Source organism: Promicromonospora sukumoe 327MFSha3.1, from assembly GCF_000385135.1.
GTDB lineage: Bacteria > Actinomycetota > Actinomycetes > Actinomycetales > Cellulomonadaceae > Promicromonospora > Promicromonospora sukumoe_B.
Genome location: NZ_ARQM01000010.1, coordinates 1,030,943 through 1,088,613, shown reverse-complemented (window position 1 = coordinate 1,088,613; position 57,671 = coordinate 1,030,943). Strand labels below are relative to the sequence as shown.

Here is a 57,671-nt window from a genome sequence, read left to right as displayed (position 1 = left end):
ACCTGCACCTGCGGGCGTGGCTCCGCCTGGCGGTCGCCCTGGCCGCGACCGCGGGCCTGGCCTGGGTCGCGCTGCCGATCGGGCGCGAGCCGATCGCCGTCTGGTGGGCCGTGGGGTACGTGGGCGCGCTCGGGCTGTTCGCCCTCGACGCCGCGCTGCTCGCCCGGAGCCGCGCCCGCCGCCCGGCCGGGTCCACGGACCGGCGCCGCACGACCTGGTCGCCGGACGCCGCCGGCCGGGTCGCGTGGGCGACGCTCGCGATCGTGCCCCTGCTGGGCACGGGGTACGCAGTGGCGCAGCACGAGGTGCTGGAGACCCACCTGGCCTCCGACCTGGACCGCGCCGAGGCGAGCCTGGAGTCGACGGGCACGGTGTTCGGCCCGTTCAGGGAGACGTACGACGCCGCGTACGCGACCTACCTGGGAGTGGCGGCGGACCACCCCGCGACGCGCGCCGCCGACCGGGTGCCGGGCCTCATCGACGACCTGTACGCGCAGGCCAAGACCGACGACCCGTGCACGGGGCTGGTCGTCGTCCGGCACTTCGCCGAGCCCGGCACGCCCGGGCCGCTGCACGAGGTCGCGCAGAGCGAGATCCCGAGAGCCCTGCACGACTGCGGACTCCGGTCCGCCGAGGCCGGCAACTTCGACATGTCCCGGACCTACCTCTCCGAGCTCCTGGCGGACCACCCGGCCAGCGACTCGGCCCTGGCGGTGCCCGGAAACCTCGCGGAGTGGCGCGACGGCGTGCTGAAGGACCTGAGCGGCAAGAACGGCTGCACCGACACCAGGGCCGCGGCGGCGTCAGCGGGCTTCCTCGCGAAGTTCGAGTCCGGTGAGGTCAGCGCCCTGTCCGACGAGGCGCGCGAGCAGGTGCCCGCCGAGCTCCTGAGGTGCGGGCTGCAGGAGTTCGAGCGCAAGCGGTACGCGACGGTGGTGCAGGCCCTGACCGGTCTGGTGGAGTCGTACCCGCGGGCCAAGGAGGCCGACTACGCGGAGCGCGTGCGGATCGCGGCGGGGATAGCCCTGGTGGACCCGGAGGCCGGCGTCCGGCTCCCCGCCCGGGACGAGCCCGACGGCACGGTCACGCTGACCGTCTACAACTACAGCCCCGACCCCTTCCAGATGGTCTACACGGGGCCGGCCACCGGCGTCGTCGAGATCGACGCGTGCGACGACTGCGAGTACTACCCGGAGGGCGAGCAGCCCGTGTGCAGCGGCTACTCGCTGACTCTCCCCAGCACAACGATCACCATCCCGGCCGGCGACTACCTGACGGCGACCCGCCGCGACAAGACGGTGCTCGGCTGGGAGGGCAAGGGCGTCGACAAGGTGTCCTACACCGCCGACGGCGGGTTCTGCACCTGGTCGTACCGGTACTGACGGCAGGACCAGCCGGACCCGGGCCGCCCAATTCGGTTCCCTCGGCGGCCCGGGCCCGGTTGAATACGTCCTGACATGACTACGTACTACACGTCCGACCTGCACTTCGGACACCTGAACATCATCCGGTTCTGCGACCGCCCCTTCGCCGGCGTCGGGGACATGGACGCCGCCCTCGTGCGGCTCTGGAACGAGACCGTCACCGAGGACGACACCGTGTGGGTGCTGGGCGACGTCGCCCTCGGCTCCCTGGCGGACTCCCTCGCCAACATCGGGCGGCTGGCCGGGCGCAAGATCCTCGTGCCGGGCAACCACGACCGCTGCTGGGAGGGCGACCGCGCGCTGCGCAAGGGCGAGCCGGACGCCCGCGAGCGGCGTCGGGCCAAGGAGCACGAGCGCTACCTGGCCGCGGGCTTCGCCGAGATCCACGACCGGCCCGAGCCGGTCGCGGTGGGCAACGCGACCGTCGAGCTGTCCCACTTCCCCTACGAGGGCGACTCGCACGGCGCGGACCGGTTCGTCGAGTACCGGCTCGCGGACCGGGGCGGCTGGGTGGTGCACGGCCACGTGCACGACACCTGGCGGCAGCGGGGGCGGCAGATCAACGTCGGTGTCGACGCCTGGGGCGGCCGGCCCGTGTCCGCCGCGACGATCGCAGGGCTCATCGCCGACGGCCCGCGCGACCTGGAGCCGCTGGGCTGGGCGTGAGGCCGGGCTGGCGTGAGGCCGGGCCGGCCCGGTCCGGACATGACAAGAGCGCACGTTCGCGGTGATGAACGTGCGCTCAGGCGTCAGGGTGCGTGGCGCCGCAGGTTCGCGGGCCGCACGCACTGCGTCAGCGGAAACGCCAGGGCGTCTGCCGCCGCGCGGGGGTCATGCCGATACGAGCGACTCCGAGTCGCGGTGCTCACGGTCGAACTTGTAGGACTCGATCTCAGTGGCGCTGAACATCAGGTCCGACCCGACCATGTGATAGTCGATCTCACCGGCCTCGAGCAGGTCGATGACGTGCAGCTTGGACACACCCAGCAGACGGGCGGCCTCAAGCGTCGTGAGGTCCTTGTGCTGATTGCTGGCTTCGGCTTCCAATGTGATTTCGTTCACACGGCCAGTCTTGCGCGTTCCGGTGCCCAGAGTCCAGTCGAATCGGTGCGAGTTTCGATATCCGTCGATGATTCTTTTCTCCGCGAGACTGATGCGCCGGGCAATTACTCACGCCCGCGGCGGGGATATTCCTCGCATTGATTCGCACGCCCTTCGCTGCGCCGCTGGTCACGGCGTCTGGAGCCCCCGGTACACCGCGGTCCGCAGCTCCGTGGCGTACGGCTCGAGCTCCGGCATGCCGAGTCGGGCGGCCACGGCGATCTCGGCCTCGGCGTCGTACGGCACACGCACGAACTGCAGGCCGAACGGCGCCGGGCCCGGTTCGCCGACGACGCCCTCGAGGATCACGTACCCGGGAACGGGCTCGTCCAGGGGGTTGCCGACGCTCCCCACGTTGAACAGCGTGCGCCCCCGGTCCACCTCGAGGAACGACTCGTGGATGTCGCCGTAGCCCACCATCGACGGCGGCGCGCCGTCACCGGTCATCGGCGTGTTCCAGAACATGCCGTCGAACTCCTCGGCGGTGTGCCGGGCCCGCACGCGCACGTGCGGGCTCGTCGCGGAGGCGTGGAACAGCCGGATGCGCCGCCCGCTCAGGAGCAGGTCGTGGCTCAGCGGGAGGGTGCGCAGCCACTCGTGCTGGTCGGGCCGCAGCTCGTCGCGCCACCAGACCATCCCGGGGGACGCGTCGTCGCCGAGCGTCGGGAGGAAGTCGTCCCAGTTGCCGCGGATATTGACGTCGCACGCGTCATTACAACGGTCGACGACGGCACTTCCCTGCGGCCCTTTACCGACGAAGTCCCCGAGATTGATGATCTGGTCAATTCCTCGTGACGCGATGTCATGGAGCACGGCGTCGAGGGCCGTCAGGTTGCCGTGGACGTCGCTGATCAGGGCAATTCGTTCGAGGGACACGCCCTGGATCGTCCCACAGCCGGGAACGCTCAGGCAGGGGCCAGGTGATATCCGACGAGACGGTCGATCTCGTGCAGGATGTTCGCCACGACGGGCCGGTCGATCCGTGGTCCGTCGAACCCGGACGCGACGATCCGGACCCAGTCCCGACGCCGCCGGAAGACATGGAACTCGACGTAGCCCTTCGGCTCCTCGGCCCAGGGATCGGCGATCGTCGCGCTGTGCTGCGGCCAGGACCGGTAGGTGTGCACGCGGACCAGCCCCGCCGCGCCCTCGGCCGCGAGCCGCTCGGACAGGGCGATGAGTGCCTCGTGCGCCCGTTCGACCCGCGCGACGAACTCCACCTCGTCGTAGAAGTCGTCCATCACGCCGGACAGCGCGGACCGCTCGCGCAGCCACCGGGGGTCGACCATGACGAGGTCGACCTGCACCCCGCGGCCCGCGGCCTCTGCTATGCGTTCGACGTCCTTCGACACGCCGGTCAGCCCGACCCCGAAGCAGAGCACGCTCTGCTCCGCAGCGCCCCACACGGCATAGGTGTCGGCCTCCCGGCCGAAGTCGCTCCCGGCGGCCTCGATGCCCCGCATCCGCCGTCGCTCCTCCTCCAGCCGGCGCGACGACTCGACCAGCTCGCGGTATACCCAGAGCGGGGCGACGACGATCACCACCGCCGTCATGCAGTACACGACGATCTCGGCGGCCCGGTCCGGGACGACGTCCGGCACGAAGGTCAGCGCGAGGTTCGAGGCGACCCCGAGGGTGATCACGATCAGACCGCTGCGTGTCCACCCCCAGCGGTCGGTCCGGGTCCGTCGGTCCACTTCCGCCACCCCCGGGCCCCGCCTCGGTCGCTCGGTACAGCAGCAGTCCTCATCGGTCCAACAACCAGCAAAGCCTACTGGTCAGGAACGCGGGGGTACAGGACACCCGCGCCTACGCCGCCACCAGCCCCCCGAGCTCCTGCGCCTCCGCCCGCGCCCGCCGGGCCTCGTCGAACCGCTCCTGGTCGTGGAGCGTGAGCGCCAGCGTGCGCAGCGCCTCCGCGAGCCGCGGCCGGTACCGCGCGGCGTTCTCGGCCAGGAGCTCGCGCAACAGGGCCACGGCCTCGCGCACGAGTTCGACCGCCTCGTCGCCGAGCTTGAGCACGGTGAAGATCGCGCCCAGGTTGCTCAGCGACTGGGCCAGCCGGGGCCGGTACCGCTGCGGGTCGGCGTCGACGAGGTCCCGCCAGACCAGGGCCGCCTCGTGCTCGGCGTCCAGCGCCTCCTGCGACCGGTGCAGCCGGGAGTGGGTCACGCCCAGGGCCGACAGCGCCTCGGCGAGCTCGGGCACGTGCCGGGCCGGGTCCTCGGCGGCGAGCCGGCGCAGCACCTCGACGGCCTCCTGCTGGAGCGACCGACCTTCCTCCCACCGGCCGACGTCGGACAGCCCCGTGCCGAACGCCCGCAGCGACCGGGCGAGGTCGGTGAGGTACCGGCCCGGGTTCTCCAGGGCGGTCCGGCGGCGCAGCGCGACGGCCTGCTCGAGGTGGGCCAGGGCTTCCTCGGCCCGGCCCTGGTCGCGCAGCACGTCGCCCACGGCCTGGAGCGTGTCGGCGAGGCCGGGCAGGTGCCGGTCGGGGTCGGCCGCGGTCAGCCGGCGCTGGAGGTCCAGCGCCTCCTGGGCCGGGGCCAGCGCCTCCGCGCCGAAGCCCAGCTCCAGCAGCACGCGTGCCACGTCCGTCAGGGACCGGGCCAGGTACGGGGCGCACTGGTCGGGACGGCGGCGGGCGAGCTCGCGCCACAGGGCCTCGGCCTCCCGGGCCGGTTCGAGCGCGGACGACGGCTGCCCCAGGTCGGTGAGGAGCGCCGCGCGGGTGTGCCGCGCCACGGTCAGGTCGAACCGGGCGGTGCCGGGGTGGTCCGCGGCGGACAGCCGCACCAGCGCCGTGGCCTCCTCGGCGTGGCGCAGCGCCTCGGCCGGACGACCCTGGGCCGCGCACGTGGTGCCGAGGTTCGCGAGCAGGCCCGCCAGGCGCGGCCGGAGCCTGTCGGGGTCCACCTCGGCCGCGCCGCGCAGCAGGGCGACCGCCTCCCGCTCGTAGGGCTCGGCGTCGGCGGCCCGGCCCGCCTCCCCGAGCGCGGTCCCGGCCTCGCCCAGCGCCTCGGCGTACCGCGCGGCGTCGTCGCGGCAGGTGGCGGCCAGGGCGCGCAGCGTGACCTCGGCCCGCAGCTCGCCCAGCGTGAGCGACGGGCGCGGGAGCACGCCCGCGACGGTGCGCAGGGTGTCCGCGTCGTCGGGCAGGATCGCGAGCGCGGCGCCGAGGCCGTCGAGCGCGGCGTCCAGGTCGCCGGTGCGCCCGTCGAGCCGGTCGGCGACCATGCCGGCGGCGCGCAGCGCGGCCCTGCGCAGGGACGGCGCGCCCGCCCCGCGCAGTGCCGCCCCCAGCAGCTCGGGCACGTCCGTGAGCTCCCCCAGGAGGTGCGGGTCCACCAGGGCGCCGGGCAGCGCCCGGTGCGGGTCCAGGTCCAGCAGCCAGCGGCCGACGGCGTCCTCCGCGCCTGCCCGCACGCCCGGCAGGACGGCGGCGACGCGGCGCACCAGGCGCTCGGCCGCGTCCGGCGTGCGCACGCCGGTGAGCGTCGCGGCGGCGACCAGCCCGTCCAGGGCCGCCGGGCCGAGGCCCGCGTCGCCGAGCAGCCCGGCCCCCTCCGCGGAGCGGAACCAGGTCCAGCGCTCGTGCTCCAGGAGCTCGTCGAGCGTGTCGGACACGTCGACGGGCAGCACGCCTCGCGGACCCTGCTCCTGGGCGCGCAGGACGGCGCACAGCGCCGCCGCGTGCAGGTCGAGCATCCGCGCGCCGCCCGGGACCGAGGCGACCGAGACCTGCGGCACGGCCACGCCCAGGGCCCGCGCGTACGGCTCGGCGAACGCGGCCACGACCCGCGCGTCGACCTGCCCGGGCAGGACGGCGTCCGGCAGGGCCGCGGGGGCGCGGCCGTCCTCGAGCAGCTCCCGGAGCACCGGGTCGAGCGTCCCGAGCCGGTCGAACCACGGGCCGGCGGACCGCTCGACCAGCAGCACGCGCAGCGCGCCGTTGCGGCCCCGTGCGGCGGCGGCCAGGAGGTCCGCGAGCGCCGGGCCGCGGGTGCCGGCGTCGTCGACCAGGAGGAGGGCGGGGGCGCCGTCGGGGACCAGCGCCAGGGCCAGGTGCTCCGCGCCGTCGGGCACGTTCAGGCAGGTCCAGCCGGCGCGGGCCATGTGGTGCGCGAACTCGCGGGCGAGGCGGGTCTTGCCGACGCCGCCCGGGCCGGTGACCAGGCGGATCCCGACGGGGTCCGGGCTGGTGCACCACACGGCGAGCGACGCGTGCTCGGCGGTGCGGCCGACGAACGGGACGATGCGTCGTTCCGGCGCGAGGAGCCGCCCCGGCGACGTCGTGTGCGCGACCCCCGCCCGGGGCCTTGACGACAACGTGGACACTCCGTCAGTGAACCCGAATCCTCCTTGATGCGGATATCACACCGAAATGGGCGGCGAAGGGTCAGGTCATGGTGTGCGGCTCAGCCGCTCCTGCTCCTCCGCGAGGATGGTGCGCGACAGCGTGGCCTCGGTCGGGGCGGCGACGTCCACGGCCGACGGCGACGCGTCGGTGATCTCGGACTGGCGGGCGAACTCCTCGAACAGCGCCGACTTGGACCCGAGGATCTCCATCATCCGCTGGTCCACGGACTGCTCGACCAGGAGCCGGTGCACCTGGACGGTGCGGGTCTGGCCCATGCGGTGGGCGCGGGCGACGGCCTGGGCCTCGATGGTGGGCTTGACCTGCGGCTCGCAGAAGATGACGACGCTCGCGGCCTGGACGTTGAGGCCCACTCCCCCGGCGGTGATCTGGCTGACCAGCACGGACGGCCCGCCGGGCGCGGACAGGGCGTCCACCATGGTCTGCCGCTCGGGCACCGGGACCGAGCCGGTCAGCGGCCCCACGGCGAGGTCGCCGAGCAGGTCCATCACCTGCTCCAGGACCGAGAGGAAGTACGAGAAGACGATGACGCGGCGGCCGGCGTCGACGGCCTCCGTGACGAGCTCGCGCAGGCGGACCAGCTTGGCGGAGTCGCCGGCGTCGGACACCGCGAACGCCGCGCGCCGCATCTTCATGAAGTTCCCGGCGAGGACCGCGTCGCGGTAGGCGGCGCCGTCGACGGGGCCGAACTGCTCCCACTCCTCGACCTGCACCATCTCGGGCAGCTCGGTGAGCACGTCCTCCTGGTTGCGGCGCAGGTAGGCGGGCGCGACGATCCGGCGGAACGCCTTGGCGCCGGACAGGCCGGCGTTGGGGTCGAGCTGGCCGGCCACCTCGGGCTGGAGGTAGGCCACCATGTTCTTGAACTCGGCGACCTTGTTCTCCATCGGGGTGCCGGACAGGAACAGGACGCGGTCGGACCGGTCGGCCCAGCGCCGCACCTCGCGGCCGCGGAGCGTCTCGGGGTTCTTCACGTAGTGCGCCTCGTCCACGACCATGAGGGCGGGCCGCAGGTCGTAGGGCAGGTCGAGCCGACCGAGCACCTCGAACGTCGTGACGGCGACGCCGCCCTCGGTCACCCAGCGCGCCGCCGCCTGCTCCCGGTCGGTGCCGTGCAGCACCACGGCGGCCAGGTCGGAGTGCTGCTCCACCTCGCGCTTCCAGTTGGTCACCACGCTCGCGGGGCACACCACCAGCACGTGCGTGCCGCCGGTGGCCACGAGGTGGGCGGCCACGGCGATGGACTGCATGGTCTTGCCGAGCCCCATCTCGTCGCCGAGGATCGTGCGCCGCTGCACCAGCGCGTACCTCGCGCCGAACTGCTGGTAGCCGCGCAGGTTGGCACGCAGCAGGGACCGGTCCAGGGGCTGCGCCTCGACCCGCCGCACGACGTCGGCGGGCAGGCCGCCCTCGGCGGCCTCGTGGTCGTCGCCCAGGTCGACGACCTGGGAGAGCAGCCCGTAGTACTCGGCGGAGCGCGCCTCGAAGTCGGCCCACACCTCACCGCCCTCCGGCGGCTGCCCGACGGCGGCGCGCACCGCCCGTGCGTCGTCCGTCAGCCGGGCGGCGCGCACCTGGGCGTCGAGCACCGAGACCGCGGTGAGGGCGGCGGCCTTCTTGTCGGCGGGCGCGACCAGCCGCCGCCAGAGGCTCGTGGCGAGCTGGGCGGGCTCGAGGTTCCCGGGGACGACGTCGGCCACGCGACGGGCCTCGTCGAGGTGCCGGTGCCGGGCGTCGGTGGCCAGCCCGAACGCGTACAGGGACTGGACCAGCACGGTCGCGTAGGGGTCGTCGGGGTCGACGTCGATGCGGAACCGCAGCTCGGCGTCGACCTCGTCGGCGAGCTCGCGGGCGGCCGACGTGGCGAGCTTCGCGGTGCCCGCGCCGATGCCGGCCTCGACCAGCCGGTCGGTCCCCGCCACCAGCACCTGGGCGACGTGCTTGTACCCGGCCTTCTCCAGGACCGCGACGCGCAGCTTCTTGCGCCGCTCCTCCAGCGCCGTGACGGACACGGCGCGCAGGTCGGCGTGGACCCGCACCTCACGCGTGGCCGTGTACGCGTCGCGGACACGCTCGCGCAGACCGAGGTCCGCGGTGGTGAGCAGCCGGGCGTCGTCGAGCAGCGCCTCGGCCTGCTCCAGGACGCGGCGGGCCGCGCGGGCCTTCCAGGGCCGGGGCGGGCCGGCGGGGGCGGCGGCCGGGGTGTCGGCTGGGCTGGGGAGGGTCGTCTGCTCGGTCATGGCGCTGCGAGCGTACCCGGATGGTCTGACATGCCCCATTTATGCCAGGGCTATGTTGAGCGCATGACGAACGAGCAGAGCAAGTTCGGCGGGACGACGGTCACGACGGTCGAGGAGCTCCGCGAGATCATCCCGCCGCCGCTGGAGACGGCCGCGAACAAGGTGCGCCCCGCCCTGCACGAGCTCGACCGGCAGTGGCTCGCGGCCTCGCCCCTGTGCCTGGTCGCGACGTCCGACGCCGAGGGCAACCTCGACGTCTCCCCCAAGGGCGACCCGGCCGGGTCCCTGGTGCGGGTGCTGGACGACCGCACGATCGCCGTCCCCGAGCGCCCCGGCAACCGGCGCACCGACGGGTTCCTCAACGTGCTGGCCAACCCGCACGTGGGGCTGATCTTCGTGATCCCCGGCCGCGGCGACACCCTGCGGGTCAACGGCCGGGCGCGCCTGGTGCGCGACGCGCCCTACCTCGCCGAGCTCCAGGTGCGCCGCAACGTGCCGGTCCTCGCGCTGGAGGTGGACATCGAGGAGGTGTTCCACCACTGCTCCAAGGCCTTCCTGCGCTCGAAGACCTGGGACCCGGAGACCTGGGGCCAGGACGAGGTGCCGCGCCGCGCCGTCATCTCGCGCACGCTGGAGCGCCCGGACGACAGCCTCGAGACGCTCGACGCGCACTACGGCCCGAGGTACGCCGACACGATCTACGGCTGAGCCCCTGGGGCGGGTGATCTTCGCGACTCTGGTTGGCAGCACTCCGGCGCCGGGGGACGATGCGAACATGTCCGCACCTTCCGAGGGCCCGACGTACCCCGCGCCACGACCGCGGAGGACCGGCCCCAAGGTGCTCACGTTCGGCGGGATCGCCGTCCTGGTCCTGGGCATGATTCTCGGCGTCGTCGGGGTCGCGGGCGCGGCACGGGGTGTCGTCGACCTGATCCCCACGGACCTCGTCACCCGCGAGGGGACGGCCGGCAGCGACGCGCTCGCGCTGGGGCCGTCCACCACGCCGCTGCCCTTCGACGTCCGGGAGCGGGGCGGCTACCTCGTCCTCGAGGTCTCGCAGGACCCGTCGGCCCGCCTGCCCGCCTCGGCGGTGAGCGCCGAGGGGCCGAGCGGCCCGGAGCGCATGAGCCGGCCCGACCAGTCCGGCTCGCTGGAGGTCAACGGCTGGTCGGTGTTCCCCGTCGGGGTGCTGGTCCCCGACGAGGAAGGTACGCACGCGATCGTCGTCGACCCACAGGTGGCCTCCGCCGACGTCAGCATCGCCGTGAGCGGCCCGTACAACGCGGGCAGCGTGGCCGGCATCGGCGGCAGCGGGATCGTCCTGCTGATCGGCCTCCTGGTCGGCGGGCTGGGCCTCGCGATGCTGATCGCCGGGATCATCTGGTGGGCGGTCGCGCGGAGGTGAGGCGGTCCGGGGCGGCCCCGGGCCGGGGCGGACGTCACGCGGGGTCGGCGGTCACGCCGGCTCGTCCATCCCGAGCATGGCCCGGACCGGGGCGACGCCGGTCAGCGTGACGTCGGGCCGGTGCAGGTCCGGGCGCGCCGCCCACATCTCGCGGGTCATCCGGTAGCGGTTCTCGGTCGCCGGGCCGCCCTTGCGGTCCACGAGCGCGACGCCGTTCGGCGCGTACCCGAGCGACCGCGTCACGCCGTTGGACTCCGGGTTGTCGTCGAAGGCCTCGGTCGTGGCGTCGGCGGCGCCGAAGCCCTCGAACAGCAGGTGCAGCGCCAGCAGCCGCATGCGCTTGCCGAGGCCCTTGCCGTGGTGCGCCAGGCCGAGCCAGGAGCCGGTCCCGGCCGAGCGCGTCGCGGCGAACGCCTTGGCGCCCACGCTCTGGACGCCGACCGGCTCGCCGTCGAGGAACACGCCGAGCTCCAGCGCCCAGGCCTCGGCCGCGATCCGGCCGCGCGACGCCCAGTGGTACTGCAGGAGCCCGCGGCGCACCTCGTCCGGCTCGCCGACGTTCCACGGGACGAGGAACGGGCTGCGCTCGGGCGGGTGGATGCCCGCGACGGCGAGGTCGGCCAGGCGGACGAGGTCGGCGTCGTCGGGCAGGCGCAGCTCGAGGTCACCGCTCGTGACCCGGAGCCCGAACGGCGGGAAGGCGCTGGCGAGATCCATCGCCCGACCGTTCCAGGTGCCGCCGGGCCCGGGCAACCTGAAATCGGCCGACGGCGTGTCGAGCTCCGGAGCAGCTCATGCTCGGACGAGGGGTGTCGGGTGGGCTGCATTTCGCACCGGGACGGCCGGCGACAGGCGGGCTCACACCAGGGTCGCGTCCGCCGCGTGCAGCGCCACCGCGCCGAGGTTGCCGCCCGACTGGGCCGCCCAGGCGTGCTGGCGCATCGCGCCGTTGCCCTGGGACCAGAGCCCGCCGAGCAGCTCGGTCACGGTGTCGAGGTCGCCGAGGTCCACCAGGGCGTCGCGGACGTGCTCCACGAGCGCGCCGACGACGTCGTGCGCCGGGGCCGGCCGCCAGGTCCGCGGGTCCACGAGGGCGCCCGACAGGCCGGACCGGCCCGCCCGCCACAGGGCGGTGCGCAGGATCTCCACGGGCACCTCCGGCGGCGGCTGGTCGCCCGCCCGCGCCGCCGTCTCGACGAGTCCCCGGGCCAGCGCGGCCAGGAGCGTCGCCGTGTCGGCGGACAGGCACACGTCCGCGACCCGGATCTCCACGGTCGGGTACTTGGCGGAGAGCCGGGCGTCGAAGTAGACCATCCCCTGGTCGAGGATCGTGCCGGTCGCGACCAGGCCCGCGACGGCGGCGTGGTACGCCTCGGGCGACCCGAACACCCGCGTCGGGCCCGCCGTCGGCCAGCGCGACCAGACCTGCGAGCGGAAGCTCGCGTACCCGGAGTCGTCGCCCATCCAGTACGGCGAGTTCGCCGACAGCGCCAGCAGCGGCGCGAGCCACGGGCCGATGCGGTCGAGCACGACGACGCCCTCGGCGTCGTCGGCCACCGCGACGTGCACGTGGCAGCCGCTCGTGAGCTGCTCGCGCGCCGTCAGGCCGAACTCGGCGCGCGCCTGCAGGTAGCGGAGCTTGCCGACCGTCGTCCCGGCGAACGCCAAGGGCGACGTGCCCAGCGCCGCGATGCGCGCGTCGTGCCGCTCGGCCGCCGCCTGCGCGCCGGCCCGGCCCTCCCGGATCGCCGCGGCGACGTCCTCGAGCGTCGAGCGCGGCGGCGTGGCCGTCTCGATCTGCTCCTCCATGAACTCGTGCTCCAGCGGGCCGTCGTCCGGCTCGGCGGTGCCGAGCACGTCCTGGGCGCGCGCGATCGGCGCCCCGTCGGCCCCGACCAGCATGAGCTCTTCCTCGACGCCGACGGTGCGCCTGTTCGTCGTCACCGTGTCGTCACAGCAGGGCGAGCGCCGCGAGGGCGTCCCGCGTCGCGTCGGCCGCGGTCATCCGCTGCGCGCGCACGATGTGGTCCCGGCTGGCGTGGTCGAGGAACTGGACCGGCAGGCCCATGTGCACCTGCGGTGTGCCGATGCCCTGCTCCCCGGCGCGCTGCGCCAGCATGTCGCCCACGCCGCCGTCGACCACGCCGTCCTCCAGCGTGACCACGAGGTCGTGCTCGCCGCAGAGCTTGACCAGGTTCTCCGGCACGGGCAGCACCCACGTCGGGGAGGCCACGGTGGCCTCGACGCCGTGCGCCGCGAGCGCGGTGCCGGTCTCCATCGCGCAGGCCGCCATCGACCCCACGCCGACGACGAGCACGCGCCGGGTCACGGCGCTCTTCTGGCGGGTCGGGTCCGGGGTGAACCGGCCCACGACGTCCACGCCGTCGAGCTCCTCGACGGCCGGGATGTCGTCGCCGAGGGCGCCCTTCGGGTAGCGGACCACGGTGGGCGCGTCGTCGACGTCGACGGCGGCGCGCAAGGCCGCGCGCAGCGTCGTCTCGTCGCGGGGCGCGGCCAGGCGCAGGCCCGGCACGATGCGCAGCATCGCCATGTCCCACATGCCGTTGTGGCTGGCGCCGTCGTCACCGGTGATGCCGGCGCGGTCCAGGACGAAGGTGACGCCCGCCTTGTGCAGGGCGACGTCCATCAGGACCTGGTCGAACGCGCGGTTCAGGAACGTCGCGTAGACGGCGACGACGGGGTGCAGGCCGGCGAACGCCATGCCCGCGGCCGACGTCGCGGCGTGCTGCTCGGCGATGCCGACGTCGAAGGTGCGCTCCGGGAACTGCTCCTGGAAGGGCGCGAGGCCCACCGGGTGCAGCATGGCGGCGGTGATCGCGACGACGTCGGACCGGCGGCGGCCGATCTTGACGATCTCGTCGGCGAAGACCTTGGTCCAGCCGAACCGGCTGGCGGCCACGGGCAGGCCGGTCTCGGGGTGGATGACGCCGACGGCGTGGAACCGGTCGGCGATGTCCTCCTCGGCGGGCTTGTAGCCGCGGCCCTTCTCGGTGATGGCGTGCACGATCACGGGCCGGCCGTACGCCTTGGCGCGGCCGAGCGCGCGCTCGAGCGCCTCGGTGTCGTGGCCGTCGACGGGGCCGATGTACTTGATGCCCAGGTCCTCGAACAGGCCCTGCGGGGCGACGACGTCCTTGAGGCCCTTCTTCAGGCCGTGCAGCCAGCGCCAGGCGAAGCGTCCGGGCGGGCCGGAGCGGTGCAGCGCGCGCGTGCCCCAGCTCAGGAACGCCTCGTAGCCGCTGGTGGTGCGCAGCGTGTCGAGGTGGTTGGCCAGGCCGCCGATGGTCGGCGAGTAGGAGCGGCCGTTGTCGTTGACCACGATCACGAGCTTGCGGTCGCGGCTCTCGGCGATGTTGTTCAGCGCCTCCCAGGCCATGCCGCCGGTGAGCGCGCCGTCGCCGATGACGGCGACCACGTGGTCGTCCTTGCCGCGCACCTGGTTGGCCTTGGCGATGCCGTCGGCCCAAGACAGGGCGGTCGACGCGTGGGAGTTCTCCACGACGTCGTGCTCGGACTCGGCGCGGCTCGGGTAGCCGGACATGCCGCCCCGCTTGCGCAGGTCGGAGAAGTCCTGGCGGCCCGTGAGCAGCTTGTGCACGTAGGACTGGTGGCCCGTGTCGAACACGAGGGAGTCGCGCGGCGAGTCGAAGACCCGGTGCATGGCGATGGTCAGCTCGACGACACCGAGGTTGGGCCCGAGGTGCCCGCCGGTGCGCGAGACGCTCTCCACCAGGAAACGGCGGATCTCCTCGGCGAGCTCCGGCATCTGGCCGGGCGTCAGAGCCCGGACGTCCTGCGGCGAGCGGATGTCGCTCAGCAAGCCCATGCGCGTCCTTTCGTCGTGCCCGGTGAGGGGCGAATCGGGGCCCCACTCTAAGGGGAACCGACCACTCCACTGTGCCACGCCGCGGCCTCCTCCCATGCCTGTCTCCGATACCTCCACAACGATGTGGCCGGACTCATAGGCACAGGCAGGCAAACTCTTTACTCTTGGTGAACGTGCGATTCCTCCACGAGCAGTCCCAGGCCACCGACCTCACCTACGGCGACGTCTTCCTCGTGCCGTCGCGCTCGGACGTCACGTCACGGTTCGATGTCGACCTGTCCTCCGACGACGGCACCGGGACGACCATCCCGGTGGTCGTCGCGAACATGACCGCGGTCGCGGGCCGGCGCATGGCCGAGACCGTCGCGCGGCGCGGCGGGCTGGCGATCATCCCGCAGGACGTCCCGGCCGACGTCGTGGCCGGCGTCGTCGCGGACGTCAAGGCCAAGGACCCCGTCATCGAGACGCCGGTCGTGGTGGCCCCGCAGGACACCGTGCACAGCGTGCTGACGCTGCTCGGCAAGCGGGCGCACGGCGCCGCCGTCGTCGTGCAGGACGGCCGGCCCGTGGGCGTGGTGACGGAGTCGGACTGCGCCGACGTCGACCGGTTCACCCGGGTGGCCGAGGTGATGTCCGCCGAGCCCCGCGTGCTGGACGCCGCGCTGCTGGACGGCCCGGGCGGCCTGGAGGCGGCGTTCGACGTGCTGCACTCGGCCCGGCTCGACCTCGCGCCCGTGGTGCGCGACGGCCGGCTGGCCGGGGTGCTGACCCGCAAGGGCGCCCTGCGCTCGTCGATCTACAGCCCCGCCCTGGACGCTTCGGGCAGCCTGCGGATCGGCGCCGCCGTGGGGATCAACGGCGACGTCGCCGCCAAGGCGAAGGACCTGCTGGCCGCGGGCGTGGACGTGCTCGTGGTCGACACGGCCCACGGCCACCAGTCCAAGATGCTCGCCGCGCTGGAGGCCGTGCGCTCCGTGGACCCGGACGTGCCCGTCGTGGCCGGCAACGTCGTGACCGCCGACGGCGTGCGCGACCTCGTGGCCGCCGGCGCCGACATCCTCAAGGTCGGCGTGGGCCCGGGCGCCATGTGCACCACGCGCATGCAGACCGGCGTCGGGCGGCCGCAGTTCTCCGCCGTCCTGGAGTGCGCGGCCGCCGCGCGCGAGCTCGGCAAGCACGTCTGGGCCGACGGCGGCGTGCGCCACCCCCGCGACGTCGCCCTGGCGCTGGCCGCGGGCGCGTCGCAGGTGATGGTGGGCTCCTGGTTCGCCGGCACCTACGAGTCCCCCGGCGACCTGAAGGACGACGGCACGGGCCGCCTGTACAAGGACTCGTTCGGCATGGCCTCGGCGCGTGCCGTGGCCGCCCGCACCGCCGGGAGCGGCACGGCGTTCGCCCGGGCCCGCAAGGCCCTGTACGAGGAGGGCATCTCCACCGGCAAGATGTACCTCGACCCGGCCCGGCCCGGCGTCGAGGACCTGTTGGACGAGATCACGTCGGGCCTGCGGTCCTCGTGCACCTACGCGGGCGCCCGGTCCCTGGCGGAGTTCTCGGAGCGCGCCGTCGTGGGCATCCAGTCGGCCGCCGGGTACCAGGAGGGCATGCCGGTCGCGACGAGCTGGTGAGCGGGCTGCACCTCCGGCTCAGCCGATGCCTACTGTCGGCCGAGCCTGCGGTTCCGCTACGGGCGCGTGCCTTGCTCCGCTGCGGCCCGCACCCTCCGCTGCACCTCCGGCTCAGCCGACGACCACGAGTCGCCGCGTCGGGCGGGTCAGCGCCACGTAGAGGTCGCGCTCCCCGCCCGGCCGCGCGGCCGTGATCCCGTCGGGGTCGGCCACCACGACGGCGTCGAACTCCAGGCCGCGCACCTGGGAGACGGGCACCACGCGGACGTCCGTCGCGGCCAGCGCGTCGGTGAGCTCACCGACCCGCGCGTCGGCCGCGACGACGGCGACCAGCTCGTCGGGCTCCGCGGCCGCGAGCGCCCCCGCCTCCTGGGCCACGGCGGCGACGAGGTCGCCCGGCGCGGGGACCGCGACCTGGCGGGGCGCGTCGCCGTACCGGACCGCGCGCGTCGGCGCCTGGTCCGGGGCGATCCGGGCGAGCAGCGGCGCTGCCTCCGCGAGGACCTCGGCGGTGGTGCGGTAGCAGACGGTCAGGGTGCGCACATCGGCGCGCCGGGCCAGGTCGGTGCCCAGCGCGTCGGCCCAGGAGCGGGCGCCGGTCGCGGGGCCGGCCTGGGCCAGGTCGCCCACGACGGTCATCGAGCGCCCGGGGCAGCGGCGCAGCACGGAGCGCCACTGCATCGGCGTCAGCTCCTGCGCCTCGTCGACGACGACGTGCCCGTAGATCCGCGCGGGCGGGCCGTTGAGCAGGTGCTCGGCCTCGTCGAGCAGGGGCAGGTGGGCGGTGGTCCAGGCCGGGGTGTCGGCGTCGGGCACCGCCAGCTCCGGGCGGGCGTCGAGCAGGTCCAGCACCACGTCCTGCGCCACGAGGTAGGGCCACGCCTCCTCGACGGCGCGCTCCAGTGCGACGTCCTCGGAGAGCTCCGCGGCGAGCGCGCCCGGGTCGAGCTCGGCCACGGCGGCGGCGTGGCCGAACTTGCCGCCGTCGTCGGGGGCGTAGCCGAGCCGTGCGAGGTCGCCGGCGGCGGCCTTGTCGACGTCGACGCCGCCGGTGAGCACCTCGATGTCCTCGTCCAGCTTCGCGAGGAACACGCGGGCGCGGGCCTGGACCTCGTCGGCCACGACGTCGACCACGAGGTCCTTGAAGATGGCCCGGGCCTGGTTGTGCGGCAGGCCGGTGCCGCCGGCCGTCTCGCGCGCCTCGGCGAGCGCGTGCTCGTCGAGGGTGACGGGGTCGCCGTCGACCAGCACCGTGAGGGTGCCGGACGGCGCCTGGTAGCCGCGGACGACCTCGGCCAGCTCGTCGGCCAGCCGGACGTCGCCGGCGGCCCGGCGCAGCGTGTGGCCGGCCGCGGGCGCCTCGGGCAGGCCCAGGGCGTCGGCGACCAGGCGGTCGGCCGTGCTCAGGGCGACGTCGTTCTCGCCGAGGGACGGCAGCACCTCGGCGATGTAGTCGAGGAACCGCGTGCCGGGGCCGAGCACGAGCACGCCGTCGGTACGCGCCTCGTCGAAGCCCGCCAGGACGTACGCGGCGCGGTGCAGCGCGACCACGGTCTTGCCGGTGCCGGGGCCGCCCTCCACCACGGTGACGCCGCGGTGCGCGGAGCGGATGATCGCGTCCTGCTCGGCCTGCAGGGTCGCCACGACGTCGCGCATGCGGCCGGTGCGCCGCGCGCTGATGGCCTCCAGGAGCGGCCCGTCGCCGACGACGTCGTGCGGCCCGGGCTCGGTGCCGTCCAGGATCTCGTCGCTCACCCGGGACACCGTGCGGCCGTCCAGGGCCAGGTGCCGGCGGCGGCGCAGGCCCATCGGGTGCACGGCCGTGGCGGCGTAGAACGGGCGGGCCGCCTCGGCGCGCCAGTCCACGAGGAGCTGGTCGTCGCCGTCGCTCAGCCCGGTGCGGCCGATGTGCAGCGTGCGGCCCTCGGCGTCGTCGATCCGGCCGAAGCAGAGGTGGTGCTCGGCGGCGTCCAGGGTGCGCTCCCGCCGCCTGAGCATCGCGACGCGGACCTCGCGCGTGTAGGCCTCGGCCGGGTCCGTCGACGAGGCGCGGACGGCGTCGTCGAGGTCGGCCCGGACGCGGCGGGTCTCGCCGTCGAGCCGGGCGTACAGGGCGTCGACGTGCTGCTGCTCGGCGGACTGCTCGGTCTGGCGTGGGTGCACCGGGTCTCCATTCGTGTCGGAACCTGGTGTCAACGCGATCGTGCCGCAGAACGTTCCCGGGCCGGCACCGCGCCCGGGCGTGGCGCGCCGGTCAGGACTCGTGGGCCCGCTGCCCGAACGTCCCCGAGGTGACCGTGGCCCACGAGGCGCGCAGGATCTGCTCGAGCACCGCGAGGTCCACCCGCTCCAGGTCCTTCAGGTACAGGCAGCCGACGCCGGTGGTGTGCGGCCCGAGCGCGGCGAGCCGCTCCTCGTGCGCGCCGACGCCGTCCGGCAGGTAGATCGTGGTCGCCGGCTTGCGCGGCGCGAAGGCGATCGCGGGCGCGTCCCCGGAGCGGCCGCTGGCGTACTCGTAGTGGTACTCGCCGAACCCGACGACGGACGCGCCGAACATCCGCGGCGGCTCGCCCGTGACCCGCTCCATGAGGTCACGCAGCGTGTCCGCGTCGCGGCGACGGACGGCGGGCGTCACCGCGTCGAGGTAGGCGCCGGGGTCGACGTCGGTCCAGGTGGTCGGCATGCCGCCAGTATCCCGCGCGGGGGCGGGACCGGCACGCCGCCCGACCTGCGGCGCCCGCACCTGGCCGGATAGGGTGAGCGCCCCCCACCCAGCCCGGACCCACCCGGAGACAAGGAGCCCCCGTGGTCGCCGCCGACCTCGACGTCACCGTCGATCTCGCCCGGTCCCTCCTGGCCGAGCAGCACCCCGACCTCGCCGACCGCCGGCTGCGGCTGGTCGCGAACGGCTGGGACAACGTCATGCTCCGGCTCGGCGACGACCTCGCCCTGCGCCTGCCGCGCCGCGAGCTCGGGGCACAGCTCATGCGCAACGAGCACCGGGTGCTCCCGCTGCTCGCGCCCCGGCTGCCCGTCGCCGTTCCCGACCCGGTCCGCACCGGGGAGCCCAGCGCGGCGCTCGGCTACCCGTGGCCGTGGGGCGTGGTCCGCTGGGCCGACGGCGTCGCGGCGGCGACCGTCCCTGCGGACCGCCGCACGCCCTGGGCCGAGCACCTGGCGCGGGTGCTCGTGGCGCTGCACCGGCCCGCGCCGGCCGACGCGCCCGAGAACACGTTCCGCGGGGTCCCGGTCGCCGAGCGGTCCGCGAGCCTGGAGGAACGGATCCCGCTGCTGCCGGAGCGGTACCACGCACGCGCCCGGGAGCTGTGGGCCGAGGCCGTCGCCGCCCCCGCGTACGACGGCGTGCCGGTGTGGCTGCACGGCGACCCGCACCCGGCCAACCTCGTGGCCGACGGCGACCGGCTGTCGGCCGTCATCGACTTCGGCGACGTGACCAGCGGCGACCCGGCGTCCGACCTCGGCATGGCGTGGCTCACCTTCGACGCGGAGGGCCGGGAGCGGTTCCGCGCGGTGATCGACGCCGAGGCGCGCGACGGGCGCGGCTGGGACGCCGGGACGTGGCGCCGCGCCCAGGGCTGGGCCGTGCTGTTCACGTCCATCTGCTTCGCCTACCCGGACACCCACCCGGTCATGGTGGGCGTCGGGGAGCACGCCGTGGAGCAGCTCTTCGGCTGACGGGGCCGGGCGGGAGTGTCGGTGGCTGCCGCTAGGTTCCTGCCATGACCTACGACCTCCCCTTCTTCGCCCTCCTCGACGGGACGCCCGACGGCACCCCGTACCCGCAGAAGGTGCACGACCTCGGCCTGCTGCACGTCCCCTCCGGCCGCATCGAGGCGTCGGACCCGTACGTCACGCTCGGCGAGGGCCTGGTCGTCCGCGTGGAGCCGGGCTCCTACCCCGCGTTCGTCACGGTCGCCGACGTGTCCGAGGAGCGCGACGGCAGCCACCTGCGGGAGGCGTACCTCTCGCTCGTGCTGTCCGACGGCGCACCGGTCGCCGAGGTGCGGGGCGTCACCCCGGAGGGCGCCGAGCCGGCGGACGACGGCAAGCACTACGGGGTCGGCGTGGACGCCGGCACGGTCGGGTTCGCGGACGCCGAGGCGATCGTGCGGTGCATGCCGCCGGAGGACGACTCGACCGACTGGTACGACCTGCTGTTCGACTCGGGCGAGCCCACGTCGTGGTTCGAGCTGATGGACAGCCCCGAGCACTACCGGGAGGGCAGCGCGAACATCGCCATGCCGCTGGCCACCGCCGGCGAGAACGTGGTGCTCAGCCACTCCGGCTGGGGCGACGGGTTCTACCCCGTGGTCACGACGCACGCCGCCGACGGCACCCTGCTCGGGGTGCACATCGACCTCCTGGTCGCCGGCCCCGACGACGACCAGGAGGACGACGAGGACGACGCCGCGGAGGCCGACGACTGACGGTGCCGCACGGGCGCCGCCCGGAACCGGCTCAGAGCTGCACGGCCGACGTGTTCGCGCCGCACACGAGCACCGCGACCCGCTCGCCGGGCTCGGGCACGTAGGCCCCGGACAGCAGCGCCGCGAGCGCCGTCGCGCCGCCGGGCTCGGCCACCACGCGGGCGGCGTCCCACAGGGAGCGCTGGGCGGAGGCGATGGCCTCGTCGGTGACCAGCACGGACCGCTCGACGAACCGCTGGGCCAGCGGGAACATGAGCCGCCCCACCTGCTTGGGCGCGAGCGAGTCGGCGGCGATCCCCTCGGTGGGCGCGTCCACGGGCTCGCCCGCGGCGAGCGCGCGGTGCAGGGTGGGCGCTCCCTCGGGCTCGACGGCCACGACGCGCACGTCGCCGCGGAACCAGGCGGCGATGCCGCCGATCAGCCCGCCGCCGCCGACGGCGACCAGCAGGGTGTCGAGGTCGGGCAGGTCCTGGCCGATCTCGAGGCCGAGGGTGCCCTGCCCGGTCAGCGTGGCGGGCTGGTCGTAGGCGTGCACGGTCATGGCGCCGGTGCCGGCGACGAACTCCTCGCTGGCGGCCAGGGCGTCGGCGTACCGGTCGCCGCCCACGACGAGCTTGGCGCCGTACCCGCGGATGCGCTCGGCCTTGGCCGGGGTGGTCACGCTCGGCACGAAGATCGTGGCGGGCACGCCGAGCCGGGCCGCAGCGTACGCGACGGCGGCCCCGTGGTTGCCGCCCGAGGCGGCGACCACGCCGGCGTCGGGCACGTCGCGGGTCAGCAGGCTGGTGAACGCGCCGCGGGCCTTGAACGAGCCGGAGTGCTGGAGGCACTCCAGCTTGAGCGCCACGGGCTGCGCGGGCCGGCCGAAGTCGGCCAGGTCGACCTCCAGCACGGGCGTGTGCCGCACGTGCGGCCGGATCAGGGCCTCCGCCGCACGGATGGCGGAACGGGTCACCTCTGTCGTCGGTACGTCGGTCATCGAATCCTCCATCAGCTGATCCCCAGCTCTCGGTCCCGGTCCCAGTCCTCGGTCCAGCCGAGCTGGTCGAACATCGCGTCCAGGATCCCCGCGGTGAACCCCCACACGAGGTGCGTCAGGTCGCCGTCGTGCACGTGGAAGCCGGGGCCGCGCCAGGTCTGGTTGCCGCGGCGCAGCACGGTGGTGAACCGGTTGGCGGGATCCAGGAGGTCGGCCACGGGCGCGCGGAAGACGTGCGCGGACTCGGCGACGTCGACCACGCGCACGGGCGTGGGCCGGGCCCACCAGCCGAGCACGGGCGTGACCACGTGGTTGCTGACGGGCATGGGCAGCTCGCCGAACGCGCCGAGCACCTCGACGCCGGCCGCGTCCAGGCCGGTCTCCTCGACGGCCTCGCGCAGGGCTGCGGAGACGGCGTCCTCGCCGTCCTCGGCGCGGCCGCCCGGGAAGGCGACCTGCCCGGCGTGGCTGCGCAGCGTGGCGGCGCGCGCCAGCAGCAGCACGTCGAGGTCGGCGGGCACGGCCAGGTCGTGGTCGCCGCGCTCGGCGGCGAGGCCGTCGAGCACGCCGAACAGCACGAGCACGGACGCGGGGCGCGCGCCGCCGGTGAACTCGCCGCGCGCGTGGGGCCACGGCCCCTCGAAGCCTCGCTCGGCGAGGGCGACCAGCTGCTTGCGTGCGGATGCGGAGGAGCTCACCGCCCGACCTTAACCCCGCCCCGTGACCCCGCCGGAAACCGGCCGGCGGACCTCAGCGGGCAGCGCCCACCAGAGGGCTCACCAGAGGAACGACCGCACCGCCGTCGCCACCGCCGAGGGCCGCTCCCGGTGCACGGCGTGCCCGGCGCCGACCACGACGCGCGCCCGCACGCTCGGGTTGCGGATCATCAGCTCGACGCCGGTGCGGGGGTGGAACAGCGCGCCCCGGGCGGGGTCGGCGCCCAGCACGAGGGTGGGCACGGTCAGCCGCGTGACGACGGCGGAGTGCCGCCAGGGCGCGTTGTCGCGCAGGGTGTGGGCCACGGCGGCGGCGTCCGCGGCCTTGGCGGCCGCGGCGACGGCCGCCGCGTCCCGGCGGTCCCAGGCCGCGTGCGCGCCCTGCACGGTGCGAGCCGACGGCGGGTGGGTGGCGTCGCGGATCTCGGCCCTGGCCACCGCCTCGAACCGCTCCTCCTCGACGTCGAGCGCGGGGTCGAGCAGCACGAGGCGGCGGGTGAACCGGCGGTCGGCGTCGACGGCCAGCGCACCGAGCAGGCCGCCGAGGCTGTGCCCGACCACGAGGTCCCAGCCGCTGCCGAGGGCGCGCACGTCGGCCACGTGGTCGGCCAGCAGGTAGGAGTCGGCGCGCGGGCTGGTCCCGTGGCCGCGCAGGTCGGGGGCCACGACCTCGTAGCCGTCGTCGGCGAGGGTCTCGGCGAGCCGCCACCAGGTGGCCCCGGCGGACACGATGCCGTGCAGCAGCAGCACCCGGCCCGGACCGGTGCCCCACCTGGTCGTGGCGAGCGCGACGGCCGCAGGTGGTTGGGAGGTGCCGCCCGGAACTTCGTGCCACATCGCCATGAACAGAGGGTAACGAGCAGATGTATACCGGCTTGAAACAATTGCCCGTTTCTACCGCAGGGCGGCGAGATCGGCGCCACGCGCCGCCAGCAGGGACCGCGCGGCCTCCAGCGCCCGCCGGTAGACGGCGTCGTCGCGGAGCAGGAGGGACCGGTCGTTCGCGGCGTTCAGCAGGGCGTTGACCTCGAAGGTGACCTGCTCGGGATCGGTGCCGGGGGCGAGCTCGCCCTGCTCGAGCGCGAGGCGCGCCTGGTGCACCAGGTACGACTCCCAGGACTGCTGGGCCGCGACGACGGCGTCGTGCACGGCGCCGTCGCGCATGTCGAACTCGACCTCGACGGTGCGGAAGAAGCACCCGCCCTGGAACACGCGGGACCGCGAGTACTCGGTCCAGGCCAGCACCAGCGCCCAGAGCCGTGGCAGCCCCCGCTCGGCCGACCGCGCGGGGACGATCACGTGCTCGGTGTAGATCTCGACGGCGCGCTCCAACGCGGCGAGCTGCAGCTTCTCCTTGGAGCCGAACAGGCCGGCGATCCCGCTCTTGTTCACGGGGACGGCCTCGGCCAGCGTGCCGAACGACAGCGCGTCCAGTCCGCGCACGGAGGCCTCCTGCACCGCGTGGTCCAGCACGGCGCGGCGCGTGCGGTCACCCCGGAGGCGGCGCAGGTCGGTCGGCTCGGTCGGCTCGGTCACAAAATAAGTGTACGACCGTTCGCTCATCAGATAGTGTGCGAACGATCGTACAGTTTTATGACCGCACCCCGGAGGTCCCCCGTGCCCCAGACCCCGCGCGCCGCGCGCACCCTGTTCAGCGCCCTCGGCCGCGTCGCGCCGCCGGCCGCCCTGGCGCTCGGCGCCGCCACCTACTGGCACGTCGGCGCACGGACCCCGGTCCGGCCCGCCGACCAGGCCGTCCACGACGCGGCGCGGCGCACCCCGCTCGAGCACCGCCCCACGTTCCGGCGCGGCCAGGACGGGCGCCTCGGCGCCGGCGGCACCGTCACGGTCGCCACCTACTCCTGGGGCGATCCCGGCGCACCCGGCGTCCTGCTGGTCCACGGCTGGCAGTCCCGCGCGTCCGCGTTCGGGCGCGTCATCGAGGACCTGGTCGGCGCCGGGCTCCGGGCCGTCGCCTACGATGCGCCCGGGCACGGCGCCTCCGGCGGGCGGCGACGCACCGGCCTCGACGACCTGGCGATCATCCGCCGGCTGTCCGACACCGAGCCCGCCCCGTGGGCCGCGGTCGTCGGACACTCGCTCGGCGTGCTCGGCGCGGGGATCGCGCTGCACGAGGGGGTCGCGGCCGAGCGGTTCACCGCGGTCTCCGGCCTCACGTCGGTCCGCGTCACGACCGACGGCTTCGTCCGCGGCTCGGGGCTCCCCTGGGCGCTCCGCGACGCCTTCGCGACGGCCGCCCAGCGGTACGGGCTGCCCGACCACCCGGACGTCTACGAGCGGTTCGACCTGCTGACCCGCACCGTCCCGACGTCCGTGCCGACCCTCTGGCTGCACGACGACGGGGACCGCATGAACCCGCACCACCTGTCGGTCCAGCTCCACGAGGCGCACGCGGACTCGAGCGAGCTGTTCACCACGACCGGGCTGGGGCACAACAAGATCCTGGGCGACCGCGCGGTCCGGTCCAGGATTCTCGACCACCTCGCCGCGCCGGCGTGGTGAACTCGGCGTGAACTCCTGCCGACATCACCAACCGGATACCAGAAACCTTCCCTGACCTGGCATAACACCGTAGCCTGCCGTCCGATTTGTACTTTTTTCGGACGGGAGGAAGACGATGGAGCACACGAGCGACGGAGCACTGGCAGCCACCGCGGTCAGCGTCCTGGGGACCCTGTGGTTCGCCTGGACCGTGCGGCACTCCGGACCCAGGTCCCGGTTCCTCCCGATCGGGGGCGTGGTGCTCGGCGTGGTGGTCGGCGCGCTCGGCGTGCTGACCACCGTGCGCACCTGGCCAGACGGCACGTCGGTGACCGGCGGCGTGGTGAGCATCTACGCCGCCGCACTGCTGGTGCACGGCGCGGTGACCCGGTTCGCCACCGGCGCGATCGCGAGCAGGTACCGCAGGGCGAAGGCCGCGGCCAAGGACGCCGACAAGGCGAGCGTCACCACCGGCAAGTCCCGGCTGCACCTGATCCCGACCGTCGTCTCGGTCTCCACCGCGATCCAGGTGGCGGTCATCGCGAACACCCTGGACGTGCCCCACCTGTACCTCGGCGCCGCCGCCGGGCTGGTGGCCGCCGCCGCGGCCTGGCTGCTCGGCGGGCTGCTACGCCTGGTCACGAGCCCGCGCGGGCACCGCCCGACGGTGGCCCTCGCCCACCCGCTGACCGGCCTGCTCACGGGTGCCGTGCTGCTCGCGACCGCGGTCTGGCTGCTGCTCGGGACCGCGTGAACCCCCGAAACTGCGTGACCCACCGGGATCTTTGCTTGGTCACATAGACGAAGCCTGTCGCTGTTTGTCCAACTTTTGCTTGACACTCGCCATAAGTCCTCCTATGTTCGAAAAGTCACCCGGTGGAGTACGTCCTGCCCCGGGGGCGTGGCCGTCGTCGCCGACGACCACGTGACGCACCCATGGAGGGAACGACGATGAGGTCCACCTCTCTGACACCGCTGTCACTCCCGGCGTCGCCGCCGCCCGCGTCGCACGCCTGAGCCAGTCCCTCCTGCACTTCAGTCTCGTCGGGACGGGCACTTCCGCCTGCCCGATGGTGTCGAACGGAGACTCATGCCCGAGAACAGCACTGACGCCACTCCCCTGCCCGGCGGCGTGTCCCGTCGCTCGATCCTGACCGGAACCCTCGCCGGGCTCATGGCGCCGACGGCGGCGCTGGCGCTCGGCTCCGACACGGCGGTGGCCGTGTCGTCGTCGGTCCGGCCGCTCGCGTCCACGCGGCACATCACCGTGTACGCGGAGGCGCTGCCCGGGGGCCAGTACGGCTACGGGCTCACCCCCGGCAAGGCCACCATCCCCGGCCCCGTGCTCGAGATGTGGGAGGGCGACACCCTCCAGGTCGAGCTGGTGAACAACACCGACAAGCGCCTGTCGATCCACCCGCACGGCGTGGACTACGCGACCGACTCGGACGGCAGCCCGTTCAACGACTCGTTCAACGAGCCCGGCGAGACCCGCACCTACGTCTGGAAGAGCCACAAGCCGAAGCAGCGCGCCGACGGCACCTGGATGGCCGGCTCCGCGGGCTACTGGCACTACCACGACCACGCGATGGGCGGCGAGCACGGCACCGAGGGGCTGCGCAAGGGCCTGTACGGCGCCCTCGTGGTGCGGCGCGAGGGCGACCCGCTGCCCGACCGCCAGCACACCGTCGTGTTCAACGACATGACCATCAACAACAAGGTCGCCCCCGACACCCCGATGCTGGAGGCGAACAAGGGCGAGAAGGTCGAGTTCATCGCGATCGGGCACGGGGACCAGCTCCACACGTTCCACGTGCACGCGCACCGCTGGGCGGACAACCGCACCGGCTGGCTGACCGGCCCCGACGACCCCTCCCGGGTGATCGACACCCGCGACCTCAACCCCGGCTCCTCGTTCGGCTTCCAGGTCATCGCGGGCGAGGGCGTGGGCGCGGGCGCCTGGATGTACCACTGCCACGTCCAGTTCCACTCGGACGGCGGCATGGCCGGGATCTTCCTGGTGCGCAACGCCGACGGCAGCATGCCGGCCGGCGCCCAGGACGCCATCGACCGGTTCCACGAGCACGGCGGCCACACGATGAGCGGCACCACGAGCGGTGCCGCCACCACCGAGACCGAGACGGGCGCGGCAAGTCATGCCGGGCACCACTGACCGCACGACTCCCCGTTCACGCGCAAAGGAGCAGTGATGCAACGAACACGAAGAGGCCTCATCGCCGCGGTGGCCGGCGCCGCCCTCGTCGCCACGATGGCGGCGACCCCGGCGGCCGCGCAGCGCAGCACGACCGCGGCGGCCGCGCCCGCGGCCCTGACGACGGCGAAGACCGCACCGGCCCAGACCGCGCCGGTCACGGCCCCGAAGGCCACGGCGGAGGGCGAGCCCACCGTGCTGGTCTTCCACGGCGCGCCCGCCGAGCAGTCCGACCCGGTCACCCTGGCCACCAAGACCATCCGTGAGCTCGGCGCCGAGAACGGCTTCACCGTGCACACGGCGAGCGACCCGGAGGTGTTCACGGCCGAGTCGCTCGCGGAGTACCGCGGCGTCGTCTTCCTGTCCGCCGAGGGCGTCGAGCTGAGCACCGCGCAGGAGGACGCGCTCAAGGCCTACGTGCAGGGCGGCGGCGGGTTCCTCGGCGTCCGCGACGCCGCCCGGGCCCAGGCCCGGTCGCAGTGGTTCACCGGCCTGATCGGCACCCGGCCCGCGGGCAACCTGCCGGACCCGCTGCCGGTCGAGAGCGCCACCGCGAGCGCCGAGAACCCGCCGAACGAGGTGGCCTCGAAGCTGATCGACGGCGACTCGCGCACCAAGTGGCTCGCGTTCGAGCCGACGGCGTCGATCGAGCTGGAGCTCGCCGAGCCGCTCGCGGCCGCCCGGTACGCGCTGACCTCGGCCAACGACTCCGAGGGCCGCGACCCGGCCGACTGGACGCTGCAGGGCTCGACGGACGGCGAGACCTGGACCGACCTGGACACGCAGACGGACCAGGACTTCCCGGACCGGTTCGCCACGAACGACTACGACCTCGACAACGACGTCGCGTACCAGCACTACCGCCTGGACATCACGGCGAACGCGGGTGACGACCTCACCCAGCTCGCCGAGATCCAGCTCTTCGACACCTCGGGCGAGGAGGAGCCGGACCCGGAGGTCCCGGTGCAGGAGGCGACGGTGAACGTCGTCGACCGCGCGCACCCCGCCAACGACGGGCTGCCCCTGAACTGGACCCGTGAGGACCGGTGGCTGAACTGGTCGCCGAACCCGATCGGCGAGGTGCACACGATCGCGCAGGTGCAGGAGTGGGACTACGACCCGGGCGAGGCGGCCAACGGCCCGTTCCACCCGATCTCGTGGTGCCGTGACTACGACGGCGGCCGCTCGTTCTACACCGGCATGGGCGGCACGGCGGCGAGCTACGCCGAGGAGGGCTTCCGCGACCACCTGCTGGGCGGCCTGCTGTGGTCGACCGGCATGGTGCGCGGCGACTGCCAGGCGACCATCGCGGCGAACTACGAGGCCGAGCGTCTGACCGGGGCGAACGCCGCGGGCACGCTCGACCAGATCGGCGAGCCGCACGGCCTGACGGTCGCGCCCGACGGCGGCGTCTTCTACGTCGGCAAGGGCGCGTGCCCCTCCGGGCCGGTCGTCTCCTGGGACGACCCGAACGTGGGCCTGGGCTGCGGCACGATCCACCGCTGGGACCCCGAGGCGGGCGAGACCAACCTGCTGACGACGCTGGACGTCATGGGCAACCGCGGCAGCGGCAGCGAGCTGGTCAAGAACGAGGAGGGGCTGCTCGGCATCACGCTGGACCCCGACTTCGAGGAGAACCAGTGGATCTACGTCTACTGGATGCCGCACGAGTCGATCGACGTCGAGCGGCGCGTGGGCCAGCGCACGGTCTCGCGCTTCACGTACGACGCCGCGGCCGACACGATCGACCAGTCCACGCGCAAGGACCTGCTGGAGTGGGACACGCAGATCCACAGCTGCTGCCACGCCGGTGGTGGCATGGACTTCGACAACGACGGCAACCTGTACATCGGGTCCGGCGACAGCAACTCGTCGGGCGGCTCGGACGGCTACTCCGGCAACAACTGGACGCAGGAGTACGCGGGCCTGTCGTTCCAGGACGCGCGCCGCACGGCCGGTAACACGAACGACCTGAACGGCAAGATCCTGCGGATCCACCCGGAGGACGACGGCACGTTCACGATCCCCGAGGGCAACCTGTTCCCCGAGGCGGACGACCCGGGCGACAAGACGCGCCCGGAGATCTACGTGATGGGCGTGCGCAACATCTCGCGCCTGGCCTACGACAAGAAGAACGACTGGCTGACGGCGGCCTGGGTGGGTCCGGACGCGGGCATGCCGGACCCGGAGCTCGGGCCGGCCAAGTACGAGACCGCGACCATCATCACGTCGGCGGGCAACCAGGGCTGGCCGTACTGCATGGGCAACGGACAGCCGTACCGCGACCGCAGCAACGAGGACGCCACGGTGCTGACGGGCTGGTACGACTGCGACAACCCGAAGAACACCTCGCCGCGCAACACCGGCCTGGTGGACCTCCCGCCCGTGCGGGACAACATGATCTGGTACTCGCCCAGCGGTGGCGGGCCGGTCTTCCCCGAGGGTGAGAACGGCATCCCGTCGTACGTGGACGAGGAGGCCACGTACACGCTGCCGTACCTGCGCGGTGGCGGTCAGGCCGTGATGGACGGTCCCACCTACCACCGGTCCGACGTCGACACCGACAGCGGCGTCGCCTGGCCCGCGTACTGGGACAACAAGTGGTTCATCGGCGACCAGTCCAACGCCAGCAACCGGATCGCCGTCACGGTGAACCCGGACACGGTCGAGGAGGCCGGTCCGCCGGTCTTCGCCGAGGACCTGCGCAAGATCATCGCCGGCGGCGCGGGCAACGAGCAGGTGCAGAGCTGGATGGACGCCAAGTTCGGCCCGGACGGCGCCCTGTACCTGCTGGACTACGCGGGCGGGTTCTTCTCCCTGCACCCGAACCAGAAGCTCGTCCGGATCAGCTACAAGGGCGGGGCACCGACCCCGGCCCCGGCCGCGTCCGGCGCGAGCGTGCAGAGCTCCCCGCTGACCGTCGCCTTCACGGGTGACCGCTCGGGCGGCGTCTCGTACGCCTGGGACTTCGGGGACGGCCACACGTCCACCGAGGCCAACCCGCGGCACACCTACGCCCGCGTGGGCAGCTACGACGCGACGCTGACGGTGACCTACGCCGACGGCGAGACGTCCACGGTCGAGGTCGCGGCCGAGACCACCTGCACGATCCCCGACGACCGGGGCACCGTGTTCCTGGGCGACAAGGACAGCGGCGTCACCAACGACGACCTGGGCGGCTGCACGATCAACGACCTGATCGAGGACGAGCGGGAGTGGGACACGAACGGCCGGTTCGTCAACCACGTCACGGCCGTCGCCGACCAGCTCCGGGCCGACAAGGTGATCACGGTCGCCGAGCGCAAGAAGCTGATCAGCGCGGCGAAGTCGTCGGGCGTCGGCGGCGAGGGCAGCACCGGGTACCGGTGGCTGTTCGACGGCACGGCGGAGCAGCTCGCGGACTGGCGACAGGCCCCGGGCGGCAAGTTCGACCTGCTGGACGACGGGTCGATCCTGTCCACCGGCGGGCTCGGCATGCTCTGGCACCCGGGAGAGGAGCTCGGTGACTTCTCGCTGAAGCTGGAGTTCAAGGACGTCGCGCCCGAGGGGCGGTACGCCAACAGCGGCGTCTTCACGCGGTTCCCCGACCCGCGGGTGGCGCGCGACGACCGGCCCGAGTGTGGGCAGGGCACCGACGACGAGGCCTGGGTGGCGATCTACTGCGGCCACGAGATCCAGCTCTACGACGGTCCCACCGGTGAGGTCCAGAAGACGGGGTCGGTGTACAACTTCGACCCCAACACCCTGGAGAACGCCGGGGTGACCCCGAAGGGCGAGTGGAACACCTACGAGATCCAGGTGGTCGGCCAGCAGTACACGATCATCCGCAACGGCGAGGTCATCAACGAGTTCGAGAACTCGCCCGGCAAGGAGTCCTCGCGTGCCGGCGACCCGCCGACCGACCTGCGCCAGTTCCTGCGCGGCTACATCGGCCTGCAGAACCACAGCGGCGCGGACGCCATGGAGTTCCGCAACATCCGGGTGCGTGACCTGTGACCAGGCCCGCGGAGACGAGAGGTACACCCATGCGACACAAACTGTCCCGCCTCCTGGCGGCGGCAGCGGTCAGCGCCCTGGTGGCGGTGCCGCTGGCGCCCGCCACCGCCGTCGAGTACGCCGGTGAGGTCACGCCGGCGTCCGCCACCCCGGTGGCCGGCAGCACGTCGGACCAGACGCCCGCGAAGGAGGCCGCCCCCCAGGCGGCCGACCAGGTGCTGACCTTCACCGCCAGCGCGAGCGTGTCGGCCTATGCCTCCGCGCCCACGACGGCGGCGGCCGGGCCCACCACGATCGTGTTCGAGAACAGCACGGCGACCGGCAACAACATCGGGATGTCCCACACCCTGACGTTCGAGACCGGCTCGTCGGAGTACAACCAGGACGTCACCCTCGACATCCTGGCCAACCCCCTGGACGCCAACGGCGGCCGCTACGAGGCCGAGGTCGACCTGACCCCGGGCACGTACCGGTACTTCTGCGCCATCCCGGGGCACGGCACGATGACCGGCGAGCTCGTGGTCACCGAGGGCGGCGGGGGCGACGACACCACCGCCCCGACCGTCACCGCCGAGGTCCAGGGCGACCAGAACGACGAGGGCGCCTACGTCGGCGCGGCGACCGTGAACCTCGCGGCCGACGACGGCGACGGCTCGGGCGTGGAGAGCATCGAGTACGACCTGGACGGCGCCGGGTACACCCCGTACACGGAGCCGGTCGTCCTCGACGAGCCCGGCGAGCACATGCTGGAGTACCGGGCCACCGACGTGGCGGGCAACGTCTCCGAGCCGGAGATGCTGCACGTCACGGTGGTCGCGCCGGACGGCGAGGACACCACGCCGCCCGTCGTGACCGCCGAGGTGACGGGTGACCTCGACGGCGACGGCGCCTACGTGGGCTCCGCGTCCGTGAACCTCACGGCGCGGGACCCCGGCTCGGGCGTCGCGGGCATCGAGTACGACCTCGACGGCGCCGGCTACGCGGCGTACACCGGGCCCGTCGTCGTCGACGAGCCTGGCGAGCACACCGTCACCTACCGGGCCACCGACCGGGCCGGCAACGTGTCGGAGCCGGGCTCGGCGACGTTCACCGTGGTCGAGGCGCCGCCGGAGGACACCACTCCCCCGACCGTCACGGCCGAGGTCACCGGCGAGCAGGACGAGGACGGCGCCTACGTGGGCTCCGCCACCGTGCAGGTCCTGGCCGAGGACACCGGCTCGGGCGTCGAGTCCGTCGAGTACAGCCTCGACGGCGCCGCGTACACGCCCTACACGGACGCGGTCGTGGTGGACGTGACCGGCCCGCACACGGTGTCCTACCGGGCCACCGACGCCGCGGGCAACACGTCGGAGCCCGGCACGGTGGAGCTGGTCGTGGTCGGCGGGCAGGACCCGCCGGACACCACGCAGCCCATCGCGTCGGCGCAGGTCGACGGCGACCAGGACGACGAGGGCTTCTACCTCGGGTCCGCCACGGTCACCGTCAACGCCCGGGACGACGAGTCGGGGGTGGCGTTCATCGAGTACGCGCTCGACTCACCCGCCTTCCGGGAGTACACGGGCGCCGTGGTGGTCACCGAGGCCGGTTCGCACGCGTTCCGGTACCGGGCCACCGACAACGCCGGCAACGTAACCCGGACCGGCACCCTGCGGTTCGACGTCGCCCGCGGCGAGATCGACGCGTGCCCCGTCTCCGACGAGCGCCCCACGGTGGTCATCGGGAACAAGGACAGCAAGGTGACCAACTACGACACCGGCAACGGGTGCACGGTCGCCGACCTGATCGACGCCGACGGCGGGTGGGTCAGCCACAGCGCGTTCGTCAGCCACGTGACCCAGGTCGCCGACCAGCTCGACGACGCCGACCTCATCACCGCGCAGGAGGCCACGAAGCTGATCCGGGCCGCCCGCCAGTCCGACGTCGGGAGGTAGGCACCGCACCACCGCAGTGACGACGCAGGCCGTCTGCCCCCGGGCAGGCGGCCTGCGTCGTGCTCCGGCCTGGTGCCAGGGGCATCCCGTCGGCACACTGGTCGGATGACGTCCCCGGATCTCTGGGCCCTGCTCGGCGTCCCGTCCAGCGCCGCGGCCCACTCCCGCGGCCTGGAGAAGGCACCCGCCGCCCTGCGCGCGGCCGGGCTGCTCGACGCCCTGCGGGCCGCCGGCGTCGACGTCCGGGACGACGGCGACCTCCCGGTCGCGACCTGGCGCGCGCACCGCGCGCCGGGCGAGCCCAACGACGGCGACCGCGTGGTCGAGGGACTGCGCGGCGTGCGGCGGCGTGTCGAAACGGTCCTGGCACGCGGCGAGCGCGCCCTCGTGCTCGGCGGGGAGTGCACGGTCGCCCTCGGGGTGGTCGACGCCGTCGCCGAGCGGCACCCGGACGTGGCCCTCGTCTACGTCGACGGCGGCCAGGACCTCCAGCTGCCGCCCGACCACCCCGACGAGCCGATCCTCGACTCCATGGGCGTCGCCCACCTCCTCGACCTGCCCGGCGCCTGGGAGCCGCTCGCCGCCGTCGGCCACCGGCGCCCCCTGCTGACGGCCGACCGGCTCGTCTACCTCGGGTACGGCGACGACGAGGAGGACGTCCACGGGCTCGTGCCCGCGGTGCGGATCCCGGCGGCTCAGGTGCTCGCCGACCCGGAGGACGCCGCGCGGCGTGCCCTGGCGGCCGTGGGCGGCACCCCGTTCGTGCTGCACCTCGACGTCGACGTGCTCGACTTCCTGACCCTCCCCGTGGCCGACGTCCCGACGTACGGCCGCGGCCTGGCCCCGGCGACGCTGGACCGCGCGCTGCGCACGCTCGCCGCCGACCCCGGCCTGGTCGCCATGACGTGCGTGGAGGTCAACCCCGACCACGCGGACGAGGCGGGCCTGCGCGGCGTCGGCCGGCTGCTGGCCGGAGCGCTCGGAGGGTGAACGACGACGGCGCCCCGCCCCTCCGCGAGGAGGGACGGGGCGCCGTGGTCGTTCTCAGTGCATCAAGAGACGAGCGACCGCAGCACGTACTGCAGGATGCCGCCGTTGCGGTAGTAGTCCGCCTCGCCCGGGGTGTCGATGCGCACCACGGCGTCGAACTCGACCTGCGAGCCGTCAGCCTTGGTGGCCGTCACCTTGACCGTCTCGGGCGTGGTGCCCTCGTTCAGCGCGGTGACGCCGGTGACGTCGAAGGTCTCCGTGCCGTCCAGGCCCAGCGACTCGGCGTTCTGGCCGGCCGGGAACTGCAGCGGCAGCACGCCCATGCCGATGAGGTTCGAGCGGTGGATGCGCTCGAAGCTCTCGGTGATGACGGCCTTGACGCCCAGGAGCGCGGTGCCCTTGGCGGCCCAGTCACGCGACGAGCCGGAGCCGTACTCCTTGCCGCCGAGCACCACGAGCGGGGTGCCGGCCGCGGCGTAGTCCTGCGCGGCGTCGTAGATGGTGTCCTGCGCGTTCTTGACGAAGTTGAAGGTGAAGCCACCCTCGACGTCGTTCAGGAGCTGGTTGCGCAGGCGGATGTTCGCGAACGTGCCGCGGATCATGACCTCGTGGTTGCCGCGGCGCGAGCCGTAGGAGTTGAAGTCGCGGCGGCCCACGCCGTGCTCGGCGAGGTAGACGCCGGCCGGGCTGTCCGGCTTGATCGAGCCGGCCGGGCTGATGTGGTCGGTCGTGACCGAGTCACCCAGCTTGGCGAGCACGCGGGCACCCGTGACGTCGGTGACGGGCTCCGGCGTCATGCCCATGCCGTCGAAGTACGGGGGCTTGCGCACGTAGGTCGACTCGGCGTCCCAGGCGAACGTGTCGCCCTCGGGGGTCTCCAGGGCGGCCCAGCGCTCGTCGCCCTTGAAGACGTCGGCGTAGTCCGACTCGAACATCTTGCGGTCGATCGAGGACTCGATCGTGGCCTGGACCTCGTCCGGCGACGGCCAGATGTCGCGCAGGAACACGGGGTTGCCGGCCTCGTCGCGGCCCAGCGGGTCGTGCTCGAAGTCGAACTCCATGGTGCCGGCCAGGGCGTACGCGATGACCAGCGGCGGGGAAGCCAGGTAGTTCATCTTGACGTCCGGGTTGATGCGGCCCTCGAAGTTGCGGTTGCCCGAGAGCACCGAGACGACCGACAGGTCGTGCTCGTTGACGGCCTCGGAGACCTTCTCGTCCAGGGGGCCGGAGTTGCCGATGCAGGTGGCGCAGCCGTAGCCGACCAGGTGGAAGCCCAGCTTCTCGAGGTACGGCCAGAGGCCGGCCTTCTCGTAGTAGTTGGTGACGACCTGCGAGCCCGGGGCCATGGAGGTCTTGACCCACGGCTTGGAGACGAGGCCCTTCTCGACGGCGTTCTTGGCCAGCAGCGCCGCGGCGAGCATGACCGACGGGTTCGAGGTGTTGGTGCAGGACGTGATCGAGGCGATCGCGACCGCGCCGTGGAACAGCTCGAACTCCTTGCCGTCACTGTTGGTGACGTGCACGTGCTTGCGGCCGTTCGCGGCCGGGGCCGGCGCGTCGGAGGCGGGGAACGACTCGGCGCCCGCCTCGTCGGCACCCGCGGAGAACTCGGGCGCGTAGTTCGGCAGGTCGTGCAGGAACGCCGACTTCGCGTTCGTCAGCTCGATGCGGTCCTGCGGGCGCTTCGGCCCGGCGATGGACGGGACGACCGTGGACAGGTCGAGCTCGAGGTACTCGGAGAAGACCGGCTCCGCGGAGTCGGCGTCGAGCCACAGGCCCTGCTCCTTGGCGTACGCCTCGACCAGGGCGAGCTGCTCCTCGGAGCGGCCCGTCAGGCGCAGGTAGTCGACAGTGACCGAGTCGATCGGGAAGATCGCGGCCGTCGAGCCGAACTCGGGCGACATGTTGCCGATGGTGGCGCGGTTCGCGAGCGGCACCTGGGCCACGCCCTCGCCGTAGAACTCGACGAACTTGCCGACCACGCCGTGCTGGCGCAGCATCTGCGTGATCGTGAGGACCACGTCGGTGGCGGTCACGCCGGCCGGGATCGAGCCGTTCAGCTTGAAGCCCACGACGCGCGGGATGAGCATCGAGACCGGCTGGCCGAGCATCGCGGCCTCGGCCTCGATGCCGCCGACGCCCCAGCCCAGCACGCCCAGGCCGTTGACCATGGTGGTGTGCGAGTCGGTGCCGACGCAGGTGTCGGGGTACGCCCTGAGTACCTGGGTGCCCGCCGACTCCACTTCCCGGGTCATGACGGTGCGGGCCAGGTACTCGATGTTGACCTGGTGCACGATGCCGGTGCCCGGCGGGACGACCTTGAAGTCGTCGAACGCGGTCTGGCCCCAGCGCAGGAACTGGTAGCGCTCGTGGTTGCGCTGGTACTCGAACTCGACGTTGCGCTGGAACGCGTCCGCGCGGCCGGCGACGTCGATCTGCACGGAGTGGTCGATGACCATCTCGGCGGGGGCCAGCGGGTTGATCCGCGTCGCGTCGCCACCGAGGGCCGCGACGGCCTCACGCATGGTGGCGAGGTCCACGACGCAGGGCACGCCGGTGAAGTCCTGCATGATCACGCGCGCCGGCGTGAACTGGATCTCGGTGTCGGGCTGCGCGTCCGGGTCCCAGGACGCGAGGGCGCGCACGTGGTCGGCGGTGATGTTCGCGCCGTCCTCGGTGCGCAGGAGGTTCTCGGCGAGGATCTTCAGGGAGTACGGGAGACGCTCGGTCCCCTCGACCGCGCTGAGCCGGAAGATCTCGTAGGACTTGCCCGAGACCTCCAGCGTTCCCTTTGATCCGAACGTGTCCACGGTGCTCACTCGGGCTCCTTCTGCGGGGCTGACGGTGCGCCGGCTCTCACAGGCGCGGTCGTCGCGCGAAGGAGCCGCCGCATGGGTTCCAGGGGGCTTCACCCAGCCTAGGCCGGGCTGCTGGAGCCAGCATAACGCATTTATCTTGACGTCAAGATATCTGTCGGCTGCGCGCCCGTCTCGTCCTGCCCGGCCGCCGGTGCCTGCAGCGTGCGCAGCACCCGCCGGGCGATCATGGCGTTGCCCGCGTCGGTCGTGTGGACCCCGTCCTCGTGCACCAGGCGGCCCTGGACGATGTTGGGGTCGAGCAGCGACACGTACGTGGCGCCCGTCTCGGCCGCCGCGGCCCGCACCGCGCTGTCCATCGCCCGCGCCTCCAGGCCGATCGCCCGCGGCGTGGACGGCCCGACCGACACGATCGCGGCGTCCGGGAACCGCTCGACGGCCAGGGCGTACGTGTCCTTCACGGCCTGGAAGACCCGGCCGGGGTCCTTCCGCAGACCCTTGAAGTCGTTCTGCCCGCCGGCGATCACCACGATGTCCGCGCTGCCCGGGGGCACCGACCGGAGCTGGGTGGGGTAGTTGTCGCGCTTCGCGTTCCCCTTGACGAACCCGGTGCCGCCGACGGCGACGTTGAGCTCACGCCAGCCCATCCGCTCGGACACGAGCGTGCTCCACCGCAGCTCGGGCGACGACGTGCCCTGGCCCACCGTGTAGGAGTCGCCGATGAAGAGCACCACCGGCTCCCGCTGGACCACGGGGGACGGCGACGGCGACGGGGACTGGGCCCACACCGACGGCGCACCCCTCGGCGCGGGCTCAGAGGCCCCGCCCGTACCGCCGACGGCGATGCCGCCGGCTCCCAGAACCATGCCTACGAGGACGGCGACCGCGAACGCCGCTACCACCGACGCCGCGATCCCACCGCTTACCAGCCACCGCTTCACGGTGCGCATCCTATGCGCACTGACCTGGGGCTTCGTCCATCGTCCCGTCAACCCAGCCGGTCCAGGACAGCGACGGCCTCGACGTGGTGCGTGTGCGGGAAGAGATCGAACCCGCGCACGCCCGCCAGCGCGTACCCGTGCGCCGCCAGGTAGCCGACGTCGCGCGCGAGCGCGGCCGGGTCGCAGGCCACGTAGACGATGCGGCGGGGTTCCCGGGAGGCGATCGCGTCCACGACGGCGCGCCCGGCGCCGGAGCGCGGCGGGTCGAGCACGACGACGTCGGCCGCGGGCACCTCGGCCTCCCCCGGCCCGCCCGCGAGCACGCGGTCCACGGCGCCGAGCCGCAGGTCGACCTGCTCGTGCGAGTGCGCGTTGCGGCGGGCGTCCTTGACGGCGCGCGCGTCGCCCTCGACGGCCACGACGCGGCCCTGCGGGCCGACGGCCTCCGCGAGCGGGAGCGTGAACAGGCCGGCGCCGGAGTACAGGTCCAGCACGGTGGCCCCGGCCAGCTCGCCCGCGCTCGCGCCGGTCGCGTCCAGCACGGCGCCGGTCAGCACGGCGGGCGCCGCGCGGTGCACCTGCCAGAACCCGTCGGCGGCAACGCGGTAGCGGTGCTCGCCCCACGGCCCGGTCACGACCTCGGTCACGGCGCGGCGGGCGTTGGGCCGGGTGTCGGCGTGCCCGCGGCGCCACGGCTCGCCGTCGACCACCAGCACGGGGTCGCCGTCGGACGGCGCGACCAGCTCCAGCCGGGTACCCGGCTTCCAGGTGCGCGTGAACACGTCCTCGGCGACGGCGAAGGCCGCGACCTCGGCCGAGGCCAGCGGCATCTTCTTCAGCGCCACGACGTCGTGCGCCCGGTGCTTGCGCATCCCGGCGTGCCCGTCGGCGTCGGCCACCAGGTCGATCCGCGTGCGGTAGTGCAGGCCGCGGCGCTCGTCGTCGCCCGGCACACCCTCGACCGTGACGTGCTCGGCGAGCCACGCGGCGTCGATCCGGGCCAGGCGCTGCAGCTGCTCGACGAGCACGTCCTGCTTCCAGCGGCGCTGCGCGGGCAGAGCCACGTGCGACAGCTCGCCGCCGCCCACGCCGTCGGCCCCGGCCGCGGGCCACGCGGGCTCGACGCGGTCGGGCGAGGCCGTCAGGATCTCGACGGCGTCGGCCCGCCAGAAGCCTGTGCCGCCCTCGGTGACGCGGGCGCGGACGCGCTCGCCGGGCAGCGTGTGCCGGACGAACACGACGCGGCCGTCCAGGCGGGCCACGCAGTGGCCGCCGTGGGCCACGGGGCCGACCTCCAGCTCGAACTCCTGCCCCACCTCGGGGGCGGGGGCGGCGTCGCTCACCCGGCGGGCGCGGCCCGGCCGCGGGGAACGCTGGGGACGACGGCGCACACGGCCGCCCTGCTCGGGGTCGGCGGGCGCGCTGCGGCGATCGGAGTTGCGGGGCATGTGCTCAAGTATCGCGCACGGGCCGGCTTCGTCGCCGCGCTGACGCCGTCGGACGGGTCACGTCACATCCGCCGGCCGCGCAGGAACGTGTCACCCTCCAGGCCCGTCTGGCCGCGCGTCGAGGCGAGCTGCCACGGCACGGAGGCCACGACGACGCCGGGGGTGAACAACAGGCTGCCCTTGAGGCGCAGCGCCGACTGGTTGTGCAGCAGCTGCTCCCACCAGTGCCCCACCACGTACTCGGGGATGTACACGATCACCAGGTCGCGCGGGGACTCGCGGTGCACCGAGCGCACGTACTTGACCACGGGGCGCGTGATCTCGCGGAACGGCGAGTCGAGGATGCGCAGCGGCACGGGCAGGTCGAGGGCCTCCCACTCCGCGGTGAGCCGCTCGACGTCCTCGCGGTCCACGCCCACGCTGACGGCCTCCAGCTCGTTCGGCCGCGCGGCACGCGCGTAGGCCAGGGCGCGCATGGTCGGCTTGTGCACCTTGGAGACCAGCACGACGGCGTGCACGCGGCTGGGGAGCGCGCGGGCCGCCGAGACGTCGTCGAGCGCGAGCTCCTGGCTGACCCGGTCGTAGTGCTTGCGGATGCCGCGCATCAGCACGAACAGCACGCCCATGGCCAGCAGGGTGATCCAGGCACCGTGCGTGAACTTGGTCAGCAGCACGATGATCAGCACGATGCCCGTGAGGCCGAACCCGACGCCGTTGACCAGGCGCGAGCGCTTGTACCGGCTGCGCACCGCGGGGTTCGGCTCGGTGCGCAGCTCGCGCGTCCAGTGCCGCAGCATGCCGAGCTGCGACAGCGTGAACGAGACGAACACGCCCACGATGTAGAGCTGGATCAGCCGGGTGACCTCGGCGTCGAACACCACGATCAGGACGATCGCCGCGACGGCGAGGGTGATGATGCCGTTGGAGAACGCGAGCCGGTCGCCGCGGGTGTGCAGCTGGCGGGGCAGGTATCCGTCGCGGCCCAGGATCGAGCCCAGCACGGGGAACCCGTTGAACGCCGTGTTCGCGGCGAGCACCAGGATCAGGCCCGTGACGGCGGACACGGCGTAGAACGCGGGCGGGAAGCCGGAGAACACGGCCTCGGCGAGCTGGCCGATCACGGGGATCTGCACGTAGTGGTCCGAGACCGGCTGGCCGTTCAGCGTGAGCTGGCTGTGCGGGTCCTCCGCGAACTGGACCCCGGTGGCCTGGGCCAGCATCAGGATCGACATGATCATGGTCGCGGAGATGGTGCCGAGCAGCAGGAGCGTCGTGGCGGCGTTGCGCGACTTGGGCTTGCGGAACGCGGGCACGCCGTTGCTGATGGCCTCCACACCGGTCAGGGCGGCGCAGCCGGACGCGAACGCGCGGGCCAGCAGGAACGCGCCCGCGATGCCGACCAGGCCCTGGTCGAACGCGGCCTCGGCGGACAGCTCGAACTCCGCGCTCTGCGCCTGCGGCAGCGTGCCCGAGAAGAACCGGAACGCGCCCGTGACGATGAGCGCGCCGATGATCGCCATGTAGCAGTAGGTCGGGATGGCGAACGCGGTGCCCGACTCCTTGACCCCGCGCAGGTTGACCAGGGTGAGCAGAACCACCGCGATGACGGCGGCGAGGGCCTCGTGCCCGCGCAGCCCCGGGATGGCGGCGGACGCGTACTGGGCGGCCGACGAGATCGACACGGCCACGGTGAGCACGTAGTCCACCAGCAGCGCGGAGGCGACGCCGATGCCCGCGGTCGGGCCGAGGTTGGTGGTGGCGACCTCGTAGTCGCCGCCACCGGACGGGTAGGCGTGCACGTTCTGCCGGTAGGACGCCACCACGATGAGCAGCACCACGACCACCACGAGGCCGACCCATGGGGAGAACGCCAGGGCGGCGATACCCGCCAGTGACAGGGTCAGGAGGATCTCGTCGGGCGCGTACGCGACCGAGGACAGCGCGTCCGAGGCGAACACCGGGAGGGCGATGCGTTTGGGCAGCAGCGTGTGCCCCAGGCTCTCGCTGCGCATGGGGCGACCGACCAGGAGGCGCTTGGCCGCATCGACGATGTCCGACACGTTGGATGACTCTATGCCCGTCGATGGCCGCGGGCGCACCCGGCGCACCATCGTCACCCCCGGCGCGGTAGCGTTCCGTCCGTGCACTTCGTCATCATGGGCTGCGGCCGGGTCGGCTCCAGCCTCGCGCAGGAGATCGAGGGCCGCGGGCACTCCGTGGCCGTCATCGACCAGAACCCGGACGCGTTCCGGCGCCTGCCCGCGGACTTCTCCGGCAAGAAGGTCACCGGGGTGGGCTTCGACCGGGACACCCTGGTCCAGGCCGGGATCGAGGACACCTACGCGTTCGCCGCGGTGTCCGACGGCGACAACTCCAACATCCTGTCCGCCCGCGTGGTCCGCGAGACCTACGGCGTGGACAACGTGGTGGCGCGCATCTACGACCCGCACCGCGCGGAGATCTACCAGCGCCTCGGCATCCCGACGGTCGCCACGGTGCGCTGGACGGCCGACCAGGTGCTGCGGCGCATGCTGCCGCTCGGCTTCACCGACGAGTACCGCGACCCGTCCGGCACCGTCCGGCTGGCGCAGATCGAGTACCACCGGCGCTGGGTGGGCCGGCCAGTGCTGGGCATCGAGGCCGCGACGGGGGCGCGGGTCGCGTTCGTGACCCGCTACTCGTCGGCGATCCTGCCGACGGCCGACGTCGTGCTCCAGGAGAACGACGTGCTGCACCTGCTCATGGCGGCCGACCGGTCCGCCGAGATCGAGCGCATCCTCACCGCCGCCCCGACCGCCGAGGAGGACTGATGCGCGTCGTCATCGCCGGGGCGGGGTCCGTGGGCCGCTCGATCGCCCGCGAGCTGCTGAGCCACGACCACGAGGTCACCCTGATCGACAAGAACCCCGCGGCCATGCGGGTCTCGCAGGTCCCCGAGGCGGAGTGGGTGCTGGCGGACGCGTGCGAGCTGCCCGCCCTGGAGGCGTCCGAGCTGGAGCAGGCCGACGTCGTGGTGGGCGCCACCGGCGACGACAAGGTGAACCTGGTGTTCTCCCTGCTGGGCAAGACGGAGTTCGGGGTGCCGCGCACCGTCGCGCGGGTGAACAACCCGAAGAACGAGTGGATGTTCGACCAGTCCTGGGGCGTGGACGTGGCGGTCTCGACGCCGCGCATCATGACGGCGATGGTCGAGGAGGCCGTGGCCGTCGGCGACCTGGTGAAGATCTTCAGCTTCAGCCAGTCGCGCGCCGACATCCTGGAGCTGACGCTGCCCGCCGACTCCCGGGTCGCCGGGACGCGCGTGGGCCAGGTGGTCTGGCCGGCGGACGTCACGCTCTCGACGATCGTGCGCGACGGCCGCCCGCTGGTGCCGAGCCCGGACGACACCCTGGAGGCCGGCGACGAGCTGCTGCTGGTCGCCGGCTCGGACGCCGACACGGACGCCCTCCAGAAGCTGCTGGTGCCGAAGGGCTAGTCGGGCAGGGCTGCGGTCAGGCCGCTGGCTGCGACTACGGCCGGCGCACGACGTACCAGGTCAGGTACAGCACGAGCGCCCACAGCGGCACGCCGAGCAGCAGGTGGAACGTGCCCAGCCAGGCGACGTCGCCCGCGAAGTAGAGGGGCGTCTTGACCGCCAGGCGCAGGGCGAACAGGCCCACCCAGAGCCAGGTGGCGATCGAGTACATGCGCATCTTGGCCGGGTCGGACCGCCAGGCGGTCAGCGCGGCGAACGCCGAGGGCTGGCCGTCCGGGCGGTCGGCGTCGGCCTTGACGGCCTCCGGCGTCAGGCCGGCGCGCAGCGCCTCGACCACGTAGCCGACGGCGGGGCGGCGCGCGAGGATCGTGCCGAGCAGCACCACGAGGTAGCCGGCGTTCAGCAGCAGGCCGCCCGCGTAGTAGTCCTCCGCGTCGCCGGACGTCCAGGCCCACACCACGCCGACGGCGATGCCGAGCAGCCCGCCGAGCGCCTGCGTGACCGGCGTGCGCTGCACGAGGCGCGCCACGACGAGCACCAGCGCGGCGACGACCGACGCGATCAGCGGGACCATGAGGTCGTTGGTGATGACGAACGCGACCACGAACACCAGGCCGGGAAGGACCGCCTCGACCAGGCCGCGCACCCCGCCTACGGCCTGCGCGGCCGAGAACTCCTCGCCCGCGAGGGCGCGCATGCCGCGCGCGGGGGTCTGCGCGTGGTCGTTCTGCCGGGTCTGCTCGTGCGGGGGCACGTCATGACGTGCTGGATCGCTCATGGGGGCTATTGTGCCTCGCCCGGCCGGGGCCTCAGCTCGTACCTCGGGTTGAACATCGTGCGGCGCCCGTCGACGTCGCACACCATGCCCTCGACGCGGATGCGGCGGCCCGGCTCGATGCCCTCGATGGTGCGGCGCCCGAGCCAGACGAGGTCGAGCGCGCCGGAGCCGTCGAACAGCTCCGCCTCCAGGGTGGGCACGCCCTCGCGCGGGCGCAGCACCACGGAGCGCAGCACGCCCGCGACCTTGCCGCGGGACCGCGTGGGCAGCGACGTGACCGCCGCACAGCCGACGTTCTTGGACGCGTCGGCGCGTTCGGCGGTGTCGCTGACCTCCTCGTTCGAGGCCAGCGTCGCCGCGATACGCGAGGCGAGTGCCGAACGGAGACCCATCAGTGGTTCACCTCGTCAGCCGATCTGGGTGATCTCGGGGCCGCGCCGCAGCGGGTTGAAGTCGGACATCTGCGGTGCCGCGTTCTCGGGAGCGGCCGGCTCCGGGGCCGGCTGTGCACCATCCTTGCGCGCCGACTTCGGCAGCGCCAGGGGCAGCAGGTCCCGCGGCGGGCGCGGGCTCTGGTCGCGCACCACGACGATGTTCGCGAACACAGACTCCAGGGGCTTGGCTGCCTCGGCGTCCAGGGCCGCGCGGCCCGCGAGCACGCCGCGGATGAACCAGCGGGGCCCGTCCACGCCCACGAACCGCGCCGGCCGCTGGCCGGACTGCCCGTCGGGGCCGGTCACCGGCATACGGACCAGCAGCTCGCGGCCGAACACGCCGGGGACGTCGTCCACGATGCCGCCCTGCCCGCTGACGGACTGCGCGATCTCGTGCCGGATCTCGTCCCAGATCCCGTCGGTGCGCGGCGCGGCGAAGGCCTGGATCTGGAGGTTGGACCCCTCCAGCGCGGCCGTCACCCCGGTCACCTTCTGCGTCTTCTTGTCGATCTCCATGCGGAGCTCGAGCCCGGGCATCACGGGCAGCCAGATGGCACCGAGGTCGACCCGGGGGCCCATCTCGTCCACCTGGGACCGGTCGAAGGGTCCGTGGGGCCGCTTCTGCTGCTCGGCCTCCACCGACGCCCACTCGACCGAGGCGGGCTCATCCGCCGTACCTCGTCGGCTGAACAGACCCACAGCCACACTCCTTCGTCGTTCTTCCGTTGCCCGCCCGGCGGCTCGCCGGACGCTCGCCGCTCCCGGCCGCGCGCGATTGCTCCGCCGGGTGGCGTTATCCGCTCGTTACTTACAGCCTAGACCTGTCGGGGCCTGACTTGGACACGCGTTCAGCGTCCGGCGAAACCGCCGCTGGAGCCGAAGCCGCCCTCGCCCCGGTGCGAGCCGGGCAGCGCCTCGGCCATCAGGAAGCGCGCACGCTCGACCTTCTGGATCACGAGCTGCGCCACGCGGTCGCCGCGCGCCAGCTTCACGGCCTGCGTCGTGTCGGTGTTGAGCAGCGTGACCTTGATCTCGCCGCGGTACCCCGCGTCCACCGTGCCGGGCGCGTTGACGATCGTCAGGCCGTGCTTCGTGGCGAGCCCCGAGCGCGGGTGCACGAACGCCGCGTAGCCGTCCGGCAGCGCGATCGACACCCCGGTGGGCACCAGCACCCGCCCCTGCGGCGGGATCTCGACGTCGACCGTGGTCACCAGGTCGGCGCCGGCGTCGCCGGGATGCGCGTAGGACGGGAGGGGGACGTCGTCCAGGAGGCGGATGAGCACGTCGACCGTGCTGCCGTCAGGGGTTGGCTCAGGGGTGGGCACGCCGGAAGAGTACGCCACCTGGGCCCGCGCCGCCGCAAGAGTGCTCGGGCAGTGCTCGGGGCTGGGATGATGTGTCCATGACGGCGACCACCCTCACCTTCCACGAGCGCCTACTGCCCGGTCCCGGCGGCTGGCTCGGCACGGTCGGTCTGGGCGCCATCGCGGCGATCGCGCTGTGGCCCGTGCACGCGGTGACGGCGGTGACCGTGGGCCTGCTGGTGTGCGTCGGCTCGGCGGTCGCCCTGGCGGTGTCCTCGCCCGTGGTGGAGGTGTCCGACGGCGTGCTGCGCGCCGGGGCCGCCCGGATCCCGGTCGCGCTGCTCGGCGCCGCGCAGGCCCTGGACGTCGCCGCCATGCGGCACGAGCTGGGCCCCGGCCTCGACGCGCGCGCCTACGTGTGCCTGCGCGCGTGGGCCCGGACCGGGGTGCGGGTCGCGGTCGACGACCCGGCCGACCCCACCCCCTACTGGCTGGTCTCCACGCGCCGGCCGGAGCTGCTGGTGAAAGCCCTCACCGACTGACAGGGCCCCGGACACGACGAAGGCTGCCATGCACCGCATGACAGCCCGGTCGTGTCGTCAGCGCCTAAGGCCTGGCAGAAATCAGGCAGCGCACTCCGTGCAGATCATCTGGCCGGCCTTCTCGTAGGCCAGCTGGCTGCGGTGGTGCACCAGGAAACAGCTCGAGCACGTGAACTCGTCCGCCTGACGCGGCAGCACACGTACGGCGAGCTCCTCGCCCGACAGATCGGCGCCCGGGAGCTCGAAGCCCTCGGCCGCTTCCGTCTCGTCCTCGTCCACAACGCCCGAGGACTTGTCAGAACGACGTGCCTGCAGCTCCTGGATCGAGTCCTGCTCGACATCCTCGTCGTTCTTACGCGGGGCGTCGTAGTCAGTTGCCATGTGGTGTTCTCCGTCGATAGGTGGTCGCGCCGGAAGGGTTCGGGACATCCGGGGGTTCGACGCCGCCCCGGCCGGGACCCCGCGAGCGTCGTCGAACAGCGACCGCAAGCGGGTGTACGCGCAGATAATGCACACGGCCCCGGTTTTGTTCCCGAGTCGGCCCACGGATTGTGCACCATTTCTGTCAGGCGCGCTACATCTGCCGGTGTAACCCCGGTCACGTATGCTCTGACCTGCAAGAACGGCCCATTTTCGGCCTTTTGGCCGTGGTCAGCAGTGACCAGCCTTGCGTGGGTGTGTCATATAAAAGATCACCCGTGATCTACCCCGCCGGCGCCGTCCGCGTCGACCTCCTCCAGGATCCTGGCGAGCTGCTCGACGAGCTCCGCGGGGCCCGCGACGGTCATCGCGTTGCCGGCCGGCCCGCCCCGCAGGCCGGTCACGACGGCGCCCGCCTCGGTGGCCACCACGACGCCCGCGGCCATGTCCCACGGGTTCAGGCCGCGCTCGTAGTACAGGTCGAGCGCGCCCTCCGCGAGCAGGCACAGGTCGATCGCGGCCGACCCCAGCCGGCGGATGTCGCGGATCTCGGGCAGCACGCGGGCCAGCACCGCGGCCTGCTCGCGGCGGCGTCCGGCGTCGTACCCGAAGCCCGTGCCCACCAGCGACGTGCTCAGGGACGCCGGGGCGCCCACGTGGACCGGGACGCCGTCACGCGTGGCGCCCTCGCCGAGCCCGGCCGACCAGGTGCGCCCGTCGGCGACGCTGTGCACGCAGCCGGCCAGGACGGTCCACGAGGCGGGCTCGGGCGGGCCGGCCACCACGGCCACCGACACGGCCCAGGAGGCCACCCCGTACAGGTAGTTCACCGTGCCGTCGATCGGGTCGAGCACCCAGGTCAGGCCGCTCGTGCCCGGCACGTCGTCGCCCTCCTCGCCCAGGATGGCGTCGTCGGGCCGCTCGGCGGCGATCATCTCGCGCAGCAGGTCCTCCGAGGCGCGGTCCATGACCGTGACCGGGTCCACCTCGCTCGACTTCGTGGCGGCGACCTCGACCCGTTCGGGTCTGCCCTCCCGCACGAGGGTCCCGGCGGCCGTCGCGAGGCGGACGGCGAGATCGCGGAGTTCGGTGACGGTGACGCCGTCGGGCAGCTCGTGCGGTGCGGGTGAGATCACGCGCCCATCCTGCCGCACCCGCACGCGGGCTACGATCCGGCGGCACACCGACGCGCCTGCGCCGCGCCGCCCCCGCTCGGTGGCAGGCTCGGCACACAGGACTACCCCGGGAGGACTGGCATGGACGAGCTGGAGCTGGTGAGGCTGCACGAGGACGGTGAACGCCTCGTCCTCGCCGCACGCGACGGCACCCAGAGCACCCTGCCCATCACCGACGCCCTGCGCGCCGCCATCCGGGGTGACCGTCCGCGCATGGAGTCGATCCGCGCCCAGGAGGAGTCCGCGCTGCGGCCCCGCGAGATCCAGGCGCGCCTGCGCGCGGGCGAGACGTGCGAGGCGCTCGCCGAGGCCTCGGGCCTGCCCGTGGAGCACGTGCGGCGGTTCGAGTACCCGGTCATCTCCGAGCGCGAGCACGCGATCTCCCGGGTGCGCGCCAAGGCCGTGCTGACCGACGACGACACGGCCACCACGCTGGGCGAGGTCTCCGACGAGCGGCTGCGCTCGCGTGGTGTGCGGCCCGACGACGCCGCGTGGACCGCCACGCGGGAGGGCAACCACCCGTGGATCGTGCAGGTCGAGTTCGTCGCGGGCGAGCGCCCGCGGCTGGCCCGCTGGTCCCTCGAGCCGCGCGGCGGCTTCGTGACCGCGCTCGACGACGAGGCCCGCTGGCTCGGCCTGCCCGAGGACGACGAGGGCCCGGAGCTGGCCGGGGTGTCCGCCCTGCCGCCGGCGCGGCTCGGCGCGCGCCCGGGGCGGCCGGCGCCGCCCGAGCCGGACGACACCGACCTGCTCCTGGACAACCTGTCCGAGCGGCGCGGCCAGCGGCCGTCGCGCCGTCCCGCCCCGGACCCCGGGCTGCCCGACCTGCTGGACCTCGAACACCTGGACGGCAGCTCCGCGAGCCCCGGCACGGGCTCGGCGGCGAGCCCGGACGAGGCCCCCGAGCCCGCGCCGGAGCCGGCCGCCGCCGTCGTCGACATCGGTGCGCGGCGCCACGGGTCGCGCCCGAAGATGCCGTCGGTGAAGGTGCCGGACTCCCCCGCCGACCTGGAGTGGGAGGCGCCGAGCCAGTGGGAGATCCCGGGCCCAGGGTCGCCGTCGGGCCCCGCGCCGACGCCGCCGGCCGAGCACGAGACCCCGCCGGAGCCCGAGCCCGCCCCGGCGCCCGAGCCGGCCAACGCGCCCGACAAGGAGCCCGCCGTCGCCAAGCGGAACGCGCCCAAGCGCGGCCGCAAGTCGCGCGCGCAGGTGCCGAGCTGGGACGAGATCGTGTTCGGGTCCCGGCCCGAGGTCTAGCTGGCCTAGCCCCAGAGGGACTCGTCCGCCGACCGGCGGCGGGCGGTCAGCGCCGTCATGCGGCGCATGTGGTGGCGGCGGCACAGCACCTCGTACGCGACCTCGCCGAGGCCGACGTCGCCGATGACGACCTGCTCGCCCTCGGTGACCATGATGCCGTCGACGGTGCGCGCGTTGTGCGTGGCGCGCGCGCCGCACCAGCACAGCGACTGCACCTGGAGCAGCTCCACGCGGTCGGCGAGCTCGACGAGCCGGGCCGAGCCGGGGAACAGGCGCGTGCGGAAGTCGGTCGTGATGCCGAACGCGAAGATGTCGATCTCCATCTCGTCCACGAGCCGGGCGAGCTGTTCCACCTGCGCGGGCGAGTAGAACTGCGCCTCGTCGCACACGAGGTAGTCGACGGCCTGGCCGGCGGCGCGCCGGGCGCCGATCTCGACGAGGAAGTCGGTGTCGTCGGTGACCTCGACGGCCGCGACCTCCAGGCCCAGCCGGCTGGAGACCCGGTCGGAGCCGGCGCGGTCGCCCCGGCTGTAGATGAGGCCCTCGCGTCCGCGCGCGCGGAAGTTGTGGTCGGTCTGCAGGGCCAGGGTGGACTTGCCGGAGTCCATGGTCCCGGAGAAGAAGACGAGCTGTGCCACGGGTGGTTCCTAGGAGATCGCGGTCAGGAGCGGCACGAGCATCTCGTGCGGGGTGAGGGAGCCGTGCACGCCGGGCAGGGCCCGGGCGTTCGCGGAGTGCACGCGGGAGTCGACGACGGTGGCGGCGCCGGTCATCGCCACCACGACGTCGCCGATCGCGGGCAGCACGTGCTCGGCGACGGGCCCGAACCAGCCGTCCGCCACGGCCTGGTCGCGGAGCAGCACGAGGGCGTGCTCCCCGAGCCGCTCCGTCCAGCGCGCGACGACGTCGGACGGGTCGGTGCCGGGCTCGGTGTAGACGTGCAGGGCCCGGGGCTCGCCGCCGACCAGGGCGACGCCGGGGTGCAGCGCCGGGTCGGTCGCGACGTCCCACTGGAGGGCGGGGTCGGCCTTGATCTGGCCGTGGTCGGCCGTGACCAGCACCAGGGTGCCGCGCGGGACGCTGCGTACCAGGCGGCGCAGCTCCTGGTCGGTGGCCTCCAGGGCGTCGCCCCACTGCCAGGAGTCCCAGCCGAACCCGTGGCCGGTCTTGTCCACGTCGCCCTGGTACAGGTAGACGAGGCGCTGCCCGTTGCCCACCGGGTCGGCCGGCCGCCGCAGGGCCGCGACGGTGGCGTCGACACGCTGCTCGAACGTCTCGGCGGCCACGTGGGCAGGGCCGCGCAGCGCGGCCTGGCTCATGCCGGAGCCCGCGAACTTGCGCGGGCCCGGGGCCACCACCCGCGTGCCGGCGGCGGCGAGCGTCTCCAGCACGGTGGGCTCGCGCTGCACGTCGGCCGGGTCGCCCAGGTCGCGCCACTGCACGACGGCGGCCAGCGCGCCGGTCTCCGGGTTGCGCTGCGTGTAGCCGAGCATGCCGGTGCGGCCCGGCGCGGTGCCGGTGCCGAGGATGCTCAGGCCGGCCGCCGTCGTCGACGGGAAGCTGGAGGTGAGCGTCGCGGCCGCCTCGTCCCGCTCGCGCAGGAGGCCGCGCAGGAACGGCGCGTGGCCCCCGCGCTCGGCGAGGTTGCGGATGCCGAGGCCGTCCACGAGCACCACGACCACGCGGTCGGCGTCGGGCAGGCCGAGGGCCGCTCGGCAGCCCGCCGCGGTCAGGCCCGTGGCCGTGGTGAGGTCGTGGCCCAGCGCACCCGCCGCGGCGGGGAGCACCGCGGCCAGGCTCGCGGTGTCGTAGGACGGGGCCACGAGGCCCTCGGGAAGCCGCGGGGCGCTCACGCAGACGTGGCGCGGGACAGGGCCTTGGCGAAGTCGACGGCCGCGCGGACCGCGTTGTCGCCCTCGGCCTCGCCGGAGACGCGGACCACCACGTCGTCGGGCGTCACCTGGCCGGTCAGGCCGTGGTCCGCGGTGCAGTTGGGGTCCACGCACGAGGCCGGCTCCAGGTCGACCCGGGACACGGCGCCCCAGCCCACCGCGAGCGTGACCTCGCGCGTCGCACCGCGGCGCGGGTACTGCGCCGGGTCGGCGATCACGTGGGTCAGCGCCACGGAGCGGATCTCGCGCACCGGCACCACCTCGGTGGTGGCGGACGCCGAGCCGGGCCGCGCCGGGTCCTCACCCGTGTGGTCGTCCACGTGCGCGGTGACCAGGCGGGTCGGCGTCAGCACGAGCACCGTCAGGTGCCGGCGCACCTCCGAGTCGAAGGTGGTCTCGGCCTGCACGAGGTGGGCCACCACCTCCTCGCCGGCCAGGGCCACGTCGAGCACGTCAGCCACGAGCTCGGGGTAGTAGCCGGCCCGGTGCAGGTGGGCGGTCAGGTCGTCACGGGCATCGGTAGGGGCATGGGGCACAGGCGAATCATCCCACGAGAGCGGGTCGCGCCGTTAGCCCGGCAGCGCCCTGCGCAGGGCGTCCGTGCGTCGCTCGGCCGGTCGCAGGCGGATCGTGGCGTGCAGCACCGAGGCTCCCCGCTCGGCGACGGCGACCGGGTACAGCTCCACCGAGGCGAGCTCCGGCAGGTCCTCCGCCATGACCGAGACGCGGGCGAGCACGTCCTCCAGGGCGGCGACGTCGGCCGCGGGCGCGCCCTGGTACCCGAACAGGCGCGGGGCGGCGCGCACGCCGCGCACCATGCGGGCCACGTCCACGTCGGTCAGCGGGGGCACGCCGTGGGTCACGTCGTCGAGCAGGTCCACGGCGTCGCCCGCCACGCCGAACGAGACCACGGGGCCGAACAGCTCGTCCTCGACCGACCGCACCACGCACGCCACGCCCGTGGGCGCCATGGCCTGCACCTCCAGCACCGGGTCGGTCCCGGGCAGCAGGGCGGAGGCCGCGGCGAGCATCCGCTCGGCGTCCTCGGCGAGGTCCTCGGCGTCGGCGATGTCGAGGCGCACGCCGCCCAGGTCCGCGCGGTGGCGCAGCGCGGGCGAGGCGACCTTGAGCGCGACCGGCCAGCCCAGGTCGCGCGCGGCGGCCACGGCCTCGTCCGGCGTGCGCACGCTCCGCGAACCCCACAGCGTCAGGCCGTAGCAGGCCAGCAGCTCGGTCGCGGCGTCCTGGTCCAGCACGGCGCCCTCGGGGTGGCGGCCCAGCAGCGACTCGACGAGCGTGCGCGCCTGGGTGCGGGCCACGCCGTCGGACACGCCCTCGCGGAGCGCGGGGCGCACGGGTGTGCCGTGGTCCTGGGCGCGCCAGCGCGCGTAGCGCACCACCTCGCCCAGGGCCCAGACGGCGTCCTCGGGCGTGGAGAAGGCGGGGATGCGGATCTCGTCGCCCGCGCCGGGCAGGCCGTCCGGGACGGTCGCGGCGAGCACGTCGGGCATGCCGTGCAGGCCCAGGGCGCTGACGACGGTGGTGCGGCCCGTGCGCGCGGCGGCCAGCGCGACGGCGCGCGCCATCGCGTCGGTGCGCGGCAGCACCACGGGCACGGAGACCATGACGACGGCGTCGCACGCGTCGGGCCCGTACAGGGCGTCGACGGCGGCGGCGATCTCGTCGTCGGGCGCCCCCGCGGACAGCGGCTCCGGCGGGCCGACGACGGTCAGTCCGGCGGCCGCGACGGCGTCGGCCACCAGGGCGGCGAGCGACGGCGAGCTGGCGAGGATGCCGACCCGGCCGCCCGCCGGGAGCGGCTGGTGGGCGAGCACCTGCGCGACGTCCATGAGCTGGTGGGTGTTCTCCGCGCGGATGACCCCGGACTGGCGCAGCACCTCGTCGAGCATGCGGCGCGGGGCGCGCGTGGCCCGGACCGTGTGCCCGGGCGGCACCACGCTCCCGTGCCGGCCGGCGACGACCACGACCACGGGCTTGACCAGCGCGAGGCGGCGGGCGATCCGCGAGAACTTGCGGGGGTTGCCGAGGGTCTCCAGGTACAGGCAGACGACGTCGGTGTGCGGATCGTCCTGCCAGTACTGCATCACGTCGTTGCCCGAGACGTCGGCCCGGTGCCCCGCCGAGACCAGCGTGGACAAGCCCAGGCCGCGGCGCTTGACCGTCTCGGACGCCGTGACCGCCGTCGGCGCGCTCTGGCTGAACAGGCCGACCCGGCCGGGGCGCGGGGTGGTCAGCGCCAGGCTGGCGCGCAGGCTCGCACCAGGCACGTTGGTCAGGAGGCCGTAGCTCGCGGGGCCCACCACGCGCATGCCGGCGCCGTGCGCGGTGCGCAGCAGCTCGCGGCGCCGGGCGACGCCGGCGGGCCCGGTCTCGGCCCAGCCCGCCGAGAGCACGACGACGCCGTGGGCGCCCGTGCCGCGCAGGCGGCGGACGGCGTCGATCACCTCGTCGGGCGGGGCCGCGACGACGGCGAGGTCGACCGTGGCACCGTCCTCGAGGTCCGCCCAGGTCACGTCGTCGCCGAGCACCAGGAGCTCGGTGTCGCCGGGGTCGGCGGCGTAGGCCTCGCGGACGCGGGCGACGAGGAGGTGGTCGATCTCCGGGGTGTCGCCCGCACCGCCGTCGGCGGGCCCGACCAGGAGCACGCGGCGGGCCGACAGCAGGCCCTGCATGGAGCGGGCCTCGGTGCGGTGCTCGCGGTCGGCCATGACCTCGCGGGAGCGGTCGGTGGGGTCGAGGTCCACGGAGACGGTGACCACGCCGTCGTCGAGGTGCTGCTCGACGTCGTAGCCCGCCTCCCGGAACACGCCCAGCATCGCGCGGTTCTGGGGCAGCACCTCGGCGATGAACCGGTGCACGCCGCGCTCGCGCGCCGCGGCCGCGATGTGCTCCAGCAGGACCGAGCCCAGGCCCTGGCCCTGCAGCGCGTCGGCGATGTTGAACGCGACCTCCGCGGTGCGGCGTCCGGGCTGGTCGTCGGTCACGTCGTAGCGCGTGACCCCGACGATGTCCTCGGCGTGCTCCGTGCCCGGCCGGACCGCGACGAGCGCCGCCCGGCGCACGTGGTCCACCGTGACGAGCTGGGTGAGCAGCCGGTCGGGGATGCGCTGCAGGGCCGCGAAGAACCGCAGGTAGGTCGAGCGCTCCGACTGCGCCATCTGGAAGCGCTGGAGGGCGTCGGCGTCCTCGGGCCGGATGGGGCGTACGTGCGTGGTCGAGCCGTCGCGCAGCACCACGTCGGCCTCCCACTCGACCGGGTATCCCCGTCGGTCGGCCGGTTCTGGCTGGTCCACGGGACCAAGGTTAGGTCGGCGGGCGTCAGCCCACCAGCACCATGCCCACGAGCAGCATCACGGCGAAGCCCACGAGCACCAGGCGCTGGCGGCGGTTGGGGCCCGACGCCGTCAGGATCGCCGCCAGAGCGGGGCCCGCCGCGAGCAGGAGCCACGCGCCGAGCGCGGGGGCCACGTTGGCCGACACCGCGGCGACGGCGACGACCACCAGGCCGTGCACCACGCCGAGCCCGACGCGCATGGCCACGACGATGTGCAGCACCGCGGCGAGGATCGCCAGGCCGGCCCACATGGTGATGCCCTGCTCCAGGCAGCCCCACTCCTGCTGGGCGCACTGCCAGGACTGCATCCACCACGTCACCAGCGCCCCCAGCACCAGCACGGGCACCACGCTGAGCCCCACGACGCCGTAGGCGAGGCCGATCCGGGCCAGCCAGCCCGGGACGGCGGTCGGCCTGCTGACCAGCGGCAATTCGGGCATACCTGAATACTGCCAGGTGACAGCACCTGATTGCACATGCCACGGCCCCGTGACCTGGAACGAGATCTGGTGTAAGCGCGGCGAGGTCGGGGCTCCGGTGTCGGTGGCGCGGGGTACCGTTTGCCTGTCCCGTCCACCCCCTTCAGTCCAGGAGTCCCACGAACCATGGCGCGCAAGCCGTCGCAGCCGCTCGACGAGAGCGAGATCCACGAGAAGGTCGTGGACATCGACGTCGCCTCGGAGATGGAGACCTCGTTCCTCGAGTACGCCTACTCCGTGATCTACTCGCGGGCGCTCCCCGACGCGCGCGACGGCCTGAAGCCCGTGCAGCGCCGCATCCTCTACATGATGTCGGACATGGGGCTGCGGCCCGACCGCGCGCACGTGAAGTCGTCGCGCGTGGTGGGCGAGGTCATGGGAAAGCTGCACCCCCACGGTGACGCCCCCATCTACGACGCGCTGGTGCGCCTCGCACAGGACTTCTCGCTGCGGCTCCCGCTCGTGGACGGCCACGGCAACTTCGGCTCGCTCGACGACGGCCCCGCCGCCCCCCGGTACACCGAGGCGCGGCTCGCGGCGCCGTCGATGGCGATGACCACGGGCCTCGACGAGAACGTCGTCGACTTCGTGCCGAACTACGACAACAAGCTGACCCAGCCCGAGGTGCTCCCCGCGGCGATCCCGAACCTGCTGGTCAACGGCGCGTCCGGCATCGCGGTCGGCATGGCCACGAACATGGCGCCGCACAACCTCGTCGAGGTCGTCTCCGCCGCGCAGCACCTCATCAAGAACCCCGAGGCCACCCTGGAGGACCTGCAGCGGTTCGTGCCCGGGCCCGACCTGCCCACGGGCGGCAAGATCGTGGGCCTGGACGGCGTCCGCGACGGGTACCGCACCGGCCGCGGCACCTTCCGCACCCGCGCCACCGCGCGGATCGAGAACGTCACCCCGCGCCGCAAGGGCATCGTCGTCACCGAGCTGCCCTACCTCGTGGGCCCGGAGAAGGTGATCGAGAAGATCGCCGACGGCGTCAAGGCCAAGCGCATCCAGGGCGTGACCAACGTCCAGGACCTCACGGACCGCACGCACGGCCTGCGGCTGGTCATCGAGGTCAAGACGGGCTTCGACCCGGACGCCGTGCTGGAGCAGCTCTACCGCGTCACGCCGCTCGAGGACTCGTTCGGCATCAACAACGTGGCCCTCGTGGACGGCCAGCCGCGCACGCTCGGTCTGCTCGAGATGCTGCGGGTGTGGGTGGACCACCGCATCTCCGTGGTCCGGCGCCGCTCGCAGTACCGCCTGGACAAGCGCCTGGAGCGCCTGCACCTCGTGGACGGCCTGCTCATCGCGATCGTCGACATCGACGAGGTCATCCAGGTGATCCGCTCGTCCGACGACGCCGCCATCGCGCGCGACCGCCTGCGCGAGATCTTCGACCTGTCCGAGCCGCAGGCGTCGTACATCCTCGACCTGCAGCTGCGCCGCCTGACCAAGTTCTCCCGCATCGAGCTGGAGAAGGAGGCCGAGGAGCTGCGCCGCGAGATCGCGGAGCTGGAGCAGCTCCTGGGCGACGAGAAGCTGCTGCGCCGCCTGGTCAGCACCGAGATGGGCGAGGTGGCCAAGACCTACGGCACGCCGCGCCGCACGGTGCTGCTCGACGCCGCGGGCGGGTCCGTCGGCTCCGTGGCCGTCGCCCCGGCGAACGGGCGCAGGAAGGGCGTCGAGCCCATCGACCTGCAGATCAAGGACCAGCCCACCCGCGTGGTGCTGTCCGCGACGGGCCTGCTCGCCCGGCTGCCCGACGACGTCCCCGTGCCGCGCGAGGGCAACCGCGCCGCGCACGACGCCATGCGTGGCGACGCCGGGGCCTCCACCCGCGGCCACGTGGGCCTCGTGACGTCGGCCGGCCGCATGCTGCGGATCTCCGTGCTCGACCTGCCGTCGCTCCCGCCGACCGACGGCGCGCCGTCGCTTTCGGGCGGCATCCCGGTCAGCGAGCTCGTCGAGCTGGAGCGCGGCGAGTCCGTGCTGGGCGTGACGGGGCTCGGCGCCGACGCGCCGACCATCGCCGTCGGCACCGCTCAGGGCGTCGTCAAGCGCATCGCGCCGTCCGACGCCCCGGCCAAGGGCGACGAGTGGCCCGTGATCGCGCTCAAGGACGGCGACACCGTCGTCGGTGCCGCGGTCGTCTCGGACGACGACGAGCTGGTCTTCGTCGCCGACGACACGTCGCTGCTGCACTTCCCCGCCTCCGCCGTCCGCCCGCAGGGCAGGGCCGCCGGCGGTATGGCCGGCATCAAGCTCGCCGAGGGGCGGCGTGCGGTGTTCTTCGGCGCGGTCCCCGCCGGGGTCGAGGCGACCGTCGTGACCATCGCGGGCGCGGGCGACGCGCTGCCGGGCATCGAGCCGGGCGCCGGCAAGGTGACGCCGTTCGCGCTGTACCCGGGCAAGGGCCGGGCGACCGGGGGTGTGCGGTCGCAGCGGCTGCTCAAGGGCGAGGACGGCCTGATCCTCGCCTGGGTCGGCGCCACTCCCCCGCGTGCGCTCGGCGCCGGCGGCCAGCCGGTCGAGCTGCCCGAGGAGGACCAGCGCCGGGACGGCTCCGGGACGCCGATCTCGGTCCCGGTCGCGGTCATCGGCTGATCTGGCGAGAGTAATTTCGTCGGGGGTGTCGATTCCGGCACGGCTCGCCCGTCCAAGGCGTGTCAACATCACCCCGAACGAGGAGCTCGACATGACCGACACCTGGGTCTTCCTGATCCGCGAGAACGACTGGGACTCGGACGCCTACCTCCCGGAGAACCTGCGCGGGCAACGCCGCCAGGAGCTCTCGGAGGACATGGCCGCCCACGAGCGCTTCAGCGAGGCCGTGGCCGCCCTGGGCGTGAAGATCACCGGCGGCGACGCCCTGCAGAACTCGAAGTACGGCGGGTTCGTCGCCGTCGGCCAGGACGGCGGCGAGCCCGTGTACACCGACGCCCCGTTCACCGACACCAACGAGGTGATCACGGGCTTCTACCGGGCCGAGTGCGACGAGGCCACGGCACGCAAGATCGCCGCGCTCGTCCCGAGCGGCAACGTCGTCGAGTGGCGCAAGGTCATGAACTTCGGTTCCTGAGTGCCGATCGACCCCGCGGCGTTCCGCACCGCCTGGCCACAGGTGGTGCGGTCGCTCGCCGTGACGACACGCAGCCTCGACCGCGGCGAGGAGTACGCGGCGGAGGCGTTCGCGCGCGCCGCCGCGCAGCCCGACGACACCATCGACGACCTGGTCGGCTGGTGCGTGCAGGTCGGCCGCCGGACCTGGTTCGACGCGCTGCGTCACCGGACCGTGTTCGACCGGCTCCAGCCCCAGCTCGCCCGCCCGGAGGTGGCCGACGTGGACGTGCCGCACGCCCCGGGCGACGACCTGGACGACCGCCTCGCGCTGCTGTTCGTGGCGTGCGACGACGCGCTGGCGCCCGGGGCGCAGCTCGTGCTGGCGATGCGGGTGGTGTGTGGGCTCACGGTCCGGCAGATCGCGGGTCACCTCGGCATCGCCGAGGCCACCGCGGCCGCGCGGCTCACGCGGGCCAAGTCGGCGCTGGCCCGGGCGCGCGG

49 protein-coding genes (2 of these 49 running past the window's edge) are annotated in these 57,671 nt (G+C 73.7%); 20 read left to right on the top strand and 29 right to left on the bottom strand.

Features of this window, described 5'->3' with window-relative positions:
• Together H291_RS0108530 and H291_RS32385 are read left to right on the top strand one after the other, a co-directional pair.
• Positions 1-1,382 carry the 3' portion of a hypothetical protein gene (locus H291_RS0108530; RefSeq protein WP_157236781.1) on the top strand. The gene continues 385 nt to the left of window position 1, outside the view, so 1,382 of the gene's 1,767 nt are visible here — the last part of the coding sequence; the start codon falls outside the window, past its left edge; the stop codon is at positions 1,380-1,382.
• Positions 1,383-1,457: 75 nt separating this feature from the next.
• The gene (locus H291_RS32385) at positions 1,458-2,090 is read left to right on the top strand and encodes a metallophosphoesterase (protein ID WP_020014568.1); all 633 of its coding nucleotides are present in this window, start codon (positions 1,458-1,460) and stop codon (positions 2,088-2,090) included.
• A 165-nt stretch (positions 2,091-2,255) separates the two neighbouring features.
• Here H291_RS32385 and H291_RS33245 read toward each other — a convergent pair whose 3' ends face one another.
• The 5 genes from H291_RS33245 to H291_RS29185 form a co-directional block, all read right to left on the bottom strand.
• The gene (locus H291_RS33245) at positions 2,256-2,486 is read right to left on the bottom strand and encodes an excisionase family DNA-binding protein (protein ID WP_198012431.1); all 231 of its coding nucleotides are present in this window, start codon (positions 2,484-2,486) and stop codon (positions 2,256-2,258) included.
• 168 nt (positions 2,487-2,654) lie between these two features.
• Positions 2,655-3,401, bottom strand: a complete 747-nt coding sequence (locus H291_RS0108515; RefSeq protein WP_026365541.1) for a metallophosphoesterase family protein — start codon at positions 3,399-3,401, stop codon at positions 2,655-2,657.
• Between the two features lie 29 nt (positions 3,402-3,430).
• Positions 3,431-4,168: a hypothetical protein gene (locus tag H291_RS29195; protein WP_157236779.1), complete on the bottom strand. Its 738-nt coding sequence runs from the start codon at positions 4,166-4,168 to the stop codon at positions 3,431-3,433.
• Between the two features lie 166 nt (positions 4,169-4,334).
• Entirely contained in the window at positions 4,335-6,863 is a 2,529-nt protein-coding gene (locus H291_RS29190; RefSeq protein WP_020014564.1) for a tetratricopeptide repeat protein, read from the bottom strand.
• Positions 6,864-6,929: 66 nt separating this feature from the next.
• Positions 6,930-9,143 carry a DEAD/DEAH box helicase gene (locus H291_RS29185; RefSeq protein ID WP_020014563.1) on the bottom strand — a complete coding sequence of 738 codons (2,214 nt, stop codon included), beginning with the start codon at positions 9,141-9,143 and terminating at the stop codon, positions 6,930-6,932.
• Positions 9,144-9,206: 63 nt separating this feature from the next.
• Here H291_RS29185 and H291_RS0108495 point away from each other — a divergent pair, with 63 nt between their 5' ends.
• Together H291_RS0108495 and H291_RS0108490 are read left to right on the top strand one after the other, a co-directional pair.
• Entirely contained in the window at positions 9,207-9,851 is a 645-nt protein-coding gene (locus tag H291_RS0108495; protein ID WP_020014562.1) for a pyridoxamine 5'-phosphate oxidase family protein, read from the top strand.
• A 67-nt stretch (positions 9,852-9,918) separates the two neighbouring features.
• On the top strand, positions 9,919-10,548 hold the full coding sequence (locus H291_RS0108490; RefSeq protein ID WP_157236778.1) for a hypothetical protein: 630 nt from the start codon (positions 9,919-9,921) through the stop codon (positions 10,546-10,548).
• A gap of 51 nt (positions 10,549-10,599) precedes the next feature.
• On the opposite strand, the gene H291_RS0108485 is transcribed toward H291_RS0108490, so the two are convergent.
• The 3 genes from H291_RS0108485 to dxs all read right to left on the bottom strand — a co-directional run bounded on the left by H291_RS0108485 (position 10,600) and on the right by dxs (position 14,395).
• Positions 10,600-11,265 carry a GNAT family N-acetyltransferase gene (locus H291_RS0108485; protein ID WP_020014560.1) on the bottom strand — a complete coding sequence of 222 codons (666 nt, stop codon included), beginning with the start codon at positions 11,263-11,265 and terminating at the stop codon, positions 10,600-10,602.
• 141 nt (positions 11,266-11,406) lie between these two features.
• Positions 11,407-12,492: a carboxylate-amine ligase gene (locus H291_RS0108480; protein WP_020014559.1), complete on the bottom strand. Its 1,086-nt coding sequence runs from the start codon at positions 12,490-12,492 to the stop codon at positions 11,407-11,409.
• A gap of 7 nt (positions 12,493-12,499) precedes the next feature.
• Entirely contained in the window at positions 12,500-14,395 is a 1,896-nt protein-coding gene (gene dxs / locus H291_RS0108475; RefSeq protein WP_020014558.1) for a 1-deoxy-D-xylulose-5-phosphate synthase, read from the bottom strand.
• A 173-nt stretch (positions 14,396-14,568) separates the two neighbouring features.
• Here dxs and H291_RS0108470 point away from each other — a divergent pair, with 173 nt between their 5' ends.
• Positions 14,569-16,020 carry a GuaB1 family IMP dehydrogenase-related protein gene (locus H291_RS0108470; protein WP_026365540.1) on the top strand — a complete coding sequence of 484 codons (1,452 nt, stop codon included), beginning with the start codon at positions 14,569-14,571 and terminating at the stop codon, positions 16,018-16,020.
• A gap of 111 nt (positions 16,021-16,131) precedes the next feature.
• Here H291_RS0108470 and H291_RS0108465 read toward each other — a convergent pair whose 3' ends face one another.
• Both H291_RS0108465 and H291_RS0108460 read right to left on the bottom strand, forming a co-directional pair.
• The gene (locus H291_RS0108465; RefSeq protein WP_020014556.1) at positions 16,132-18,183 is read right to left on the bottom strand and encodes a HelD family protein; all 2,052 of its coding nucleotides are present in this window, start codon (positions 18,181-18,183) and stop codon (positions 16,132-16,134) included.
• A 91-nt stretch (positions 18,184-18,274) separates the two neighbouring features.
• Positions 18,275-18,703, bottom strand: a complete 429-nt coding sequence (locus H291_RS0108460; protein ID WP_020014555.1) for a DUF1801 domain-containing protein — start codon at positions 18,701-18,703, stop codon at positions 18,275-18,277.
• Between the two features lie 122 nt (positions 18,704-18,825).
• Here H291_RS0108460 and H291_RS0108455 point away from each other — a divergent pair, with 122 nt between their 5' ends.
• The gene (locus H291_RS0108455; protein ID WP_020014554.1) at positions 18,826-19,716 is read left to right on the top strand and encodes an aminoglycoside phosphotransferase family protein; all 891 of its coding nucleotides are present in this window, start codon (positions 18,826-18,828) and stop codon (positions 19,714-19,716) included.
• 44 nt (positions 19,717-19,760) lie between these two features.
• Entirely contained in the window at positions 19,761-20,468 is a 708-nt protein-coding gene (locus H291_RS32380; protein WP_020014553.1) for a DUF4241 domain-containing protein, read from the top strand.
• Between the two features lie 31 nt (positions 20,469-20,499).
• Here H291_RS32380 and H291_RS0108445 read toward each other — a convergent pair whose 3' ends face one another.
• The 4 genes from H291_RS0108445 to H291_RS0108430 all read right to left on the bottom strand — a co-directional run bounded on the left by H291_RS0108445 (position 20,500) and on the right by H291_RS0108430 (position 23,699).
• Positions 20,500-21,447 carry a threonine/serine dehydratase gene (locus H291_RS0108445; protein WP_026365539.1) on the bottom strand — a complete coding sequence of 316 codons (948 nt, stop codon included), beginning with the start codon at positions 21,445-21,447 and terminating at the stop codon, positions 20,500-20,502.
• Positions 21,448-21,458: 11 nt separating this feature from the next.
• Positions 21,459-22,145: an NUDIX hydrolase gene (locus tag H291_RS0108440; protein ID WP_020014551.1), complete on the bottom strand. Its 687-nt coding sequence runs from the start codon at positions 22,143-22,145 to the stop codon at positions 21,459-21,461.
• Between the two features lie 78 nt (positions 22,146-22,223).
• Entirely contained in the window at positions 22,224-23,006 is a 783-nt protein-coding gene (locus H291_RS29175) for an alpha/beta fold hydrolase (protein ID WP_084467836.1), read from the bottom strand.
• Positions 23,007-23,057: 51 nt separating this feature from the next.
• Positions 23,058-23,699 carry a TetR/AcrR family transcriptional regulator gene (locus tag H291_RS0108430; protein ID WP_020014549.1) on the bottom strand — a complete coding sequence of 214 codons (642 nt, stop codon included), beginning with the start codon at positions 23,697-23,699 and terminating at the stop codon, positions 23,058-23,060.
• A gap of 81 nt (positions 23,700-23,780) precedes the next feature.
• On the opposite strand from H291_RS0108430, the gene H291_RS29170 reads away from it, so the two are divergent.
• The 6 genes from H291_RS29170 to H291_RS0108400 all read left to right on the top strand — a co-directional run bounded on the left by H291_RS29170 (position 23,781) and on the right by H291_RS0108400 (position 33,794).
• Positions 23,781-24,686, top strand: coding sequence for an alpha/beta fold hydrolase (locus H291_RS29170; RefSeq protein WP_051109398.1), 906 nt, complete (start codon positions 23,781-23,783; stop codon positions 24,684-24,686).
• A 115-nt stretch (positions 24,687-24,801) separates the two neighbouring features.
• Positions 24,802-25,419 (top strand): hypothetical protein, encoded by a 618-nt coding sequence (locus H291_RS0108420; protein WP_020014547.1) that lies wholly within the window; start codon positions 24,802-24,804, stop codon positions 25,417-25,419.
• A gap of 336 nt (positions 25,420-25,755) precedes the next feature.
• A complete protein-coding gene (locus tag H291_RS0108415; protein ID WP_020014546.1) occupies positions 25,756-26,838 on the top strand; it encodes a multicopper oxidase domain-containing protein in 1,083 nt (360 codons plus the stop codon).
• 36 nt (positions 26,839-26,874) lie between these two features.
• Entirely contained in the window at positions 26,875-30,873 is a 3,999-nt protein-coding gene (locus H291_RS0108410) for a ThuA domain-containing protein (protein WP_033325818.1), read from the top strand.
• Positions 30,874-30,902: 29 nt separating this feature from the next.
• Positions 30,903-32,804, top strand: coding sequence for a cupredoxin domain-containing protein (locus H291_RS0108405; protein WP_020014544.1), 1,902 nt, complete (start codon positions 30,903-30,905; stop codon positions 32,802-32,804).
• A gap of 105 nt (positions 32,805-32,909) precedes the next feature.
• Positions 32,910-33,794 (top strand): arginase family protein, encoded by an 885-nt coding sequence (locus H291_RS0108400; RefSeq protein ID WP_020014543.1) that lies wholly within the window; start codon positions 32,910-32,912, stop codon positions 33,792-33,794.
• A gap of 62 nt (positions 33,795-33,856) precedes the next feature.
• On the opposite strand, the gene acnA is transcribed toward H291_RS0108400, so the two are convergent.
• From acnA to H291_RS0108380, 4 genes are all read right to left on the bottom strand, one after another.
• Positions 33,857-36,613 (bottom strand): aconitate hydratase AcnA, encoded by a 2,757-nt coding sequence (gene acnA, locus H291_RS0108395; RefSeq protein ID WP_020014542.1) that lies wholly within the window; start codon positions 36,611-36,613, stop codon positions 33,857-33,859.
• Positions 36,614-36,744: 131 nt separating this feature from the next.
• Positions 36,745-37,551, bottom strand: a complete 807-nt coding sequence (locus H291_RS0108390; protein WP_198012429.1) for an SGNH/GDSL hydrolase family protein — start codon at positions 37,549-37,551, stop codon at positions 36,745-36,747.
• A gap of 47 nt (positions 37,552-37,598) precedes the next feature.
• A complete protein-coding gene (locus H291_RS0108385) occupies positions 37,599-38,999 on the bottom strand; it encodes a class I SAM-dependent RNA methyltransferase (RefSeq protein ID WP_020014540.1) in 1,401 nt (466 codons plus the stop codon).
• A gap of 62 nt (positions 39,000-39,061) precedes the next feature.
• A complete protein-coding gene (locus H291_RS0108380; RefSeq protein ID WP_020014539.1) occupies positions 39,062-41,059 on the bottom strand; it encodes an APC family permease in 1,998 nt (665 codons plus the stop codon).
• A 96-nt stretch (positions 41,060-41,155) separates the two neighbouring features.
• On the opposite strand from H291_RS0108380, the gene H291_RS0108375 reads away from it, so the two are divergent.
• Both H291_RS0108375 and H291_RS0108370 read left to right on the top strand, forming a co-directional pair.
• Positions 41,156-41,809, top strand: a complete 654-nt coding sequence (locus H291_RS0108375; protein ID WP_033326392.1) for a potassium channel family protein — start codon at positions 41,156-41,158, stop codon at positions 41,807-41,809.
• A complete protein-coding gene (locus H291_RS0108370; protein ID WP_020014537.1) occupies positions 41,809-42,474 on the top strand; it encodes a potassium channel family protein in 666 nt (221 codons plus the stop codon). The genes H291_RS0108375 and H291_RS0108370 overlap by 1 nt, the downstream gene beginning before the upstream one ends.
• A gap of 34 nt (positions 42,475-42,508) precedes the next feature.
• Here H291_RS0108370 and H291_RS0108365 read toward each other — a convergent pair whose 3' ends face one another.
• The 4 genes from H291_RS0108365 to dut all read right to left on the bottom strand — a co-directional run bounded on the left by H291_RS0108365 (position 42,509) and on the right by dut (position 45,011).
• Positions 42,509-43,252: a DUF3159 domain-containing protein gene (locus H291_RS0108365; protein ID WP_232216007.1), complete on the bottom strand. Its 744-nt coding sequence runs from the start codon at positions 43,250-43,252 to the stop codon at positions 42,509-42,511.
• Between the two features lie 5 nt (positions 43,253-43,257).
• Entirely contained in the window at positions 43,258-43,644 is a 387-nt protein-coding gene (locus H291_RS0108360) for an OB-fold nucleic acid binding domain-containing protein (RefSeq protein ID WP_020014535.1), read from the bottom strand.
• Positions 43,645-43,659: 15 nt separating this feature from the next.
• A complete protein-coding gene (locus H291_RS0108355; RefSeq protein ID WP_020014534.1) occupies positions 43,660-44,385 on the bottom strand; it encodes a DUF3710 domain-containing protein in 726 nt (241 codons plus the stop codon).
• 149 nt (positions 44,386-44,534) lie between these two features.
• Positions 44,535-45,011, bottom strand: coding sequence for a dUTP diphosphatase (gene dut, locus H291_RS0108350; protein WP_026365536.1), 477 nt, complete (start codon positions 45,009-45,011; stop codon positions 44,535-44,537).
• Between the two features lie 77 nt (positions 45,012-45,088).
• On the opposite strand from dut, the gene H291_RS0108345 reads away from it, so the two are divergent.
• The gene (locus tag H291_RS0108345; RefSeq protein ID WP_020014532.1) at positions 45,089-45,532 is read left to right on the top strand and encodes a DUF3093 domain-containing protein; all 444 of its coding nucleotides are present in this window, start codon (positions 45,089-45,091) and stop codon (positions 45,530-45,532) included.
• An 81-nt stretch (positions 45,533-45,613) separates the two neighbouring features.
• On the opposite strand, the gene H291_RS0108340 is transcribed toward H291_RS0108345, so the two are convergent.
• Together H291_RS0108340 and H291_RS0108335 are read right to left on the bottom strand one after the other, a co-directional pair.
• The gene (locus tag H291_RS0108340; RefSeq protein ID WP_020014531.1) at positions 45,614-45,913 is read right to left on the bottom strand and encodes a DUF4193 domain-containing protein; all 300 of its coding nucleotides are present in this window, start codon (positions 45,911-45,913) and stop codon (positions 45,614-45,616) included.
• Positions 45,914-46,224: 311 nt separating this feature from the next.
• The gene (locus H291_RS0108335; RefSeq protein WP_020014530.1) at positions 46,225-47,088 is read right to left on the bottom strand and encodes an inositol monophosphatase family protein; all 864 of its coding nucleotides are present in this window, start codon (positions 47,086-47,088) and stop codon (positions 46,225-46,227) included.
• Positions 47,089-47,208: 120 nt separating this feature from the next.
• Here H291_RS0108335 and sepH point away from each other — a divergent pair, with 120 nt between their 5' ends.
• The gene (gene sepH, locus H291_RS0108330) at positions 47,209-48,384 is read left to right on the top strand and encodes a septation protein SepH (protein WP_020014529.1); all 1,176 of its coding nucleotides are present in this window, start codon (positions 47,209-47,211) and stop codon (positions 48,382-48,384) included.
• Positions 48,385-48,389: 5 nt separating this feature from the next.
• Here sepH and H291_RS0108325 read toward each other — a convergent pair whose 3' ends face one another.
• Genes H291_RS0108325 through H291_RS0108305 form a run of 5 tightly spaced genes read right to left on the bottom strand, consistent with a single transcriptional unit; the run spans position 48,390 to position 54,071 of the window.
• Entirely contained in the window at positions 48,390-49,022 is a 633-nt protein-coding gene (locus H291_RS0108325) for a thymidine kinase (protein ID WP_020014528.1), read from the bottom strand.
• A 9-nt stretch (positions 49,023-49,031) separates the two neighbouring features.
• Positions 49,032-50,237: an alkaline phosphatase family protein gene (locus tag H291_RS0108320; protein WP_020014527.1), complete on the bottom strand. Its 1,206-nt coding sequence runs from the start codon at positions 50,235-50,237 to the stop codon at positions 49,032-49,034.
• Entirely contained in the window at positions 50,234-50,812 is a 579-nt protein-coding gene (locus H291_RS0108315; RefSeq protein WP_020014526.1) for a DUF5998 family protein, read from the bottom strand. The genes H291_RS0108320 and H291_RS0108315 overlap by 4 nt, the downstream gene beginning before the upstream one ends.
• A gap of 33 nt (positions 50,813-50,845) precedes the next feature.
• Entirely contained in the window at positions 50,846-53,590 is a 2,745-nt protein-coding gene (locus H291_RS0108310) for a bifunctional acetate--CoA ligase family protein/GNAT family N-acetyltransferase (protein WP_020014525.1), read from the bottom strand.
• A 25-nt stretch (positions 53,591-53,615) separates the two neighbouring features.
• Entirely contained in the window at positions 53,616-54,071 is a 456-nt protein-coding gene (locus H291_RS0108305; protein WP_147456393.1) for a hypothetical protein, read from the bottom strand.
• Positions 54,072-54,236: 165 nt separating this feature from the next.
• On the opposite strand from H291_RS0108305, the gene H291_RS0108300 reads away from it, so the two are divergent.
• From H291_RS0108300 to H291_RS0108290, 3 genes are all read left to right on the top strand, one after another.
• Positions 54,237-56,714 (top strand): DNA gyrase/topoisomerase IV subunit A, encoded by a 2,478-nt coding sequence (locus H291_RS0108300; RefSeq protein ID WP_020014523.1) that lies wholly within the window; start codon positions 54,237-54,239, stop codon positions 56,712-56,714.
• 91 nt (positions 56,715-56,805) lie between these two features.
• Positions 56,806-57,189 carry a YciI family protein gene (locus H291_RS29165; RefSeq protein ID WP_020014522.1) on the top strand — a complete coding sequence of 128 codons (384 nt, stop codon included), beginning with the start codon at positions 56,806-56,808 and terminating at the stop codon, positions 57,187-57,189.
• Positions 57,190-57,671: the 5' portion of a DUF6596 domain-containing protein gene (locus H291_RS0108290; protein ID WP_020014521.1), read on the top strand. It continues 754 nt past the right edge of the window; the window shows 482 of its 1,236 coding nt (coding positions 1-482); its start codon is at positions 57,190-57,192; the stop codon falls past the right edge of the window.

Excerpts from the sequence above, each read along its gene's own strand:
- H291_RS32385 (WP_020014568.1), top strand. The coding sequence starts at position 1,458 with ATGACTACGTACTACACGTCCGACCTGCACTTCGGACACCTGAACATC.
- H291_RS29185 (WP_020014563.1), bottom strand. The coding sequence starts at position 9,143 with ATGACCGAGCAGACGACCCTCCCCAGCCCAGCCGACACCCCGGCCGCC.
- H291_RS0108495 (WP_020014562.1), top strand. The coding sequence starts at position 9,207 with ATGACGAACGAGCAGAGCAAGTTCGGCGGGACGACGGTCACGACGGTC.
- H291_RS0108490 (WP_157236778.1), top strand. The coding sequence starts at position 9,919 with ATGTCCGCACCTTCCGAGGGCCCGACGTACCCCGCGCCACGACCGCGG.
- H291_RS0108485 (WP_020014560.1), bottom strand. The coding sequence starts at position 11,265 with ATGGATCTCGCCAGCGCCTTCCCGCCGTTCGGGCTCCGGGTCACGAGC.
- dxs (WP_020014558.1), bottom strand. The coding sequence starts at position 14,395 with ATGGGCTTGCTGAGCGACATCCGCTCGCCGCAGGACGTCCGGGCTCTG.
- H291_RS0108460 (WP_020014555.1), bottom strand. The coding sequence starts at position 18,703 with ATGCCGACCACCTGGACCGACGTCGACCCCGGCGCCTACCTCGACGCG.
- H291_RS32380 (WP_020014553.1), top strand. The coding sequence starts at position 19,761 with ATGACCTACGACCTCCCCTTCTTCGCCCTCCTCGACGGGACGCCCGAC.
- H291_RS0108445 (WP_026365539.1), bottom strand. The coding sequence starts at position 21,447 with ATGACCGACGTACCGACGACAGAGGTGACCCGTTCCGCCATCCGTGCG.
- H291_RS29175 (WP_084467836.1), bottom strand. The coding sequence starts at position 23,006 with ATGGCGATGTGGCACGAAGTTCCGGGCGGCACCTCCCAACCACCTGCG.
- H291_RS0108420 (WP_020014547.1), top strand. The coding sequence starts at position 24,802 with ATGGAGCACACGAGCGACGGAGCACTGGCAGCCACCGCGGTCAGCGTC.
- H291_RS0108415 (WP_020014546.1), top strand. The coding sequence starts at position 25,756 with ATGCCCGAGAACAGCACTGACGCCACTCCCCTGCCCGGCGGCGTGTCC.
- H291_RS0108410 (WP_033325818.1), top strand. The coding sequence starts at position 26,875 with ATGCAACGAACACGAAGAGGCCTCATCGCCGCGGTGGCCGGCGCCGCC.
- H291_RS0108405 (WP_020014544.1), top strand. The coding sequence starts at position 30,903 with ATGCGACACAAACTGTCCCGCCTCCTGGCGGCGGCAGCGGTCAGCGCC.
- H291_RS0108400 (WP_020014543.1), top strand. The coding sequence starts at position 32,910 with ATGACGTCCCCGGATCTCTGGGCCCTGCTCGGCGTCCCGTCCAGCGCC.
- H291_RS0108385 (WP_020014540.1), bottom strand. The coding sequence starts at position 38,999 with ATGCCCCGCAACTCCGATCGCCGCAGCGCGCCCGCCGACCCCGAGCAG.
- H291_RS0108375 (WP_033326392.1), top strand. The coding sequence starts at position 41,156 with ATGGGCTGCGGCCGGGTCGGCTCCAGCCTCGCGCAGGAGATCGAGGGC.
- H291_RS0108370 (WP_020014537.1), top strand. The coding sequence starts at position 41,809 with ATGCGCGTCGTCATCGCCGGGGCGGGGTCCGTGGGCCGCTCGATCGCC.
- H291_RS0108365 (WP_232216007.1), bottom strand. The coding sequence starts at position 43,252 with ATGAGCGATCCAGCACGTCATGACGTGCCCCCGCACGAGCAGACCCGG.
- H291_RS0108360 (WP_020014535.1), bottom strand. The coding sequence starts at position 43,644 with ATGGGTCTCCGTTCGGCACTCGCCTCGCGTATCGCGGCGACGCTGGCC.
- H291_RS0108345 (WP_020014532.1), top strand. The coding sequence starts at position 45,089 with ATGACGGCGACCACCCTCACCTTCCACGAGCGCCTACTGCCCGGTCCC.
- H291_RS0108340 (WP_020014531.1), bottom strand. The coding sequence starts at position 45,913 with ATGGCAACTGACTACGACGCCCCGCGTAAGAACGACGAGGATGTCGAG.
- sepH (WP_020014529.1), top strand. The coding sequence starts at position 47,209 with ATGGACGAGCTGGAGCTGGTGAGGCTGCACGAGGACGGTGAACGCCTC.
- H291_RS0108305 (WP_147456393.1), bottom strand. The coding sequence starts at position 54,071 with ATGCCCGAATTGCCGCTGGTCAGCAGGCCGACCGCCGTCCCGGGCTGG.
- H291_RS0108300 (WP_020014523.1), top strand. The coding sequence starts at position 54,237 with ATGGCGCGCAAGCCGTCGCAGCCGCTCGACGAGAGCGAGATCCACGAG.
- H291_RS29165 (WP_020014522.1), top strand. The coding sequence starts at position 56,806 with ATGACCGACACCTGGGTCTTCCTGATCCGCGAGAACGACTGGGACTCG.